This is a genomic window from Limnoglobus sp. (assembly GCF_059499385.1).
Window position 1 is genome coordinate 27,127 of sequence record NZ_JCABYM010000081.1, and the last position, 56,757, is coordinate 83,883.

The 56,757-nt window shown below is 67.3% G+C and carries 50 protein-coding genes (1 of these 50 only partly in view); 21 read left to right on the plus strand and 29 right to left on the minus strand.

Going from position 1 to position 56,757, the window contains the following annotated elements; genetic code table 11:
- Positions 1–73 precede the first annotated feature (73 nt).
- Positions 74–997: a hypothetical protein gene (locus AC5JJ2_RS14545; protein WP_495858727.1), complete on the minus strand. Its 924-nt coding sequence runs from the start codon at positions 995–997 to the stop codon at positions 74–76.
- A complete protein-coding gene (locus tag AC5JJ2_RS14550) occupies positions 994–1,524 on the minus strand; it encodes an RNA polymerase sigma factor (protein WP_495858728.1) in 531 nt (176 codons plus the stop codon). The genes AC5JJ2_RS14545 and AC5JJ2_RS14550 overlap by 4 nt, the downstream gene beginning before the upstream one ends.
- Before the next feature lie 116 nt (positions 1,525–1,640).
- Here AC5JJ2_RS14550 and selB point away from each other — a divergent pair, with 116 nt between their 5' ends.
- Positions 1,641–3,572 (plus strand): selenocysteine-specific translation elongation factor, encoded by a 1,932-nt coding sequence (selB, locus tag AC5JJ2_RS14555; RefSeq protein WP_495858729.1) that lies wholly within the window; start codon positions 1,641–1,643, stop codon positions 3,570–3,572.
- 44 nt (positions 3,573–3,616) lie between these two features.
- Here selB and rbp read toward each other — a convergent pair whose 3' ends face one another.
- The 7 genes from rbp to AC5JJ2_RS14590 all read right to left on the minus strand — a co-directional run bounded on the left by rbp (position 3,617) and on the right by AC5JJ2_RS14590 (position 9,848).
- Positions 3,617–4,033, minus strand: a complete 417-nt coding sequence (gene rbp, locus AC5JJ2_RS14560) for an RNA-binding regulator (RefSeq protein WP_495858730.1) — start codon at positions 4,031–4,033, stop codon at positions 3,617–3,619.
- A 347-nt stretch (positions 4,034–4,380) separates the two neighbouring features.
- Positions 4,381–5,256, minus strand: a complete 876-nt coding sequence (locus AC5JJ2_RS14565; RefSeq protein ID WP_495858924.1) for an ATP-grasp domain-containing protein — start codon at positions 5,254–5,256, stop codon at positions 4,381–4,383.
- Positions 5,256–5,924: a ribulose-phosphate 3-epimerase gene (gene rpe, locus AC5JJ2_RS14570; RefSeq protein WP_495858731.1), complete on the minus strand. Its 669-nt coding sequence runs from the start codon at positions 5,922–5,924 to the stop codon at positions 5,256–5,258. Before rpe ends, AC5JJ2_RS14565 begins: the two co-directional genes overlap by 1 nt.
- A 91-nt stretch (positions 5,925–6,015) precedes the next feature.
- Positions 6,016–7,092 carry an HlyD family secretion protein gene (locus tag AC5JJ2_RS14575; protein WP_495858732.1) on the minus strand — a complete coding sequence of 359 codons (1,077 nt, stop codon included), beginning with the start codon at positions 7,090–7,092 and terminating at the stop codon, positions 6,016–6,018.
- Positions 7,093–7,237: 145 nt separating this feature from the next.
- On the minus strand, positions 7,238–8,008 hold the full coding sequence (locus AC5JJ2_RS14580) for an ABC transporter ATP-binding protein (protein WP_495858733.1): 771 nt from the start codon (positions 8,006–8,008) through the stop codon (positions 7,238–7,240).
- 50 nt (positions 8,009–8,058) lie between these two features.
- Positions 8,059–9,207, minus strand: coding sequence for an ABC transporter permease (locus tag AC5JJ2_RS14585; protein WP_495858734.1), 1,149 nt, complete (start codon positions 9,205–9,207; stop codon positions 8,059–8,061).
- Positions 9,204–9,848, minus strand: a complete 645-nt coding sequence (locus AC5JJ2_RS14590) for a TetR/AcrR family transcriptional regulator (protein ID WP_495858735.1) — start codon at positions 9,846–9,848, stop codon at positions 9,204–9,206. Before AC5JJ2_RS14590 ends, AC5JJ2_RS14585 begins: the two co-directional genes overlap by 4 nt.
- A gap of 267 nt (positions 9,849–10,115) precedes the next feature.
- On the opposite strand from AC5JJ2_RS14590, the gene AC5JJ2_RS14595 reads away from it, so the two are divergent.
- Both AC5JJ2_RS14595 and AC5JJ2_RS14600 read left to right on the plus strand, forming a co-directional pair.
- Positions 10,116–10,460 carry an Mpo1-like protein gene (locus tag AC5JJ2_RS14595; RefSeq protein WP_495858736.1) on the plus strand — a complete coding sequence of 115 codons (345 nt, stop codon included), beginning with the start codon at positions 10,116–10,118 and terminating at the stop codon, positions 10,458–10,460.
- A 224-nt stretch (positions 10,461–10,684) separates the two neighbouring features.
- Entirely contained in the window at positions 10,685–12,997 is a 2,313-nt protein-coding gene (locus AC5JJ2_RS14600; RefSeq protein ID WP_495858737.1) for a TolC family protein, read from the plus strand.
- Positions 12,998–13,158: 161 nt separating this feature from the next.
- On the opposite strand, the gene AC5JJ2_RS14605 is transcribed toward AC5JJ2_RS14600, so the two are convergent.
- From AC5JJ2_RS14605 to AC5JJ2_RS14615, 3 genes are all read right to left on the minus strand, one after another.
- Positions 13,159–13,458, minus strand: a complete 300-nt coding sequence (locus AC5JJ2_RS14605; RefSeq protein WP_495858738.1) for a hypothetical protein — start codon at positions 13,456–13,458, stop codon at positions 13,159–13,161.
- A complete protein-coding gene (gene ilvN / locus AC5JJ2_RS14610) occupies positions 13,455–13,952 on the minus strand; it encodes an acetolactate synthase small subunit (protein WP_495858739.1) in 498 nt (165 codons plus the stop codon). The genes AC5JJ2_RS14605 and ilvN overlap by 4 nt, the downstream gene beginning before the upstream one ends.
- A 246-nt stretch (positions 13,953–14,198) precedes the next feature.
- Positions 14,199–15,422, minus strand: a complete 1,224-nt coding sequence (locus AC5JJ2_RS14615) for an FG-GAP repeat domain-containing protein (protein WP_495858740.1) — start codon at positions 15,420–15,422, stop codon at positions 14,199–14,201.
- 223 nt (positions 15,423–15,645) lie between these two features.
- Between AC5JJ2_RS14615 and AC5JJ2_RS14620 the strand changes: the two genes are divergently transcribed.
- Positions 15,646–17,031 (plus strand): hypothetical protein, encoded by a 1,386-nt coding sequence (locus AC5JJ2_RS14620; protein ID WP_495858741.1) that lies wholly within the window; start codon positions 15,646–15,648, stop codon positions 17,029–17,031.
- Here the strand turns inward: AC5JJ2_RS14620 and AC5JJ2_RS14625 are convergent, their stop codons facing one another.
- Complete coding sequence (locus tag AC5JJ2_RS14625; RefSeq protein WP_495858742.1) at positions 17,032–17,895, minus strand: HEAT repeat domain-containing protein; 864 nt, start codon at positions 17,893–17,895, stop codon at positions 17,032–17,034.
- Positions 17,896–18,103: 208 nt separating this feature from the next.
- Between AC5JJ2_RS14625 and AC5JJ2_RS14630 the strand changes: the two genes are divergently transcribed.
- Positions 18,104–19,609: a protein kinase domain-containing protein gene (locus tag AC5JJ2_RS14630; protein WP_495858743.1), complete on the plus strand. Its 1,506-nt coding sequence runs from the start codon at positions 18,104–18,106 to the stop codon at positions 19,607–19,609.
- Here AC5JJ2_RS14630 and AC5JJ2_RS14635 read toward each other — a convergent pair whose 3' ends face one another.
- Both AC5JJ2_RS14635 and AC5JJ2_RS14640 read right to left on the minus strand, forming a co-directional pair.
- A complete protein-coding gene (locus AC5JJ2_RS14635; RefSeq protein ID WP_495858744.1) occupies positions 19,610–20,368 on the minus strand; it encodes a uracil-DNA glycosylase in 759 nt (252 codons plus the stop codon). It lies immediately after the preceding gene.
- Between the two features lie 52 nt (positions 20,369–20,420).
- Positions 20,421–22,130, minus strand: coding sequence for an NADPH-dependent assimilatory sulfite reductase hemoprotein subunit (locus AC5JJ2_RS14640; protein ID WP_495858745.1), 1,710 nt, complete (start codon positions 22,128–22,130; stop codon positions 20,421–20,423).
- Between the two features lie 343 nt (positions 22,131–22,473).
- Between AC5JJ2_RS14640 and AC5JJ2_RS14645 the strand changes: the two genes are divergently transcribed.
- The 3 genes from AC5JJ2_RS14645 (at position 22,474) to AC5JJ2_RS14655 (ending at position 25,841) form a co-directional block, all read left to right on the plus strand.
- The gene (locus AC5JJ2_RS14645) at positions 22,474–22,965 is read left to right on the plus strand and encodes a hypothetical protein (protein ID WP_495858746.1); all 492 of its coding nucleotides are present in this window, start codon (positions 22,474–22,476) and stop codon (positions 22,963–22,965) included.
- Positions 22,955–24,739 carry a DEAD/DEAH box helicase gene (locus AC5JJ2_RS14650; RefSeq protein WP_495858747.1) on the plus strand — a complete coding sequence of 595 codons (1,785 nt, stop codon included), beginning with the start codon at positions 22,955–22,957 and terminating at the stop codon, positions 24,737–24,739. Before AC5JJ2_RS14645 ends, AC5JJ2_RS14650 begins: the two co-directional genes overlap by 11 nt.
- A 121-nt stretch (positions 24,740–24,860) precedes the next feature.
- Positions 24,861–25,841, plus strand: coding sequence for a hypothetical protein (locus tag AC5JJ2_RS14655; protein WP_495858748.1), 981 nt, complete (start codon positions 24,861–24,863; stop codon positions 25,839–25,841).
- Positions 25,842–25,963: 122 nt separating this feature from the next.
- Here the strand turns inward: AC5JJ2_RS14655 and AC5JJ2_RS14660 are convergent, their stop codons facing one another.
- The 6 genes from AC5JJ2_RS14660 to AC5JJ2_RS14685 form a co-directional block, all read right to left on the minus strand.
- Entirely contained in the window at positions 25,964–26,740 is a 777-nt protein-coding gene (locus AC5JJ2_RS14660; protein ID WP_495858749.1) for a hypothetical protein, read from the minus strand.
- Between the two features lie 125 nt (positions 26,741–26,865).
- Positions 26,866–27,639, minus strand: a complete 774-nt coding sequence (hisN, locus tag AC5JJ2_RS14665; RefSeq protein ID WP_495858750.1) for a histidinol-phosphatase — start codon at positions 27,637–27,639, stop codon at positions 26,866–26,868.
- 5 nt (positions 27,640–27,644) lie between these two features.
- Positions 27,645–28,592 (minus strand): ROK family protein, encoded by a 948-nt coding sequence (locus AC5JJ2_RS14670; protein WP_495858751.1) that lies wholly within the window; start codon positions 28,590–28,592, stop codon positions 27,645–27,647.
- 43 nt (positions 28,593–28,635) lie between these two features.
- The gene (locus AC5JJ2_RS14675) at positions 28,636–29,265 is read right to left on the minus strand and encodes a phosphoribosylanthranilate isomerase (RefSeq protein ID WP_495858752.1); all 630 of its coding nucleotides are present in this window, start codon (positions 29,263–29,265) and stop codon (positions 28,636–28,638) included.
- 9 nt (positions 29,266–29,274) lie between these two features.
- The gene (locus AC5JJ2_RS14680) at positions 29,275–30,258 is read right to left on the minus strand and encodes an ROK family protein (RefSeq protein WP_495858753.1); all 984 of its coding nucleotides are present in this window, start codon (positions 30,256–30,258) and stop codon (positions 29,275–29,277) included.
- 12 nt (positions 30,259–30,270) lie between these two features.
- On the minus strand, positions 30,271–32,889 hold the full coding sequence (locus AC5JJ2_RS14685) for a bifunctional YncE family protein/alkaline phosphatase family protein (protein ID WP_495858754.1): 2,619 nt from the start codon (positions 32,887–32,889) through the stop codon (positions 30,271–30,273).
- Between the two features lie 87 nt (positions 32,890–32,976).
- Between AC5JJ2_RS14685 and AC5JJ2_RS14690 the strand changes: the two genes are divergently transcribed.
- Genes AC5JJ2_RS14690 through AC5JJ2_RS14700 form a run of 3 tightly spaced genes read left to right on the plus strand, consistent with a single transcriptional unit; the run spans position 32,977 to position 35,979 of the window.
- Entirely contained in the window at positions 32,977–33,510 is a 534-nt protein-coding gene (locus AC5JJ2_RS14690; protein ID WP_495858755.1) for an HD domain-containing protein, read from the plus strand.
- A gap of 42 nt (positions 33,511–33,552) precedes the next feature.
- On the plus strand, positions 33,553–34,794 hold the full coding sequence (locus AC5JJ2_RS14695; RefSeq protein ID WP_495858756.1) for a hypothetical protein: 1,242 nt from the start codon (positions 33,553–33,555) through the stop codon (positions 34,792–34,794).
- 60 nt (positions 34,795–34,854) lie between these two features.
- Positions 34,855–35,979, plus strand: coding sequence for a hypothetical protein (locus AC5JJ2_RS14700; RefSeq protein ID WP_495858757.1), 1,125 nt, complete (start codon positions 34,855–34,857; stop codon positions 35,977–35,979).
- A 39-nt stretch (positions 35,980–36,018) separates the two neighbouring features.
- Here the strand turns inward: AC5JJ2_RS14700 and AC5JJ2_RS14705 are convergent, their stop codons facing one another.
- Positions 36,019–37,854 carry a prolyl oligopeptidase family serine peptidase gene (locus AC5JJ2_RS14705; RefSeq protein ID WP_495858758.1) on the minus strand — a complete coding sequence of 612 codons (1,836 nt, stop codon included), beginning with the start codon at positions 37,852–37,854 and terminating at the stop codon, positions 36,019–36,021.
- Positions 37,855–38,018: 164 nt separating this feature from the next.
- Between AC5JJ2_RS14705 and AC5JJ2_RS14710 the strand changes: the two genes are divergently transcribed.
- Complete coding sequence (locus tag AC5JJ2_RS14710) at positions 38,019–38,609, plus strand: peptidylprolyl isomerase (protein ID WP_495858759.1); 591 nt, start codon at positions 38,019–38,021, stop codon at positions 38,607–38,609.
- A gap of 95 nt (positions 38,610–38,704) precedes the next feature.
- Here the strand turns inward: AC5JJ2_RS14710 and AC5JJ2_RS14715 are convergent, their stop codons facing one another.
- Both AC5JJ2_RS14715 and AC5JJ2_RS14720 read right to left on the minus strand, forming a co-directional pair.
- Complete coding sequence (locus AC5JJ2_RS14715) at positions 38,705–39,031, minus strand: ATP-dependent Clp protease adaptor ClpS (RefSeq protein ID WP_495858760.1); 327 nt, start codon at positions 39,029–39,031, stop codon at positions 38,705–38,707.
- 21 nt (positions 39,032–39,052) lie between these two features.
- Positions 39,053–40,807: a SpoIIE family protein phosphatase gene (locus AC5JJ2_RS14720; protein WP_495858761.1), complete on the minus strand. Its 1,755-nt coding sequence runs from the start codon at positions 40,805–40,807 to the stop codon at positions 39,053–39,055.
- A 278-nt stretch (positions 40,808–41,085) separates the two neighbouring features.
- Between AC5JJ2_RS14720 and AC5JJ2_RS14725 the strand changes: the two genes are divergently transcribed.
- The 6 genes from AC5JJ2_RS14725 (at position 41,086) to AC5JJ2_RS14750 (ending at position 45,674) form a co-directional block, all read left to right on the plus strand.
- Positions 41,086–41,358 (plus strand): hypothetical protein, encoded by a 273-nt coding sequence (locus AC5JJ2_RS14725; RefSeq protein WP_495858762.1) that lies wholly within the window; start codon positions 41,086–41,088, stop codon positions 41,356–41,358.
- A gap of 85 nt (positions 41,359–41,443) precedes the next feature.
- Entirely contained in the window at positions 41,444–42,016 is a 573-nt protein-coding gene (locus AC5JJ2_RS14730; protein ID WP_495858763.1) for an RNA polymerase sigma factor, read from the plus strand.
- Between the two features lie 8 nt (positions 42,017–42,024).
- Positions 42,025–42,675, plus strand: coding sequence for an anti-sigma factor family protein (locus AC5JJ2_RS14735; protein WP_495858764.1), 651 nt, complete (start codon positions 42,025–42,027; stop codon positions 42,673–42,675).
- 18 nt (positions 42,676–42,693) lie between these two features.
- Entirely contained in the window at positions 42,694–44,385 is a 1,692-nt protein-coding gene (locus tag AC5JJ2_RS14740) for a hypothetical protein (RefSeq protein WP_495858765.1), read from the plus strand.
- A gap of 143 nt (positions 44,386–44,528) precedes the next feature.
- Positions 44,529–44,966, plus strand: coding sequence for a hypothetical protein (locus AC5JJ2_RS14745; protein ID WP_495858766.1), 438 nt, complete (start codon positions 44,529–44,531; stop codon positions 44,964–44,966).
- A gap of 102 nt (positions 44,967–45,068) precedes the next feature.
- Positions 45,069–45,674: a hypothetical protein gene (locus tag AC5JJ2_RS14750; protein WP_495858767.1), complete on the plus strand. Its 606-nt coding sequence runs from the start codon at positions 45,069–45,071 to the stop codon at positions 45,672–45,674.
- A gap of 55 nt (positions 45,675–45,729) precedes the next feature.
- Here AC5JJ2_RS14750 and AC5JJ2_RS14755 read toward each other — a convergent pair whose 3' ends face one another.
- From AC5JJ2_RS14755 to AC5JJ2_RS14775, 5 genes are all read right to left on the minus strand, one after another.
- Complete coding sequence (locus tag AC5JJ2_RS14755) at positions 45,730–46,740, minus strand: 3'-5' exoribonuclease YhaM family protein (RefSeq protein WP_495858768.1); 1,011 nt, start codon at positions 46,738–46,740, stop codon at positions 45,730–45,732.
- A gap of 1 nt (position 46,741) precedes the next feature.
- A complete protein-coding gene (locus tag AC5JJ2_RS14760; protein WP_495858769.1) occupies positions 46,742–48,421 on the minus strand; it encodes a hypothetical protein in 1,680 nt (559 codons plus the stop codon).
- A 138-nt stretch (positions 48,422–48,559) separates the two neighbouring features.
- Positions 48,560–50,023 carry a hypothetical protein gene (locus AC5JJ2_RS14765; protein WP_495858770.1) on the minus strand — a complete coding sequence of 488 codons (1,464 nt, stop codon included), beginning with the start codon at positions 50,021–50,023 and terminating at the stop codon, positions 48,560–48,562.
- 115 nt (positions 50,024–50,138) lie between these two features.
- On the minus strand, positions 50,139–51,431 hold the full coding sequence (gene clpX, locus AC5JJ2_RS14770) for an ATP-dependent Clp protease ATP-binding subunit ClpX (protein ID WP_495858771.1): 1,293 nt from the start codon (positions 51,429–51,431) through the stop codon (positions 50,139–50,141).
- A 193-nt stretch (positions 51,432–51,624) separates the two neighbouring features.
- Entirely contained in the window at positions 51,625–52,074 is a 450-nt protein-coding gene (locus AC5JJ2_RS14775; RefSeq protein ID WP_495858772.1) for an SHOCT domain-containing protein, read from the minus strand.
- 683 nt (positions 52,075–52,757) lie between these two features.
- On the opposite strand from AC5JJ2_RS14775, the gene dnaG reads away from it, so the two are divergent.
- The 3 genes from dnaG to AC5JJ2_RS14790 form a co-directional block, all read left to right on the plus strand.
- Positions 52,758–54,596: a DNA primase gene (dnaG, locus tag AC5JJ2_RS14780; protein ID WP_495858773.1), complete on the plus strand. Its 1,839-nt coding sequence runs from the start codon at positions 52,758–52,760 to the stop codon at positions 54,594–54,596.
- A 116-nt stretch (positions 54,597–54,712) separates the two neighbouring features.
- The gene (gene rpoD, locus AC5JJ2_RS14785; RefSeq protein WP_495858774.1) at positions 54,713–56,383 is read left to right on the plus strand and encodes an RNA polymerase sigma factor RpoD; all 1,671 of its coding nucleotides are present in this window, start codon (positions 54,713–54,715) and stop codon (positions 56,381–56,383) included.
- A 348-nt stretch (positions 56,384–56,731) separates the two neighbouring features.
- Positions 56,732–56,757, plus strand: partial view of a zinc ribbon domain-containing protein gene (locus AC5JJ2_RS14790; protein ID WP_495858775.1) — the 5' portion only. Its footprint extends 682 nt past the window's final position; 26 of the gene's 708 nt are visible here — the first part of the coding sequence; the start codon lies at positions 56,732–56,734; its stop codon lies off the right edge, out of view.

A 56,757-nucleotide genomic window follows, 5' to 3' on the forward strand; every position in this document is an offset into this window, starting at 1 on the left:
GGCGTGAGCCGCCGGGTGAGGGACGCTCACCCGGCGGCTCACGCCGCTCGGCTCGCCGATTGAATACGAACGACTACTTCACCCGGTTCTGGAAGCGCTTTAAGAACTCGTCGCGGAACTTCGACCGGCGGTCCATCCGGTCCTTGCGGTCCCACACGTCCGCGTCGGCGTCGAGGTGGCCGCGCACGTCGTAGGCGTCGGCCGGTTGGTCGCCGACGCCCAGCAGCGTGAACGCCAGTCCGGCCGCGGGTTCGCCGTTGACCTGCCGCTTGAACGCGGCCCGGCGGATCAGCTTCGTCTCCGGGTCGAGGTCGATGGCGATCTCGCGGAACCGCGGGTTGCGGTTCAAGAAGCTCGGCCGGATCGTCGCCTCAATTCGGATCAACTCGCCGGGCCGGCCCTTGTCCTTGCGGTACATCGTGAACTGCTCGAGCACGTCGCCGAGCGTCTGCACAGCCCGCAGGCTGACGAGTTCGCACAGCCGCGCGAGCGGCTCGCCGATCTCGGTCGGCTCGTAGACCAGCCCGCGCTTCCTGGACAGGGCGAACCAGATGCGGCCGCCCGCGTCCTGCCCCATGATGAACGGCTGCCCCTCGGCCTGGGCTTCCACCCAGAACTGCTCGCCGCGGGTCCAGACCTTGAACCGCTTCGCCACGGCCGGGATTTGCAGCTTCCGCAGGATCGGGGCGTCCCACTCGGTGACGAGTTCGTAATGTCGGTCGGCGGGGACGGCGTGCGCGGCCTTCGCCTCTTCCACCAACTGCTCGGCGGCCGCGAGCTGCGGGGCGGCGGTCGGGTTGAAGAACAGAACGCCGCCGACCCCGGCGGCGACGGCCGCCCCGGTCCCGACGCCGGCCGCCCACCTCAGCCACGCCCGGCGGGTGACCGGGTGCTTCCCCTTCACCCGCTCCAGCATGGCGCGGGCGTCCACCCGTGCGGCCTCGCGGTCGAGGTGCGAGCGGATCGCGTCGTCGAGGGGGTCGTTGGGTCGGGTCATGTCACCGCCTCCCCGCCGAGGAACGGCGCGAGGAACTCCGCGAGGGCCTGCCGGGCGCGGTGGACGAGTACCCCGGCGTTCGTCGGCGTCACCGAGAGAATCTCCGCGATTTCCTGCTGCGAGTGGCCGAGGGCCTTCAATTGAATCGCGGCCCGCTGCTGCGGCGGCAGCTTCCGCAGCCCGACCGCGAGGCTGTCGGCCAGCTCTCGGTGTTCCGCGTGCAGTTCCGGCAGCACCGCCCGCGGGTCGGCGGGGTCGTCCGCGACTTCCCCGTCGTCACCGGTTCGGGTGAATCGGAAGAACGTCCGGCCGCGAACCTTGAGGTTGATGCAGGCGTTCGAGATCGAAGTCAACAGCAGCTTCAACCCGTCCCGCGGCAGGTCGTACACGTCCGCCTTCGCGAGCAGGCGGCAGTAGCAGTCCTGCACCACGTCCTCGGCCTTGTCCGGGTCGCGGAGGAGCGAACGGGCGTAGGCCACGGCCCGCGGGGCCGTGTCCAGAACCCACCGATCCAGCGCGTCACTCACGGCCGCCGCACTCGCGATAAGGAGGAAACACCGGACCCGCAAAGATATTACATACTCGACGGCGCGAAGCGGGGTTTCGCGGCGGCCGCCCGTAAAATGCCCCCAAAGGAGCCATCATGCCCCGCGACCTGATCCTCGGCACGGCCGGGCACATCGACCACGGAAAGACCTCGCTCGTCAAGGCCCTCACCGGCGTCGATTGCGACCGCCTGCCGGAGGAGAAGCAGCGGGGCATCACCATCGACATCGGGTTCGCCAACCTCGACCTCGGCGACTTCCGCCTCGGCATCGTGGACGTGCCGGGGCACGAGCGGTTCGTCAAGAACATGCTCGCCGGGGCCACCGGCATCGACCTCGCCCTGCTCATCGTCGCGGCCGACGACTCCGTCATGCCGCAGACCCGCGAGCACCTCGAAATCCTCCGGCTCCTCGGCCTCCAGCAGGGCGTCATCGCGCTCACGAAGGCCGACCTCGTGGACGAGACGACGCGGGAGGTCGTCGCCCTCGAAATCCGCGAGCTAGTCAAAGGCTCCTTTCTGCAAGACGCGCCGATCATCCCCACGTCCGCCTTCTCCGGGCTGGGGATCGAAGACCTGAAGGCCGCGATTCGGGACGCCGGGCAGAAACTTTCCTCCCGCGACGCGGCCGAGTGGTTCCGGCTGGCCATCGACCGGTCGTTCGTCGTCCAGGGGCACGGCACGGTCGCCACCGGGTCGGTCACGTCCGGCGCGGTCCGCGTCGGCGACGAGTTGGACTGGCACAAGGGGGACGGCACGACGGAAGCCGTGCGGGTGCGGTCGTTGAACAACCACGGGCAGCCGGTCGAGGAGGTCCGCCGCGGGCAGCGGGCGGCGATCAACCTCGCCGGCGTGCCGCACGAGGCCGTCCGCCGCGGCCAAGAACTCGCGCGGCCCGGCTACCTGCGGCCGAGTAAGGTGGTCACCGTCCGGCTGCACACGCTCGCGGACCAGCGGCGGCCGATCAAGCACCGGCTGCCGGTCCGGCTGCACGTCGGCACGGCCGAGGTGATGGCGACCGTGTCCGTCCTCGACGCCGACGCCGTCGAGCCGGGGAAGTGGGCGATCGCGCAGCTGTTCCTGGACGAACCGGTCACGGCCGTGTGGGGCCAGCCGTTCGTGGTCCGGGATTCGTCCGCGGAACACACTCTGGGCGGCGGGCAAGTGCTGCAACCGGTCGCTGTGAAGCTCCGGCGGCGGCACCTCGAATCGCTCGAACGGATCGAGCAACTGTGGGCCGCCGACCCGTTCCCGCGGGCCGTCTCCGCGGCGTGGTTCGCCGGGTTCCACGGCCTTCAACCGAACGACCTCGTCCGCGCCGCCGGCGTCCCCCCGGACCAGTCGGACGCGCTCCTTCAACAAGCCATCGCGGACAAGAAGCTGGTCGAGTTGACGCTGCCGCCGAATCGGAAGGTCTACCTGCACGCCGACCGGTTGGCGGAACTCGGCGAGCGGATTCAGGACACGCTGGCGGTGCTGCACGAGTCGTTCCCGTTGATGACGAACCACGACCGGCAGAAGACGCTCGCCCGGCTGGAGTACGTCGGTGACGAGGCGCTGCTCCAGGTCGTCGTGGACCGGCTCCTCAAGGCGAAGCAGCTCGTCGGCGACGGGAAGCGGATCGCGCGAGCGGACTTCAAGCCGAAGCTGAGCGCGAACCAGCGGAAGCTGAAGGACAAGATCGTGGACGAGCACAAGAAGGCCGGGTTCGCGCCGCCGGAGCCGGCGAGCTTCGCGAACCAGGCGGCCGGGAACGCGGCGGCTTTGAAGGACATCTTCGAGGTCGCCGCGGCCGAGGGGTTCCTCGTCAAAGTCACGGACGAGATTTTCCTGCACGCCGACTTCGAGGCGGAGATGCGGCGGAAGGTCGAGGAGCGGCTGAAGTCGTCGCCGGGGGCGACGGTGGCGGAAATCCGCGACCTGCTCGGCACGACGCGGAAGTACGCCGTGCCCCTGTGCGAGTACCTGGACCAGGCCGGCGTGACGAAGCGCGAGGGCGACGTGCGGGTGCCGGCCGCGCCGCCGAAATGAAACGACCCGGTCCGTTCGGGCCGGGTCGCATTGGTCGCTTCGTGTTAGTAGCCGCCACCGCCGTAACCACCGCCGCCACCACCGTAGCCGCCACCGCGGCGACCGCCGCCGCCACCGCCGCCGTAGCCACCGCCGCCGCCGCCGCGACGACCACCGCCGCCATAACCGCCACCGCCGCCCCCGCCACCGCCGTAGCCGCCGCCGCCGCGCGGCCGGTCCTCGCGGGGCTTGGCCTCGTTGACCGTCATTCGACGGCCCTGGAACTCGGCCCCGTTGAGCGCCTGGATCGCCGCCTCGTGGCCGTCGCTCATCTCGACGAACGCGAAGCCCCGCGACCGGCCGGTCTCCCGGTCCATGATGATTTGAGCCTTCGCCACCGTCCCGTACTGGCCGAACGCCTGGACGAGGTCCTCGTTCGTCGTGGAGAACGGCAGGTTGCCGACGTACAGATTCACCGCCATGACATTACCCTTCCGAGGAGGTCGGACCGCGGTCCGCCTCAAGAATCGCCGACGCGACCGCCAGAAAGGACGGTCGGGACAAGGATCGAACGCGGTGCGAAGGCGCACCCACGGTGCTCGTGGAGATTGAAACCAGACTCGGATTCGTTCGTCGCACGGAAATCGCCGAGGGGTCTACCAGCTAGACGAGTACGGAACACTCAGAAGGGAAATCATCGGAGCGGATCCGCCAACGAGAAGCCAGAACGGAAACTTAGCAACCGGTTCGTCCTGATCCTGCCGACCGGGGCCACCCCGTTCGGTAAATGGAGTATAACCGCGAAGGGGGAAAAAGATAGCGGAAAATGTCAGCCGCCGGCGGATTTCACTTGCCCCTCGGCCGTGAACGTTAACCGGCCGGTTTTCCAGGTCATTTTGCCCGGCGGTTCCCTGTGAAACACCCGCAGCATGGCGGCGGCGAGGTTGAAATTCGCGAGCGCCCGCAGCCCGATGTACGAGGTCGTAAGCCGCGGGTTGATCTCGATCGCGTAGTCCCCGGCGTCGCCGAGTACGAAATCGACGCCGACGTAACCGGCCAGGCCCGGCACGCACCCGACGGCCTTCCGGCCGAGCGTAACGGCCCGCTCCGCGAGGTCGGCCGGGATCGGCAACTCCCCGCCGAGGTAGTGGAACCGGCCGTCGTCGCTGAGTCGTTGGAACGCCGGGACGAGAGGGATGGTCTGCTTCGGCCCGATGAGGAAGGCGACGCTCGCGGGTCGGCCTTCGACGAAATCTTGCGCGATGAAGTTTCCCGGACGTTCGACGCCGTTTCCCTCACGAACCAAGAACGTGGCCCACGACCCGGCCCCGTCCCGCGGCTTCACGACGACCGGCCGCCGGGCCGCGGGCCATTCCTTCGCCGACGCGGTGAACGGCGTCGGAACGCCGTGCCGCTGCCAGTGCCGGAAGAGCGCGAGCTTGTCCCCGGTCAGCGCGAGGGCTTCGGCGGACGACGCGACGACCTCGTGCTTTCGACGGAACGCCGCGACCTGCTCTTCAAGAATACGATCCGTTTCCGGCGCGATCACGATGGCGACTTCGGCGTCCTCGTCCGTCACCGTCACGCCGGGGATGAGGCGCAAGTCCGCGACGAGCGCGTCCCGCATCGCGCGGCCCTCGCGGTACATCGAGCCGCCGTCGTCCGGGCCGGTCGCCGTGAGGTGCTCGTAGACGCGGACCCACATCACGCCGCGGCCTTCGTCGCCAGGTCCAGGAGGTGCTTCGTCGCGGCCGTCGGGCCGTCCTTCGCGCCGAACACGGCCGTGCCGGCCACGAACACCGTCGCCCCGGCCGCGGACGCTTCCGAGATCGTCTTCGCGTCGATGCCGCCGTCCACTTCCAGCTCGCAACTCGGGTTCAGCTCGTTGATCCACTTCCGCACTTGCCTGATGCGGCCGGTGCTCTCCGGGATGTACGCCTGCCCGCCGAAGCCGGGGAACACGGTCATGCACAGCGCGAGGTCGATGTCCGGGATGTACCGCTCCAGCTTCGTGAGCGCGAAGTCCGGGTTGAACGCGAGGCCGACCTTCTTGTTGAACGAGCGGACGTGCTGTATCAGTTCCGTCGGGTCGGGCTCGACTTCGAGGTGGAAGATGAACGAGTCGGCCCCGGCCTTGATGAACCCGTCGAGGAACTTCGCCGGCTCCTCCACCATGAGGTGGACTTCGAGCGGCATCGCCGTGACCGGCCGGAGGCCCTTGCAGACGATCGCGCCCATGCTGAGGTTCGGGACGAAGTGGCCGTCCATGACATCGACGTGGACGCGGTCGGCCCCGCCGGCCTCGGTCAGTTTGACGAGTTCGCCGAGCCGGGAAAAGTCGGCGGCCAGAATCGAAGGCGCGATCGCGGGCATCCGGAAACTCCTCGGGTGCGAGAGGAGTGTCAGGATATGGAGGGGGTTCCCCAAAGCCCACGCACGATCGTGCGTGGGCTTTCGCCCAAAACTACTCCCCAGTGTTCAGGAACACTTCCATCTGCTGCCCGACGAACAGGTTCTGCTCCGTCGTTTCCAGTCGGTAAATGACCTGAAGCACCCGCGTGTCCACCCGCTCCGTGTTCGAGCCGGTCAGCGACCGCTTCGGAATCACATACGGTTCGACCCGCACGAACGTGATCGGGAACTTCACGCCGGGGTTGCCCCGCGGCTGCGCGAAGCCGGGCAGGTTTTTGCGGAACCGGCCGATGTCGTTCTCGTCGATGTCCACCCGGACGTGCAACTGGCCGACGTGGCCGAGCACGATGAGCGGTTGCCCCTGCACCGTCGCCACGAACTCGCCGGGGCGGACGTTCACCTGGAGGACCTTGAACTCCGTCCCGTCCGAGGCCAAACTCGCGGCGTCCCACTTCAGCCGTGGGGCCTTAACTGTCAACCGGCCGAGTTCCGTCGCCGTCTGTTCGACCTGGGCCTGGGCCTGCGTCACCGCGGAAATCGCGACGAGCTTGTCGAACTTCCACGACCCGGCTTCCGACAGCGCGAGGTCGGCCTTCGCCCGTTCGAGTTGCGCCTTCGCCACGGCCACGCCGGCCTCCCGCCGGGTGAGTTCGTCCTCCGACGCCGCCGACCCCAGCCGGCGGAGGCGGTCGAGTTGCTTCGTCTGGTCCTCGACGCCGGCTTGCATCTCGTTGACCCGCGCCCGCAGCGGCGGCAACTCCTCCGGCCGCGGGGCGTTATTCAGCTTCTCCAGCGCCGCCCGCGCATTTTCGAGGAACGCCTTCTTCACGACCAACTCGGCGTTCAACTGCCGGTCGTCGAGGCGGAACAGCGGCATCCCCGGCCGGACCATGTCGCCGACCCGGACGTGGACCTGCTCGACGATGCCGGGCAGGTGCGTGCCGATGGAGATGTTCTCCGTCTCCGGCTCGATGATGCCGGACCCGGCGAGTTGCTTCGCGAACGGCGACTTCGCCGGCTCGACCGGCGGCACGGCCGGCGGCGACTTCTGCTGCGCCGCCGTCATCTGCCTGACGGCGAACGCGAACGCGACGACGCCGATCAACGGAAGTAAGTACCGCGTGAGCATGACTGTCTCCCTGATTCGTGCGGTCGTTAGCCGCCCCTGGGACCGCGGGCGTCCCGCCCGCCACGGCCCCAGCCGCCTCAGACCGGTCTCCGTAGCCCCGAAGGTGGGCGGGCGGGACGCCCGCGGTCCCAGGCTCGATCCACTGTCACTCGTGCGGCCGCTGGCCCTTGCCGAGGACCTCGACCACGCGGCCGTCGGCCATCGACACGATCCGGTCGCCGAAGTCGTACACCCGGCTGTCGTGCGTCACCACGACGACGGCCCGGTCCTTCTGCACGGCGACCTGTTTAATCAGCCCCATGACCGTCCGCCCGGACGCGGCGTCGAGGGCCGCCGTCGGCTCGTCGCAGACGAGCAGCCGCGGCTCGTGGACGAGCGCCCGCGCGATCGCCACCCGCTGCTGCTGCCCGCCGGAGAGCTGCGACGGGTAGCCCTTCAACCGCGAACCCAGGCCGAGCGAGGTGAGCAACTCCGCCGCCTTCGCGATCGCCTTCGTCCGGCTCCACCCCGCGATCAAGAGTGGAACGCAAGCGTTCTCCACGGCCGTGAGCGCCGGCAGCAGGTTGTACTGCTGGAACACGAACCCGATGTTCTGCCCACGGAACCGCACCTTGCGGTTGCCGCCCATCGTCGTGAGGTTCTGGCCGAGGACGGTGACCTCGCCCTCGGACGCGTCGAGCAGGCCGGCGGCGATGGAGATGAGCGTCGTCTTGCCGCACCCGGACGGGCCGACGAGCAGCACCATCTCGCCGTAGGGCAGGGAGAGCGTGATGTCGTCGAGCGCCGTCACCCGCGTATCGCCGGTCCCGAAGAACTTCGAGACTTTGTCGAACGCGATCGCCGCGTTCGCGGGTCTGGGGTCTGGGGTCTGGGGTCTGGCAGAAGACTCCTTCTGCTCGATCAGTTCGGCGTTCATGTGGAAATCCCCCGGCATCTTTCTTCCAGACCACAGACCCCAGACCCCGCTTACCGGAACACCACGCCCGCTTCCAGGAACAGCACCCGCTTCATGCTCAGCAAGCTCGCCGCCAGGGCGATGACGAGTACCGCCCCGCCCGCGATCGCCATGATCTGCCAGCCGAAGTAGAACGCCGGCGGCGTGGACGTGACGGCCCGCTCGAACACGTACCCGAACAACGCCGCCCCGCCGATGCCGAGGCCGAACCCGATGACCGCCACGATCAGGGCTTGCAGCAGGATCATCCCGACGAGGCGGAAGTTGCTCACGCCCATCGCCTTGAGCGCGCCCCACTGCTTGATGTTTTCGAGCGTGAACAGGTAGAACGTCTGCCCGGCGATGGCGCACCCGACCACGAACCCGAGCAGCACGGTGATGCCGAAGTTGATCGGAATGCCGGTCCGCTCCATGTAGTACTGGATCGTCACCCAGAAGAACTGGTCGTTCGTCAGCGCCCGCAAGCCCGTTCCCTCGGTGATCGCCGCGCACACCTGCTCCGGCGGCAGGCCGTCGTTCCCCTTCGCCAGGATGAACGTGAGCGTCTTCCGCTCCTGCGGCAGGAACTGCACCGCCTGCGAGTACGTGCCGTACAGGATCGGGAACGTCTGGAACGTCGGGTTGCACTTGCACATGCCGACGATGACGGCCCGCTTGTCGTTCATCTCCAGCGTCCGGCCGACCTCGAACGGCTCCTTGCCGAACAGGTACCGCCAGCCGAACTCGTCGATGAACACGGCGTTCGGCTGCCGCAGGTCGCCGAGGTCGCCGTGAATGATCCGGTCCGGCCGCGGCGCGCCGACGAGGGTGGCGTCGTCCAAGCCGATCAGGATCATCTGCTGGAAGTTGCCGTCGGACAGGCGGGCGCGGGCGATCCCCTTGTATAGCCGCACGGCCCACTGGACGCCCTCGACGCCGCGGACGCGGAGGAGCTTGTTCTCGCTCATCGGCTTCACGTCGTCCACGAACTGCACGTTCTTGTCCATCACCCAGATGTCGCCGCCCTCGATGTCGCGGATCTGGCTCGTCGTGTTCCGCATGAGGCCGCAGAAGATGGCGAGCTGCTGCCCCATGAGCAGCGCGGCGAACGCGACGCCGAAGATGATGCCGAGGTACTTCGCCCGGTCCCCGGTGAGCATCCGTAGTGCGACCCAGTTCATGTGCCCCCCCCGCGGACCGGCGGCGCGTGCCCGAGCGCCGCCAGCGTGAAGTGCGTCACGTGTTCCGCGATCTCGTCCGTCGAGAGCGCGTCGATGTGGTCCTTGCTGAAGATCAACTCCGACACCGGGCGGTTCTGCCGGTAGTACAGGACTTGCCCGATGATGCTGAACCCGACCATCAGCACCCGCGCCTCCGACGCGCCGGGCAAGAGCGCTGCGACGATGGCCCGAAGGCGGAACGCCATCGGCTGGATGTAGTCGCGGACGACCTCGCGGCCGGCGGCCGTCGGGTACGACAGCTCCCGCATCATCAGCCGCAGCGAACTCGGCCGGGCCGGGCTGGTCATCCGCACCGTCATCTCGCGGATGAACAGCTTCAACTGCTCGACCGGTGGCGTGTCGGCCGGCGGTTCCGGCATTGGGGCGTGCTTGGAACTGCACTCGTGGGCGTACTTCACCGCCTCGATGTACAGCCGCTCCTTGTCGCCGAAGTAGTAGTTGACGGCCGCGATGTTGACGTTCGCCCGCGTGACGATCTCACGCACGGTCGCGGCCACAAACCCTTTCTCGGCAAAGATTTCCTCGGCCGCTTCGAGCAGCCGCTGTTTCGCTTCCGGGAGAGGTGGCAATTCGTGAACCATGTTAATCGATTGTTTTAATCGGACGTTTGCAACAAATATATCAATCAATAGTTTGAAACGCAAGATTTCCTTCGTGAAGATTTGATTCCGGACTCTAGCGAATGATTCCGGACGCAGAAAATCGTCATAAATTGTTTTGAAGTATGAATTTAATTCATTCTTAGAAATGATTCCGGACTTTTGAAATGATTCCGGCCGGAGGTGGGGTGGTTTCCGTGGAATCATTTTGCGACTTGTCCCCGAGTGCCAGTGGGCTACTTCAACGGCATGAGCGACACGCCACGCCATTCGTTCCCGATCGCCCGCCGGCTGCTGCGGTTCGCCGGCCGCGCCCGGCGGAACTGGCTGACCCGCCACCAGAACAACTTCAACTTCGCGATCCACATGCTAGGCATCCCGCTCGCGCTGCTGGTTGCCCCGGTTCTGTTTTTCCTCCTCCCCTGGCCGTGGGGCGTCGGCGCATTCGTCCTCGGCTACCTGCTCCAGTGGGTCGGCCACAAGGTCGAAGGGAACGACGTGGGCGAGTTCATCCCGGTGAAGAAGCTGCTCGGCCTGCCGGTCGTGGCCGTCGCGTCGCAGTTCCAACTACCGAATCACCCGGAACCGCGCTGAGTCGCCACCTTCGGACTTTCGCCAGCCTCGCGACTTGAGCCAATCCCGCCGGATTCGCGCGGAAGTTGCCGAACCCCCCGGCCCGCGCGACAAATCCCGTAGATTTTTCCCCGCTTCCCGCCGATACGTTTGGAGGATGCCCCGCAGAGTCGGGGTAGCGTCCGCGATGGGGGGAACGCGACGTGACGAGAACGCATCAGGGACGGCGTTGGAAGGCTCGCGTCTTGGCGGGGGTACTCGGGGCGGCGGCGGCGTTGAGCGGGTGCAAGCACCAACTCTTCCTCGAACCGGCCGACCACCGAACCGCATTGACCGCCGGGTTGGAACACCTCGAGCGGCAGCCGCACGGCGCGATCCCGCCGGCCGTCGTGCCGGCGGCGCAGATGCCGTCCACGGCCCTCGACCCGACCCGGCCGCCGCGGAACGTGACGCTGAAAGAGTGCATCGCGATCGCCGTCGAGAAGGGGAACCTCGGCTCGGCCGGCGGCAGCCAGAACGCCGGGTTCCCGAACGACAGCATCGTCCAGTTCAACGGCCGGAACACCGGCGGGACGGACACGATCCGCGCCCTCGTCCTCGACCCGGCCATCGTCGGGGCGGACATCGAGAGGTCCTTGTCGAAGTTCGACGCCCGGCTCATCTCCAGCCTGACGTGGTCGAAGAACGACCAGCCGGTCGTGAACTTCCAGCAGCAGATCACGAACGGCGACGCGGCGTCGATCAGCACGACGCTCGCCAAGCCGCTGCCGACCGGGGGCGTGGCCGGGATCACGTTCAGCACCGACTACCGGAAGTTCGCGGTCACGAGCAGCCAGTTCGCGCAGAACGTCAACCCGGCGTACACGCCGCGGGTGCAGTTCCTGTTCGAGCAGCCGCTGCTCCAGGGGTTCGGCATCGAGATCAACCAGCTCGCCCAGAGCCACCCCGGCAGCCTGCTCATCCAGGGCCTGCGGCCGAGCGGCGGGCAGACGACGGAAGGCATCCTCATCACCCGCATCCGGTACGACCAGCAGAAGGCCGAGTTCGACCGGCAGATCAACCAGATGCTGGTCAACGTCGAGTCGGCGTACTGGAACCTCTACGCGGCGTACTACAACCTGTACGCCCAGGAGGAGACGCTGAAGCAGGCGTTCGACCTCTACACCGTCATCAAGAAGCGGTACGAGGTCGGCACCGTCCGCCAGCAGGAACTGACGCAGACCGAGTCCCAATACTGGACGTTCCGCCGGAACGTGCTGGAGGCGCGGTTCCAGGTACAGGACGCGGAGCGGAACCTCCGCGGGCTGCTCGGCGAGACTTCCTTCTCCGACGGACTGCGGCTCGTTCCCGTGGACGAGCCGACGCTCGCCCCCTACGCGCCGGACTTCTACGAGCAGGCGAACGAGGCGCTCGCGGCCCGGCCGGAACTCATCATCGCCCGGCACGACCTCAAGTTCAGCCAGCTCGACCTGCTGTTGCAGAAGAACCTGCGGCGGCCGGACCTGCGGTTCTTCGCCAGCCAGGACATCGCCGGCATCGGCACGCGGCTCGACGGGTCCGAAATCATCACGGAAAACGTCGGCGGGCAGACGAACATCGTCCAGTCGAACGCCTTGAAGAACTGGGCGAACAACGACTCGAATAGTTGGCAGCTCGGCCTGCGGTTGGACATCCCGCTCGGGTTCCGCGACGCGAACGCGGCCGTCCGGCAGGCCCAGTTGCGGATGGTCCGCAGCTACTACCAGCTCGCGGACGGCGAGCGGAAGACGCTGGAGTTGGTCCTCCGCCAGTACCGGAACCTGGCGTTCCGCCACCAGGACATCATCTACCGCCGGGCGACGCGGGTGGCGCTCGAGCAGACGCTGGCGCTGAACAAGAAGCTGATCGACGGCGGGGCGTGGGACGTGAACACGCTGTTTAACATCCTGCAGGTACAGCAGAACTTCGCGACGACGCTGGCGGCCGAGTTCCAGGCGATCGCGGCGTACAACACGGCCCTGGCGGCGCTCGAGTTCGAGAAGGGGACGATCCAGCGGTACAACAATGTTTCGGTCGGCGAGGGGGCGCTGCCGCCGCACGTGCAGAAGAAGGCGGCCGACCACTTCAGCGCCCGGAACGCGGCCCTGAAGCTCCGCGAGCGGGCAGAGGAACTGCCGCTGCCGCCGCTGACGAGTCCGTACGACCCGGTACTGGAGAAGTTGCCGCCGCCGCCCGGCGGGAACATGGGGATGCCTGGGATGCCGATGGGCCTGCCGGGGACGGGGATGCCGCTGCCGGCCCCGGCGAAGCCGATGCCGCCGGCGACGACGCCGCCGAGCACCACGGACCTGAAATTCGTGCCGGTTACGCCGCCCACGGCCACGAGCCAGGGCACGCCGGTCTACGCGGAGCCGGTGACGAGCGGCGGCGTCCGCCCGTGGCCGGGCACGCAAGAAGGGCAGCCGCAACCACCGGCGGCGGTGTTCACGCCGATCGGCACGGCCCACGTCCCGGTGCGGAAGGCGGTCACGCCGCCGGTCGCCGGGCCGAGCGAGCCGATCTCGGTACAGCCGAAGTAGGAACGAAACGGCCGCCGGGAAACCGGCGGCTGTTGCTCTTGCTGGGACCGCGGGCGTCCCGCCCGCCACGGCCCCAGCCGCGTAAGACTGGTTTCCGGTACGGGAAAGGTGGGCGGGCGGGACGCCCGCGGTCCCAGGGTAGCCGGCCTCGAAACGAGGGGTTACACCACCTTCTCGACCTTCGTGTTCTCGTCGATGCTGACGGACGCGAGTTCCCCGTTCGGCTTCGTGAAGTGGACCGTCGGGACGACGATGTCGTCCTCCGGCACGCGGTCCACGGTCACGCCGGTGGCGAGGTAGCTCAGCCCGCGGAACTCGCCGGCTGCCTCTGCGGGCCACGTGCGGGAACCGACGCGGACGGTCTGCGTGACCTTGATCTTGTCCCCGGCCTTCAGCCCCTTCAGCAGATCGACCAGCGCCGGGTCGAGCCGGCGGGTCGGCAGGACGATCTTGTCGGTCATTCCTCGTCCCTCGCTTTCGGCACGCCGCGGACCAGCGCGATCCGCCCGGTCCGGGCCAGCTCGATGATCCCGTAGGGCCGCATCAGGTCGATGAACGCCTCGACCTTCCCCTCCGTGCCGCTGACCTCGAGCATGACGTTCTCGTGCTGGATGTCCACCACCCGGCCGCGGAACGACTCGACGAGTTGGAACACCTCGGCCCGCTTCGACCCCGCGCACGTCACCTTGATGAGCATCAGGTCGCGTTCGACGAAGTTCTCCGCGGAGATGTCATCGACCCGGACGACGGTGACGATCTTGTCGAGTTGCTTCCGCACCTGATCGACGACGTTGTCGGCCGCGTTGATGACGAACGTCATCCGGGACATGTCGTGGTGTTCCGTCTCGCCGACCGCGAGGCTGTCGATGTTGAAGCCGCGGGAGGCGAGCATGCCGGAGATGTGCGCGAGCACCCCCGGCTGGTTCTGCACGAGTGCGGAGAGCACGTGACGCATTGAAAGAGGTTCCTGTTCGGGTGTCCGGCGTATCTTACGGACCCGCCGCCACCGGAACAGGAGTGCCGACCCGCCCCGCCGGTTCGCTGGCGGGGATTGGTTTGCCTCGTCCGGCGGCCCGCCACCGTTGAAAACGATCCTTTGGAACCCTGAGCGGAAGCGACGGGGTGAGGGCGCTCCACCCCGTCGCTTCCGCTCAGGGTTCCACAAGAATAGCGGCGGTCCCCGTCGTTTCGACAACGGGCACTACTTCCGCTGCTGGACGATGACGTGGACGCCCTTCTTGTTGGACGAGATGATGTCCAGCAGGCCGTCGCCGTCGATGTCCTCGACGGCGAACTGCGTCCCGATGCCGGAGTCGGTGTCGATGACGTGCGGCACGAAGTTCGTGAACCCGTCCTTTTCCTTGACGGCCTTCAGCCAGAACACCTTCGCGTCCCAGCTCGACCCCGGCTCGGCCCGGCCGTGCGACCACCACCGCTTGCCGGTGACCAGGTCCTTCTGCCTGTCGCCGTCGATGTCCACGAAGTGGGCGGCGTGCGTCTCCGAGGTCAGCCGGCCGAACAACTCGATCTTGTCGAAGACCGGGTGGGCGTCCTTCTTGTCGTTCGCCGGGACGCGCTGCTTGTGCCACCAGATGCCGAAGCGGTGGGCGGACGTGCTGAGCACGTCCATCTTCCGGTCGCCGTCCACGTCGAACGCGAACATGTCGGCACACGCCTCGCCGAGGTTCGCCGGGTGGAACGCCCACGGCGTTTTCCCATCCACGGACGCCGGTTGCTCCCACCAGCCGCCGGTGCAGATGACGTCGTTCTTGCCGTCGCCGTTCAGGTCGCCGACGCCCAGGCCGTGGCTGAACCGCATCGTGCCGGGGACCGGCTTGTTCGGCTCGCTCGGCGGGCTGACCGGGTGCATGTCCCAGAGCGCGTTCGGGTCCTTCTCGTTCGGGGTGAAGTAGGCCATCTGCCCCATGTTGCCGTCGGTCTTCGCGTCCTTCGGCTGGAAGCCCATCAGCAGAACCCGCTTGCCCGTGCCGAGGAGGTCGGCGTAGATCGGCGTCTCGTTACACGCGCTGTGCCAGATCGTGTGCTTCGTCCAGTGGCCGTCCTTGCCCTTCGGGTTCTCCATCCAGTAGCACGGCGCGCCGGGGAAGTCGATGACGATGAGGTCGGCGTACCCGTCGGCGTTGAAGTCGTCGCTCCAGCACGCGAACGACCGGCTGTAGTTACCGAGGCCGTCCTTGAAGTCCATCGGCTTCTGCATCTCGTGCGGCGTCCAGGTCGGGGCCTCGTACCAGTACTCGCCGTTGAGCACGTCCTTCTTGCCGTCCTTATTCACGTCCGCGACGGCCACGCCCTCGGCCCGGAACTTCGTGTCCAGGGTGGCCTTCTTCCAACTGATGGCCGGGTCGGCGGCCGGAAGCTGCGTGCCGCCGGCGGCGAGGAGCGCGGAGAGGAGCAATCGACGCATTGGGATGTCCCGAAGAGGAGCGGGGGTGGGTCGTGGGTGTGATTATGGGCGCGGGGCGAAGGGGAAGCAAGCACCGAATAGTAGTAGGCACACTCCGTGTGCCGTCTCCTCGGCGGGTCGGCGAGTTCGTCCGAGTCGCGGCGACCCGCAGCAGACGGCACACGGCGTGTGCCTACTACTCTGTCCGGTTTGACCCTCCCGCCCCCGCGACATATGTTCCGGTATGAAGCCGCCGGCGTCGTACTTCCTCGTCTTCCTGCTCGCGGCCCTCGCGGCCGCGAACACGCTGATCCCGACCGTCGAACACGATACGTGGTGGCACCTCCGCGTCGGGAAGAACATCGCGGACACCGGGACGGTCCCGCGGACGGACCCGATCTCCCGGTACGGCCTCGATGAACAGGTCCCGTGGCGGGCGTACAGCTGGCTCTACGAGTGGACGTTGTTCGAGATGCACGCCGTCGGCGGCGTCCCCGGCATCATGTGGGTCCGCACGGCGCTCGCGGCCCTCTCGACGGCGGCCGTGTTCGCGTTCGTGTTCCGCCGGTGCGGGCTGACGCCGACCGGGTTCCTGGTCGCGGCGGGCGCGGTCGTGCTCCTCATGCCGATGGCCCCGGAGCGGCCGTGGCACGTCACGATCGCGTTCACGACGCTCACCCTCTGGGCGACGATCGCGGTGCGGGAGGGGATGGCCGTCCGCCGGGCGTGGTGGCTGCTACCGGTGTTCGCGGTGTGGGCGAACCTGCACATCCAGTACGTCCTCGGCTGGGGCGTCCTCGCCCTCGCGTGCCTCTTCCCCGGCCGTTCGAACCGCCGACACCTGATCGGCCTCACGGCCGGGTGCGTGGCGGCGACGGTGCTGAACCCGTACCACGTCCACTTGTTCGAGGTCATCTGGGAGTACGGCACGCAGGCCGCGCCGCGGGCGCTGGTGCAGGAGCTGTCCGCACCGGCGTTGTTCAGCCACTGGTCGGCGACCGTCATCGTCCTCGTCGGGTGGGCCGTCGCGAAGCTGGTCGTCCGCCGGCCGGTGGACGGGTTCGAGGTCGGGCTGCTGCTCGCGGGGGCCGTCCTGGCCAGCCGGATGCACCGCGACCTGTGGTTCGCGGCGGTCGCCGCGGCCGCCGTCATCCGCGGCGACGAGGGCCGGACCTCGCGCCGCCGGGTGTGGGCCGTCGTGGGAATTGTGGTCGCGGCGTTCTTCGGGCTGCGAATCTTGAACTCGGCCGGGCTGCTGCGGTCCACGGACTACGCCGCGGCTCACGCGGAGAAGTTCCCGGTACAGGCGGTCGCTTTCCTCCGCAAGACGCGGCCGCCGGGGCCGATCTTCAACGGCCTCGACTGGGGCGGCTACCTGTCGTGGGAGCTACCAGATTACCCGGTGTCGGCGGACGGCCGGACGAACCTGTACGGCAGCGGGCGGATGTTGCGGGCGAACCGGACGTGGATGACGCCGGACGGGTGGAAGGACGATCCCGACTTCGCGGCGTGCCGGGTCGTGCTCGCACAAAAGAACCGCCCGCTCGCGAACGTCCTTCGCGAACGGGCGGACTGGAGGCTGGTCTACGAGGACGCCGTCAGCTGCGTCTTCGTGCGAATCGAGACGTAGTCAGTTCCCGATCACCATCGCCGCGGCCTGTTGGATGACGTTCGGCTGCGGCACGACCGTGGCCTCGCCGCTGCGGATGAGCATGTCCCACCGCTGCGGGTCGTCCGGCATCGACTGGCCGGTCAGGCTGACCAGCCCCTCGTGGGCGCGGCCGGCGAGCGCCGGGTCGCGGGTCTTCTCTAGCGTTAGCACCTTCGCCAGCGCCAGCACCGACTCCGGGGCACGCAACTGCTTCAACCCGCGGACGGCGGCCAGCCGCGTGTCGCGGTCGGACCCGCCGGTCTTCTCCGCCCCGGTCGCCACTTCTGTGAGCACGGGGATCGCTTCCGCGCTGCCGGTGTTCGCCATCGCGTTCACGGCCCGGCCGCGGATGACGCTCGCCACTTCCGGGGCGAACCCGGTCGGCCCGGTCAGCGACGACTTGTCCAGCGTGCCGAGGTCCCGCCCGCCGGCCGCGAGTTGGAACTGGCCGCCCGCCGCCGGCTGCGCCGGCGTCCCGGCGGCCTGGTAGTACGCGGCCGTCAGGCTCTTCACCGCCCGCGGGTCCTGGAACCGGCCGAGCGCGTCGATGGCCGCCACCCGCACCACCGGGCTGGGGTCGCCGATGGCCGCCTCCGTCAGCAGCCGCATCGCCTCTTCCTGGTCCTGTTGCGACCGGCCGTTCGCGGCCGGCTCCTTCAGCTTCCGCATCATCGCCGCCCGCTCATCCCCTTCCTGACTCGATTGCATCACGGCCAGCGGGTCGCGGCCGTCGAACAGCGTCTGGTACGGGTTCTCGCGGAACCGCCGGCTGCTGAGTTTGTCCCACGTCCCGGCGCACCCGGTCAGGGCGAGTGCGAACGAAAGCACGACGAGCCGGCGCATGGGTTGAGTCTCCGTCCCCTGGAACCGGCGGAATACCGCCGGGCCTAAACCGCGTCAACCGGAACCCTTCCGGTCGTTCCCGTTCTGCCGGTCCCGCCGTCCGTGCCGGGGGCGAATAGCCGGTTCCGTTGATTGCGTGATCGCCCGGACCTGCTAAATTGGTGAGGGTTGTGGTTCCATTTTTGCGTTCGCGAGCCGGGAGCCGGAGATGTCCGTGCCCACAGATGCCGCCGACTTCGCCCAACTGGCCGTCCGGGTCGGGCTGGTCGAGGACAACGTGGCGAAGGAGTGCGTCTACGAACTCGAGGACAAGACGCGGCCGCCCGGCGACCTCGCGAAGTTGATGGAGCGGAAGGGCCTCATCACGCCGCTCCAAAGCTCGAAGCTGCTCAAGGGGGAGATGGACGGGTACGTCCTCGGCGGGTTCCGCCTCCTCTACAAGATCGCGTCCGGCAGCTTCGGCCGCGTCTACCGCGGGGACGACCCGCGGACCGGGCAGATCGTCGCCATCAAGGTGTTGCGGGGCCGGTGGAGCGAGGACAAGAAGCGGATCGAACTGTTCGAGCGGGAGGGCCGCATCGGCCAGACGATGCAGCACCCGAACATCGTACAAATCCTCGCCGTCAGCAAGGACCAGGTCACCGGCAAGTACTTCATCGTCATGGAGTTCGTCGAGGGGGGCAACCTCCGCGACATCATCTCGATCCGCAAGAAGCTCGAACCGACCGAGGGCTTGCACGTCATCGAGGAGTGCGCCGCCGGCCTCGCCTACGCCCAAACCCGCGGGCTGACGCACCGCGACATCAAGCCCACGAACATCCTCATCTCGACCGACAAGATCGCGAAGCTCGTGGACTTCGGCCTCGCGGAGTTGAGCGTCGGCAGCGCCAACATCATGACGAGCCGGGAGCCCGGCCACCAGGACGACACGGAAGTGGACCGGACGGTCGATTACGCCGGGCTGGAGAAGTTGACCGGGTGCAAGAAGGGCGACCCGCGGAGCGACATCTACTTCCTCGGCATCGTGCTGTTCGAGATCTTGACCGGCCACGCCCTGCTGCCCCGCACGCGGGACAAGCAGGTCATGCAGATGCGGCAGCGGTACGAACTGGAGGACACGATCCGCAAGCTCGGCCAGGAGTACGACCTGCCGCCGGCGGTCATCAGCCTCATCCTCCGCATGTCGGCGTTCGACCCGGCCGCCCGGTTCCAGACGCCGGCGGTCATGCACGAGGCGATCAAGACGGTGCAGGCGGAGCTGAAGGCCGAGGCCGCCGGCGGCGTCCGCAAGTCGCACGCGGCGAGCGGCCCGCTGACGGTGTTCGTGGCCGAGAGCAACCAGAAGCTCCAAGACGCCTTCCGGGACAAGTTCAAGAAGCTCGGGTTCCGCGTGCTCATCTCGATCGACCCGGCCCAGGCGGTGAACCGGTTCAAGCAGCAGCCGTACCACGCGGCCGTGATCGACGCCGGGACGGTCGGCCGCGAGGGCGTGGAGGCTTACGAGCGGGTGATCCGCGAGGCCGAGATGCTACACCTCGACTTCGCGTGCGTGCTGATCCTGAACAAGGAACAGGAGGGCATGGCGTCGAGCGTCCGGAAGTCGCAGAACGGCGTCGTCCTGGTGCGGCCGGTCACGATGAAGCAACTCGCGGACGCGATCCGCGAGAAGCTGCACCTCGACGAGTCGGAGGACGGCGACGGGGACGAGGAGTAATCACTTTTTCGGCACTTCGCGGCCGACTTGCTTCAGCATCAACTTGATGTCGTCCCAGCACTCGAGCTTCGCCTTCCGCTCCGCGGCCGGGTCGCGGGACAGCCGCAGGATGTACGACGGGTGGTACGTGCAGACGACCGGCACGCCGTTGTACTTGTAGACGTTGCCCCGCAGCTTCGTGATGCCTGTGGCGTTGCCGAGGAGGTTGTTCGCGGCCACGCCGCCGAGGCAGAGGATCACCTTCGGGTTCAGCAGTTCGATCTGGCGGTCGAGGTACGGCCGGCAGTTGCGGCACTCGTCGGCGTTCGGCTTGCGGTTCATCGGCGGCCGGCACTTCAGCACGTTGCAGATGAAAATCTCCTCCCGCTTCATCCCGGCGTTCGTGATGATGCGGTTGAGCAACTGCCCGGCCGGGCCGACGAACGGCTCGCCCTGCTTGTCCTCGTCCGCGCCGGGGGCCTCGCCGACGAACACGATTTCCGGGTCCGGCGGCCCGACGCCGAAGACGGTCTGCGTGCGGGTGGAGAAGAGTTCGACGCACTTCTTGCAGCCGCGGACCTCGTCCGCGAGGACGGCGAGTTCCTGCCGGGCATCGCCCGCGGGGGTGGCCGGGGGCACGTCGTCAAAGAGCGAGTGCGTGACGGGGGCGGGTTCGGCCGTGAACGCGACTGGAGAAACGGACGGAAGGAACTCGACCCCCGTGGCGGCGAGTGAGTCGAGCCGCTGCTTCAACTGCTTGTGAAGGGGTGACTGTTCCATGTGGGAGGGGGCGAAAGCCCACGCACGATCGTGCGTGGGCTTTGGGGGTCGTTTACTTCAGCACCGGGCCGACCAACTCTTGCAGCTTCATCAGCCCGACCCGGTGGCAGTAGTCGCCGAACAGTTCGCCGTTCTGCCGCTCGGCCTTGAACGCAGCGAACACGTTCTTCAGCTTCCCGGCCAGCTGCTCGATCGGCACGCTGTCCTGCACTTCCACGTTGATCCGCCGGCCGTAGCTGTCGCCGCCGATGTACAGCGTGTACTTCGACCCGGACCGGCCGACCAGCCCGATCTCGCTCTGGAACGGCCGGGCGCACCCGTTCGGGCAACCGGTCATCCGCAGGCTGATCGGCTCGTCCTGCAGCCCCAACTCCGCGAGGATCGGCTCGACCTGATCCACGAGGCCCGGCAGCGACCGCTCGCTCTCGCTGATCGCGAGGCCGCACGTCGGGATCGCAGGGCACGCCATGCTCCACTTCTGGAGCATCGACAGGTTCTCCGGCTTGGGGATGCCGTACTCGTTGAGCATCGAGTCGATGGCCGACTTGTCCGCCGCCGCGATGTCGCCGAGCAGGATGTCCTGCTGGGCGCTGATACGGACGATGCACTTGAACTTGCCTACGATGGCCCGAAGGCCGCTGCGGAGGCGATAGCTGCCCTCGTCCTTGATCCGGCCGTTCTCGACCGAGATGCCGAGGAAGTGCTTGCCGTCCCCCTGCCGGTGCCAGCCGAGGTGCAGGTCGAGGCCGGTGATCGGCGCGTCCTTCAGCGGCTTGAGTTCCCGCTTGAAGTAGTCGCGGGCGAACACGTCGCGGAACTTCTCGACGCCCCAGTCCTTCATGACGTACTTGAGGCGAGCACGCTTCCGGTCGGACCGGTTGCCGTGGTCCTTGTACAGCCGCACGACGGCTTCCGACGCGGCGATCACCTCGTCCGGTTCGAGGAAGCAGACCGGCTGCGCGAGCAGCGGGTACGTGTCCGGCTTGCTGTTCGTGTTCCCCTGCCCGCCGCCGACGTACAGGTTGTACCCGACCGGCTTGTTGTTCTCGGTGATCGCGAGGAACCCGAGGCACTGCGCCAGGATGTCCGTGCAGTTGTCGTGCGGCAGCGCGAACGCCGTCTTGAACTTCCGCGGCAGGTAGATGTTGCCGTAGATCGGCTCCGCGACCTCCGGCTCGGGGAAGCTGTTCTGCTTCTCGCCGTTGAGCCAGATTTCGTGGTATGCCCCGCCGCCGGCCCGCGGCGCGAGGTGGGCGGCGACCTGGTCGGCCAGTTCCTGCATCTGCGTCCGCACGGCGTCGCCGGTCGGGGCCGGGCAGGAGATGACGTTGCGGTTCACGTCGCCGCACGCCCCGAGGGTGCTGACGAACGCCTCGTTCATCGCGGCGATGGAGTTCTTCAGGTTCCCCTTGAGGATGCCGTGGAACTGGATGCTCTGCCGGGTCGTGAGCCGCAGCGTGCCGTTGGCGTACTTCCCGCAGATATCGTCCATCGCGAGGTACTGCTCGGCCGTCAGCTTCCCGCCGGGGAGCTTCAGCCGGATCATGAACATGTACGCCTTGCCCGCCGGCTTGTCGCGCTTCTTCCGGGCGTCGCGGTCTTCCTGCTGGTAGCTACCGTGGAACTTCAGCAACTGCTTCGACTCCTCCGCGAAGTGGTCCGCATCGCTGGCGAGTTCTTCCGCCAACGTCCCCCGCAGGAACCGACTGCTGGTCTTGATCCCCTCGACCGGCGAGGGCTTCGGCAGAGCGTCATTCGACATCATCGTCCCGTTTCCGTCGTCGCGACGGCTTGAGTGAGAGGCAAGCAAAGAGTCACCCGTAAAATTATCATCGGCGATAATTAACGACAACTCTTGCGAACAAAATCGACCATGTTGATCGACTTTATCTTATACGTCACCTCGACCTCTGGAAAGCTGGGTAACTCTTTCGGCTTGCCCCCGCGTTTGTGAAGAAACCTCATTACGGTAAGGTGCGGGTTGCTGAAGGTTTGGGCATCCCCCCGCCGATGGTAGGCGAGTAGTTCAGCACCACGACGGCCGACTGTGGGGATCGCCAGCCGTGATTGACCGCCCGACACCGACCAATTTGACGCTTGGATTCTTGACCGTTCTGTCCGAACCGAACGGCCACCTCGGTGGCTACCTCGTGACGAACGCCTGGGGCCGCCCGCTGGAGTTCCGGCTGACCACGAGCGTGCAGCCGAACCGCGTGCAGGAAATCCTCTACGGGGCGACGCTCCACGAGTACATCCTCGCCGACCTCATCGGCAAAACCCTCATCGAAAAAACGGCCACGCAACCGGCACTTATCGTCGCGGACACGGCCGCGATGTTGCCGCTCCGGGCGCGGATCGACGTGCCCGTGATCGCGGTCCCGGCCGACAAGAAGACGCATTCCGACGCCCTTTCGCTGAAACACCCCCGCTCGAAGCTGCCCGTCTTGTACCCGGTGAAGTTCTCCGACGACGGCCCGCGGATTCAGGAGTTGCTCGACGCGGTCGATCAGGCCGTGGAGTTGAGCGAGCCGTTCACCCGCGTCCGCGAGGCGATCGTCGAAGCCCGCAAGATGGGGGTCACGAGCCGTGCCGCCTGACGGACCGCTGCTGACGCTCCAGTCGCTCGCCCGGCCCTCGTTCGACGGCGGGGAGGCGTTCCAGACGTTCCCGGTCAGCCTCGACCTGACGCCGGACGTGCTGCCGGTCCCGAAGTTCAGCGAGCAGATCACGGCCAACGTGAAGGAAGCCCGATTGCTGTCTCACACGCCGTGGGTGCGGCCACTCGGCAAGCTGGACATGACGGTTCAGACGGATGGCTGGAAGTTCCCGACCCCGGCCGTCGAGTACACGACGACGGCGAAGGAGCCGCGCGAGTTGCCCGCAGGCCGGCAGGTGGTGCAACTCAAGAAGGACGACGACAAGCCTCGCGTCCGGCCGCGGCCGACGGCCGATCACGTTCTCTTCAAGGACCGGCTGCTCTACCTGCTGCAACCGCCGCTCGACGGGCTGTTCGACGGCCGGCAACTCGAAGTGCCGTTCGAGCCGTTCCCTTATCAGCTCGAAGGCATTGCCTTCCTGATGCCGCGGCACGCCGCGCTCCTCGCGGACGAAATGGGCCTCGGCAAGACGGCCCAGACGATCCTCGCGATCCGCCTGATGTTCCACCAGGGGATGCTGAACAAGGCGCTCGTCGTCGCGCCGAAGCCGCTCATCCACAACTGGTGTCGCGAATTGAAGCTCTGGGCACCGGACGTTCCCCACGAGGTCATCGGCGGCAGCGGCGAGGACCGGCGGCGGAGCTGGATCGTCTCGAACTGTCCGCTCAAGATCATCAACTACGAGACGCTGACCCGCGACTACGAAATCCTGGCCGAACCCGGTGTCGCGTTCGACCTCGTTGTGTTGGACGAGGCGCAACGCATCAAGAACCGCGGGTCGAAGACGGCACAGATCGTGTGCAGTATCAAGCGGTCTCGCAGCTGGGCCATGTCCGGCACGCCGGTCGAGAACCACCCGGACGACCTGGTGAACCTGTTCTCGTTCATCGACCCCGGCCGCCTTCCGCCGGACTGCCCGGCGAACCAGATTCCCACGCTGACGAGCGGCCTCATCCTGCGGCGGACGAAGGACGACGTGCAGTCCGACATGCCGCCGAAGATGATTAAAGACCTGGAAGTGGACCTGACACCCGCGCAGCGGGAAGCCTACGACCGCGCCGAGAACGAGGGCGTCATCCGGCTGAACGAACTCGGCGACACGATCACGGTGCAGCACGTCTTCCAGCTCGTGATGCGGCTGAAGCAGATTTGCAACTTCGACCCGCTGACCGGCGAGAGCGCGAAGCTCGAGCAGCTCGTCCACGACATGGAGGAGGTCGCCGAGAACGGCCGGAAGGCCATCGTCTTCTCGCAGTGGGTAGAGCCGCTGGAGGTGATCGCGGAGGCCCTCAAACCGTTCGGCCCGCTCCAGTACCACGGCCGCATCCCGCAGCAGGACCGCACGCCGATCCTCGACCGGTTCAAGGCCGACCCGGACGCGCACGTCATCCTGATGAGCTACGGGACCGGTAGCGTCGGGCTGAACTTGCAGTTCACGAACTACGTGTTCCTGTTCGACCGGTGGTGGAACCCGGCCGTCGAGGACCAGGCGATCAACCGCGCCCACCGCGTCGGCCAGCGGCACCCGGTGACGGTGACGCGGTTCCTGACGGAGAACACGATCGAAAAGCGAATCGCCGGCGTCCTGGAGGCGAAGCGGAAAATCTTCAACGACCTTCTCGGCCAGGCGGACAAGCCGAGTTCCCTCGGCCTGACGGAGGACGAAATCTTCGGCCTGTTCGACATCCGGAGCCGCCCGAAGCGAAGTACGTAGGGCGGGTCAAGGCTTTGCGCCGACCCGCCGGGCTGCCGGCGCGACGGCGGGTCGGCGCAAAGCCTTGACCCGCCCTACGAAATCCCCGCCCGAAGCGCGGCGGCTGAGTACAGTTCCCCTCATGATCGTCCCCCAGTTCTGGGCGGAAGCCCGCCTGCAAACCCGCGACGACGGCCGGCAGGTCACGGTCCGCCGGTTCGGCTGGTCCGACGCGAGCGAGGCCGACGCCTACCGCCACGCCGAAGAGCGCGCCCGCGAGGCGATGGCCCGCATCCGGGCCGGCGAGCGGCTGCCCCGGCGGGAGCGGAAGTTCGCCTATAACGGCGCGGACGGGTTCCCTATTCGTGAGGAGGTGCTGGCCCGCGTCGGCGAGACGGTCGTAACCCGCAACGGCTACGGGGCGCACTGCCTCAACACACCAAACGTGCTATTCGCGGACATCGACTTCCCGCAGCCGCGGGGGACGTGGTTCACCTGCCTCGTCTGCCTCGCCATTCTGGTGGGTGCGTGCTCGCTGGCGTACAGCCAATTCTCCTGGCCCGGCGTCTTCGTCGCCGTCGTGCCGACGTTGATCCTCACCGGGTGGCTGGCGGACAGGATGAACCGGAAGTCCTGGGAAAAGACCGAACCGTTGATCGAGAAGGTCGCGCGCGACCGGATCGTACGGTTCGTGGAATCCCGCCCCGGCTGGCGGGTCCGTGTCTACCGCACGCCGGCCGGGTTCCGGCTGCTCGCCGTCCACCGGCTGTTCGACCCGCTAGAGGCCGAGGTCGAGGAGTGCTTCCGCGAACTCGGCACGGACCCGGCGTACGCGCGGATGTGCCGGAACCAGCGGTGCTTCCGCGCCCGGGTGACGGCGAAGCCGTGGCGGATCGGGATCGACGAGCACATCCGCCCGCGGCCGGGCGTCTGGCCGATCGACCCGGAGCGGATGCCGGACCGCCGGGAATGGGTCGAGCGGTACGAGGTGACGGCCCGAGGCTACGCCGCGTGCCGGTTCGTGGAGGAGTTGGGTACGGGAAGTTTTCACGCCACGGCCGTCGCGGTGCAGAGGTTCCACGACGAACTGTCACGTGCGACCAGCGAGTTACCCATCGGGTGATTTGTAGGGCGGGTCAAGGCTTTGCGCCGACCCGCCGGGGGACCGCAACCGGCGCGAAGAACCGCCGAACCGGCTGGAACCCAACGGCGGGTCGGCGCAAAGCCTTGACCCGCCCTACAAGACTACTTCGCCACGGGCAGCTCGATCTCGACCGGCTTCATCTCGACCTTGTCGCCGGCGATCTCGACCGGGAAGCCCTTCGCCCCGTCGCGGCCCTTGTGGTAGCCCAGCTCGTGGCGGTAGAAGATGCGGAATTTCCCCTGCGGGGCGTTCTTGATCTCGAAGTTCCCGTCCGCGTCCGTCAGGGCGAAGTACGGGTGGTCGAAGATCACGACCCGGCCGCCCATCCACGGGTGGACGTTGCACGCGAACGTCGCCGGGTTCCGCTGCGCCTCGAGCGCCTTCTCCGGCTTGTAGCTGCCGCCGGCCGCGAGCGTCTGGTTGAACTCCAGGTTGTCGGCCGCGAACTTGATGTTGTGCGGGACCGGCGAGCTGTTCTTCACGAGCAGCGTGTCGCCGGCGCGGGCGACGACGACCCGTGGCACGAACGCGCAGACCGGCTGGTCGATGACGTGTTCCTTCGCCGCCGGCTTCGCCAGGTCGGGGTGGACGGCGGCCGCGTCGAACGTGTCCCCTTCCGCCGGCTTCAGGTAGACCCAGACGTTCTTGACGCCCTTGTTCTTCGGGTTGACGACCAACTCCTCGGAGGCCAGCGCCCCCTTCGACAGGCAGTGCTCCTTGTCGGCGGTGACGTTGATCTCCGCGGGCTTCGGGGCTTCCTTCCCGGCGGGGAAGACGATCTGGCCCTTGATCGTGGCCCACTTCTTGTCTTGGGCGGTCGCCGCGCCGCCGACCGCGAACGCCAGCGCGAGCGCGGAGAGTAACCGAATCCGGGTCATGTACACTCCAGGGTGAGGACAGAATGTGAATCGGGTGGGAGCCGCCGGTCCTCGACGGCTTAATCGTATTTTCCGCACCCCCGCCGCCGAAGACAACACCGGCGGCACGGGTTTTCTCGGAAGAATTAGCGCGGCTTCAAGATGTCCAACAACGCCGGGTGGAGGGCCGGGTTGCTCGCCACCACGTCCGTCGAGTGGATCGTCCGCTTCCCGGCCCAGTCGGTGAACTTGCCGCCCGCCTCCTCGACGATGGGGAGCAGCGCCGCCACGTCCCAGGCGTGGACGCCGTGATCGACCATGAGGTCCACGGACCCCTGCGCGACGAGCATGAACCCGTAGAAGTCGCCGAGGCCGCGGGACCGCTCCGTGTTGTTGCTCAGCTCGATGAACTTGTCTAGGTGGCCGGACTTGCGGAACCAGCTGACGCCGGAGTAGCTCATGTACGCCTGGTCGAGCTGCGCGAGCGTCGAGACGTGAATCTTGCGGTCGTCGCGGTACGCGCCGTCCCCGCGGAGGCCGCGCCACAGGTTGCCGAGGGCCGGGGCGTAGGCCACGCCCGCGATGGCGTCGTCCTGGTATTCGAGGCCGAGGAGCGTACCCCAGATCGGGATGTGCCGGACGAACGCCCGCGTGCCGTCGATCGGGTCGATGACCCACCGGTACCCGCTCGCGCTCGGCTCGTCGCCGTATTCTTCGCCGAGGAACCCGTCGTTCGGGAAGTGCTTCTTGATCTGCGTGCGGATCAGCTCCTCCGCTTGCTTGTCCGCCACCGTCACCGGGCTTTGGTCCTGCTTCCACTCGACCTCGAACCCGGAGTCGAAGTACTTCTTCGCCAAGTTCCCTGCTTGTCGGGCCACGTCCACCGCCACCTCGTACCGCGCGCGCCAGTCCTGATTCATTTCGCTCACGTCCCGCTGAGGTTCGCTTTCGCATACGCGGCACAGCCGACGATACCGGAATCGTCGCCGAGGGCCGCCGCCAGACATTTCATGTTTCGCGTGGCGTCCGGCAACGTGTGCCGCTGGGCGATCTCCCAAATTCGCTCGATGAAGCTGTCGCCGAGCGCCTGCGTGACGCCGCCGCCGATGACGACGACCTCCGGGCTGAGCAGGTTGACGACGCTCGCGATCCCGGCCCCGAGGGCGCGGGCCGCGTCGTCGATCAGCACCACGGCGACCGGGTCGTCCTTCTGGTAGAACTCGGCGAGCTGCGAACTCTTGACCTTGCCCAGGTCCACGCCCTTCCACTCTTTTCGGACCCGCTTCGGGGCGTCGTCGAGCATTTCCTTCGCCCGGATCATCTGGTACTTCCGGCCGGCGAGGGATTCGAGCGACGTGCCCCGCCGCCAATGGACGACGATGTGCCCGATCTCGCCGCCGTGGCCGTTGAACCCGGTATGCAGCTTGCCGTCGAGGATGAGGCCGCCGCCGACGCCGGTGCCGACGAAGATGCCGAAGACGTGCCGCGCCCCCTTCGCCGCCCCGTGCGCGAACTCGCCGTACGTCCCCATCCGCACGTCGTTCTCCAGCACGACCGGCCAGGTCCACTCGGCGGGGAGCTGCGACCGCACCTCGACGTTCCGCCAGTCGAGGTTCGGGGCGAACCGGACGACCGGCCCGTCGATCTGGCCGGGGATGCCGAACCCCATGCCCTTCACCGTGGCCGGATCGACGTTGGACTCCTTGAGGACGGACTCGACGGACTGCGCAATCTTCGCGAACACCCCGGCGGGGCCGGCCTGGGCGTCCGTCGGCGTCTTCGCCCGCGTGACGAGCTTGAGGTCGTCGTCGAAGAGGCCGGTCAGGATTTTCGTGCCGCCGAGATCGACGCCGATCCAGTGGGCCGTACTCATGGGAACCTCGCCGCGCGGACGGTTGGTGCAACCGTCATGATAATCACGAGGCGGCGCGAGCGTTCTTCACAAACGCCCGGACTTTCGCGGCGTCCTTCCGGCCGGGCGCAGATTCGACACCACTGGCAACATCGACACCCCACGGCCGGACGACGCGGATCGCCTCGGCGACGTTCTCCGGCGTCAGCCCGCCGGCCAGGATGACCGGCACGCCGGGGTCGAACCCGGCGAGCAAGTGCCACGGGGCCTTGTGCCCGGTCCCGCCCATCTCGCCGGGGACGTAGGAGTCGATCAGCACGGCGGCCGGCCGGTGCGGCGACCGCTCGACGAAAAGCTTCACCGCGGCGAGCGACTCGGCGTCCTTCACGCGGAACGCCGGGAGGTGCAGGAACGGGAACGTGTCCTCGGCGGGCGGCTGGTCGGAGTAGGTTTGCAGCCCGCGGAGGCCGAGTTGGAACGCGAGGGCCGTCGCCTGTCGAACGGGCGTGTCCACGAACACGCCGACCGGCACGACGAACGGCGGTAGCGCGCGGAGGAGCGTCATCGCGGTTTGCGGCTCGACGTACCGCGGCGACTTCGGGTAGAAGTTCAGCCCGACGGCATCCGCCCCGGCGTCGGCGACGAGCCTCATGTCGTCCGGCGTGGTTATGCCGCAGATTTTGACGCGAACCATGCTGTTATTTTACTCGCGGGTGGCCCGCTGAGCCAACGCCACGGCCCCGTGGACGACGACCTCCTCGCCGAGGGCGGCCGGGACGATGTCCGTCAGTCTGGCGAACGGCGGGAAGACGCGCTCCGCGACGGCGGCCCGGATCGGGTCGAAGAACAGCTCGTCGCCGAGCAGCGACACGCCGCCGCCGATGACGACCCGCCGCGGACAGAGTAGCGCGATCGTCTGGCAGATCGCCTCCGAGATGGCGTCCGTCGCTTCCCGCAGCACGCGGCGGGCGAATGCATCCTTCCGCTTCGCGGCGCGGCCGACGAGTTCGCCGGTGACCTTCGCGGCGTCGCCCTCCACGTACTCCAACACGAGCGACCCGGCGGCCTCGCCCTCCTCGGCCAGCTCGCGGGCGCGGAGGCCGATGGCCGGGCCGGACGCGACGTTCTCCAGCGCGACCATCATCGGCGTGCCGGCGCGCGACCAGTCGAGAACCTTGAGGTGGCCGATCTCCGCCGCCCCGCGGCCGACCGCGCGATAGATTTCGCCGTTCAGGATCAGCCCGCCGCCAATGCCGGTGCCGACGGTGACGTAGAAGACCGGCGACAGCCCCCGTCCCGCGCCGAACAGCGCCTCGCCGAGGCCGGCCACGTCCGCGTCGTTGCCGACGACGGCCGGCACGCCGAGCAACTTCGCCACCCATTCCGTCAGCGGGAAGTCGTCCCAGCCGTCGATCTGATGCGACTTGATCGTGCGTTGGGTCGCGTCGTCGAACGGCCCGCCGAACCCGATGCCGACGGCCCGCACCGCAGACTTCGCAATGCTACTTCTCTCCAACAATTCGGGAATCGCGTCCTCGATCTGCTTGCGAATTCCGGCCGCGCCGTTCGCAGGGGTCACGGTTTGCCGCACCACGAATTGTTCGTCGCCGAGCGACAGCAACTTGCCGTCGCCCGCGCCGAGGCCGAGTTGCAGTTTCGTCCCGCCGATTTCGATGCCGAGGTACATCAGAGCCTCCGCTCAGTCGTCGTCATCGTCCTTGTCCTTCTTCGCCTTCACCGGGACGAAGAACGCCGCCCGCACCGGGGCGGGCATTTTGCTCTTCGGCCCCTTCACCGACTTCCAGATGATCTCGTTGAACAGGATGTCGTCCGCCTGGTCCTCCTTCGCCAGGTCGAGTTTCTCGGACAGGGCCGCGCCGAACGCGTCGGCCTTGTTCGTCGCGTCCAGGTCCACCTTCGCCGGGACGTGCTCGTAGGCGGCGAAGTCCGGCGTCGCGGTGAACGAGTTGTACATCGGCCGGGCGGCGGCGTCGAACTGGCTCATCGGCTTCAGCCCGAGGATCAGTTCCATCGTCCGCAACATGCTGCTCGTCGAGTACATCGTCGAATCGACGTGCTTTCGCTTCGTGTAGGGAGAGATCACGAGCGCCACGACCCGGTGGGCGTCCACATGGTCCGGGCCGTTCTGGGCGTCGTCCTCGATCACGAAGATGGCCGTCTCCTTCCAGAACTTCGACTTGCTGACGGCCTCCACGACCATGCCGAGGGCGAGGTCGTTGTCCGCGACCATCGCCGTCGGCGTCGGCTTGCCGACACGCGTGCCGGTCGTGTGGTCGTTCGGCAGCCGCAGGATCGTCATCTGCGGGAACTCGCCCTTCTGCTCGAAGCCCTTCAGCTCCTCGATGAACCGCTCGGCCCGCTTCACGTCGCGGTAGTCCAGGTCGTAGCCGCGGAACCGGGGGTCGAAGTGCCCCTCGAGCGCCTTCACCGTCGCCCGGCTGTCGGCGAACGTGCCGTCGGGCTGCTTCTTGCCGTTCTCGATCCATTCGCCGTAGCTACGGTAGCTCACGCCGGCCTCCTTGCAGCGGTCCCAGATGTAGCCGCCGGCCGGCCGGGCGATGGCGTCCATCGCCCCCTCGGCCGGGTAGCCGAACGTCCCCTTCGGGCTGCCGCGGTAACTCAGCGGCCACATCTTCTCGACGAAGTCGGAGGCATACGCTCCCATCGACCACTCGTGCCCGTCGGCGGACACCTCGCCCTCGACGTAGATGTTGTCGAGCAGCACGAACTCGGTCGCGAGCTTGTGGTGGTTCGGCGTCACCTTCTCCGGGAACAGGCAAAGCGACGGCGCGCCGTTGCCCTGCGGCAGGTCGCCGAACACCTGGTCGTAGGTGCGGTTCTCCTTGATGACGTAGATGCAGTGCTTGATCGGCGACTTCTCGCCGACCTTCCGCGGGATCGGGTTATCGGCCGCGACGCCGGCGGCTTGCGCCTCGTTCTCCTTCTGGAGCGGGCTGCACTCGTAGGCCGTCTTCGAGAACTTCGCCATCTCCGCCGGCGACGGCAGCGGCAGCACGCTGACCGTACCGGAGTAGAGCGAGCCGATGTACTCGATCGTCGAGCGCGGGTTCTCCGGGTTCGCCCCGCTCGGGTTCGCCTTCGACACGCGGCCCTTGCCGTTGGCGACGTACAGCATCTTCTCCTTCGCGTTGTACCGCACGCTCGTCGGATACCAACCCGTCGGGATGAAGCCGAGCGGCTTCGCGGCCTTCCGATCGGCGACGTTGAACACGGCCAAGTTGTTCGCGTCCGCGTTGGCAACGAACAGCATCTCGCCGTCCGGCGTCAGGCAGAGGCTGTTCGGCGTGTTCCCGCTCGGGGCCTGCGGGTAAAGGGCGCAGTGGATCGTCTGCACGGTGTCGCCGGTGGTCGTGTCGAACACGCTCACCTTCGTCGAGTTCGCGCACGACACGTACAGCGTCTTCCCGTCCGGCGACAGCGCCATCTCCGTCGGGTGCGCTGCCGTCGGCCACCCGGCCACGACCTTGTTCGTTTCCAGGTCCACGACCGCCACCTTCGCGTTCGCCCAGAGGGTGACGAACAGCCGCTTGCCGGCCGGCTCGACGAGGCAGGTGTACGGGAACGAGTTGTCCTTCACCGGCGACTTGCCGAGTTCGTCGGCGACGGTCTGGTCGATCTCCCGGCGGTTGTCCGGCGGGCTGGGCGGGTCGCCGAGCGGCTTTTCTGGCTTCGTCACGGCCGCCGTCAACTTGATGACGGCCTTGTTCTCCGGGTTGTCGAGCGGAATCCGGACGACCGCGTCGGCCCACACGGCGGCGACGAATAAGTCCTTCCCCGCCGCGTCGAGCGTCAGCCCGCCGGCGACCATGCGGCCCGTTTCCTTCTCGATGCCGATGGTCTTCGCGTTGTGGAGCAGCCCCTTGTCGAAGTCCCAGACGTGGACGCGGTCGAACTCGCCGCCGCTGGCGTAGAGCTGCTTGCCGTCCGGCGAGAACGCCAGCCCGGTGAACGACTGCGGCAGCGTCGTCCGGGACACGATCTTCCGCGCGGTGTTCGCGAGGCCGAGGATTACGACCTCGTGGTCGCGGTAGCCGTTGTGCAGAACCGCGGCGAACTGCCCGGTCGGGTGGAACTGGATGTTGACGGGGAAGTCGCCGACATCAATGTGTCGGCCGACCGGGTTCAGCTTCCACTGGTTCGGCAGTTGCACGAACCCGTCCCGTTGGAGGCCGGGCAGCACCCGCGCCGGCGGCGGGGCCTTTGCCTTCGGCTCCTGGCCGACGGCCGACGGGGCAAGGAACGGGACGGCGAGCAACAGCGACGAGAGGCGGCGCATGGCGGGTTCTCCGGATGTTCCTCGGCATTATGTTGAAGTGGTGCGTAGAGTGAAATGAAGATGTCGTGATTGTCCGCGAGAACCGCCATGTCCGACGCCTTGCTCGAAGCCATCAGTTTCGCCGCACGCGTTCACCGCCACCAACAGCGGAAGGACAAGGAGACGCCGTATGTGGGCCACGTCTTCCGCGTGGCGATGATCGCCCGGCACGTCCTCGGCGTGGACGACCCGAAGGTCCTCACCGCGGCCGTGCTGCACGACACCATCGAGGACACGACGACCGACTTCGACGAACTGGCCGAGCAGTTCGGCGACGAAGTCGCGACGTGGGTGGCCGCGCTGACCAAGAACACGACGCTGCCGGACGCGGAGCGGGAGGCCGACTACACGCGGCGGCTCGCGGCCGGCGGGTGGCAGGTGTGCGTCTGCAAGCTCGCCGACATTTACGACAACGTGACCGACTGCCGGAAGCTGACCATCGCCCAGCAGCAGAAGGCACTGGCGCGGTCGAAGATGTACCTCGACGCCCTGCGGCCCACACTCACGCCGGAGTCGCGGACGGCGTTCGCCGTCGTTGAAAAGCGGGTCGCCGACCTCGAAAAACACTTGGCGTCGGCTTGAGTTCCTGAGAATAATCACAACATACGCCTCCGAGGACTCCCGATGATCGCGAAGAAGTTGGCCGTCGCCGCCGTCGTGTTGATGTTGGGCGCGGGCGTCGCGTCGGCTTGCCCGTTCTGCTCCGTGCAGGGCCAGACGCTCGCCGGCGAGGTGAACCAAGCCGACCTCATCGTGCTCGGCGTGCTCAAGAACGCGAAGCCGGACCGGAACGACTTCTCGAAGGGCACGACGGAGCTGCACATCGACTCGGTCGTAAAGGACCACCCGTACCTGAACGGCAAGAAGGTGCTCGTCCTCCCGCGGCTGATCCGCATCGACCCGGCCGCGGCCGAGGTGAAGACGCTCGTGTTCTGCGGCCTCTACAGCACGACCTCGGACACCGCCGCCGCGGCCGTCGCGTCCACGGCCGTCCTCGTGAACTTCGACCGCTACCAGCTCGACCCGTACCGCGGCGACGAGTTGGAGAAGGACAGCAAACTCCCGGCGTACCTCAAGGGCGCGGCCACCGTCCGCGAGAAAGACCCCGTTTCCCGGCTGACGTACTTCTTTGACTACCTCGACTCGCCGGAGTCGAAGATTTCGACCGACGCGTTCCTGGAGTACGCGAACGCCGACTACAAGGACGTGCGAACGACATCGGAGAAGGTCAACCTCGACAAGGTTCTCGGTTGGCTCGAGGACAAGCAGACGCCGGCGTCCCGGTTCGGCCTCTACGGGATGATGGTCGGGCACAGCAAGAAGCCGGAACACGCGGCGGCGCTGAAGGCGATCCTCGACAACCCGAAGCAGCAGTATTCCAGCGGCCTCGACGGCGTGCTGGCCGGGTACATCCTGCTCGACCAGAAGGCCGGGTGGCAGTACCTGCTCGACACCCTGAAGGACGAGAAGAAGGACTTCCAGGTTCGGTACGCCGGGCTGCGCGTCCTGCGGTTCTTCTGGGAGAGCCGGCCGGACGTGATCCCGCACGAGCAAGTCGTCGAGGGGATGAAGTTGCTCGTCACGCAGTCGGACATCGCCGACCTGCCGATCGAGGACCTGCGGAAGTGGGAGCGGATCGACGTGGCCGAGTGGATTCTAAAGTACGGCCAGCAGGACTCGCACGCACAAATCCCGATCGTCCGCCGGGCCGTGCTGCGGTACGCCCTGACGGTGGAAGCGAAGTGCGAGCCGGCGAAGGTCTACGTTAAGGAGGCCGAGAAGAAGGACGCGGAGCGGGTCAAGCTGGTGCGAGAGATGCTCGCCGACGAGAAGCCGAAGGCCGTGCCGCCGGCCGTGAAGCAGTAGTCGGCTGGACACGGCGGCCGGGAATCGGGTCTACTCTCCGACGCCACCCGAGGGTTAACCGTGAGAGTAGCCGCCGCCTTCGTCCTGCTCGTTCTTTCGGCCCCGCTGTTCGCGTGCAGCTTCTGCGGCGACGGGTTCAGCCGCCGGCAGCCGTTGCGGGAGCGGTTCGCGGAATCGAAGGTTGTCATCGCGGGCGTGCTGAAGAACCCGGTCGCCCGCGACGACGGGACCGGCACGACCGAGTTCCACATCACGCACGTTCTGAAGGCCGACGCGGCGCTCGGCAAGGCAACGGCCATCACGATTCCGCGATACCTGCCGGTCGTCGCCGACACGCCGCCGGACTACCTGTTCTTCTGCTCCGTCGTGGACGGCAAGGTCGAGCCGACGCACGGCATCCCCTGCACGAAGGCCGTCACCGAGTACCTCGCCGCCGTCGCGAAACTCGACCCCAATTCCGTTGAGCAGCGGCTCGGCTACTTCTTCCGACAACTCGACGCGCCGGACCCGACGGTTTCGGCCGACGCGTTCATCGAGTTCGCGCGCGCCCCGGACGCGGACATCGTGAAAGCGCGGGCGTACCTCGACCGCAAGAAGATTCGCGGGTGGATCGCCGACCCGAAGACGCCGGAGGAGCGGGTCGGGGTGTTCGGCCTCCTGCTCGGCCTCTGCGGCGACAAGGCCGACGCCGACTGGCTGCTCGCGGAGTTGCGGGCCGCGAAGCCGAGTGAGCGCGTGTCAGCAAACCTCGGCGGTTTGCTCTGCGGATTGATCCTGCTGAACCCCGAACACGGTTGGAAGCTGACGGCCGAGGTTCTCGCGTCGCCGACCCGCGGGTTCAGCGACAAGTTGAACGCGATCTCCGCCCTGCGATTCTTCCAGGCGACGCGGCCGAAGGAGTGTAAAGAACAGATTCTGACATGCCTGAAGGTGGTGGTCGCGAACAACGACCTTGCGGACCTGGCGATCGACGACCTGCGCCGCTGGGGCTGGTGGGACCTGACCGGGACGGTGCTGGAGCAGTACGCGAGGCACGCGGCCCCGTCGGTCCGCCGCGGCGTCGTCCGGTACGCACTGCAGTGCCCGGAGGAGACCGCGAAGCGGTTCGTCAACGACGTGCGGGCGACCGACCCGGCACTGGTCAAAAAAGTGGAAGACGGCCTGAAACTCTACGAGAAAAAATAGGGCGAAAGCCCGCGGATGAACATCCGCGGGCAGACCACCTCACTTCGCGAACTGCCAGTTCTCGTCAAAGATCCCCGCCGCCACCACCTCCGCCGCGGCCGGGTCCGCCTTCGTCGGCGACGGCTTCAGCACCGCCCAATCGCCCAGCCGCGGGTAGAGCTGCGCGTTCGTGCCCTTCAACTCCGCCGCGTGGAACGTGTGCCCACTGTTCAGCACCACGTACCTCCCCGGCACGGCCGGGTGCGGGTAGATCATCGCCGGCACGTGCGTCTTCGCGTCGTACTCGACGCCGTTGACGACCAGCTTCTCGGCCGTCCACGCGATCGGCAGCTTCGGCAGCACGGCCTTGATCGCCGGGTTCGTGTCCGGCGTGCCGAACAGGATGGCCGAGTGCCCGGCCTTCTCGCCGACCGGCAGCGTGCCGCGGAAGAACTTGTCCCACTCGTACCCGAACCGGTCGAACGCGGCCTTCGCCCACCCGTCGCCGGTCGGCCCGACGACGCGGAATGGCGTGTGGAACACGTCGTCGATCGGGCCTTGCAGCCCCGGCGACTTCCGCAGCCCGCCGGCGTCCTTCGCGACGGCCCAGCCGTGGCCCCCCTTCGTGAAGCTCGTTCCGGCCAGCTGCTTCCCGTCGATCACGACGCCGGAAACGCCGACCTCCTTCGGCAGGTTCAACGTCAACCGGCTGACGTTCTTCGTCGAGACGACGACTTGCTTGTCCTTCAATTCCGCGTCCACGACGGCCTTCTCGTAATGCCGTTCGAGGCCGTCGATGGTGACCCAATCGCACGTCGGGTAGCGGAGGGTGTAGGTCACGAACCGCACCCGCGGGGCGACCTTCGGCCGGCCGTCCTTCAGGTACTTCTCGAACTCGGTTTCGACCTTCGCCAGCCACTCCGGCGGCTGCTTGTGCTCCAACCCCGGTGCGACGAGGTGCGTGAACCGCAGCGACTCTTTGAACTCCTTGAGAGCGTTCTCGATGTTGTCGGCCGCCGCCTTCTGCGGGTCCTTCTCGCCGGAGTACGCCACGACCGGCACGTTGAATACGTTCTCCGCGTAGTTCACCGCGTCGTAGATTTTTAGGCATCGCTCCTGGTGGTCCGGTAGCGTCGGCAGGTTCTTGATGTACCCGTGCGTTGTCGTGAACCCGGCCCCCGGACTGATCGCGACGAACTTCGACGGGTGGTGCAGGCCGATGTGCCACGTCCCGGCCCCGCCCATCGAAAACCCGCGCAGGACGACCCGCGACTCGTCGATACGGCCCTTCTCCTCGCCCAGAAAGTGGCCGACGGCCTCGAACACGTCCTGCTCGCCGGCCCAGCGGTAGGCGTTGTTCCCGCGGCCGTAGATTTCCAGGACGACGCGGTCGGTCTTCGACCCGCCCTTCGCGGTCTCCTTCCCGTTCAGGAACTTCACCTCGGAGAGCGTCTGGTCGCGGCCGTGCAGCACGACATCGAGCCGCCATTTCTTGTCGCCGGTCCCGAAGCCGTCCGGCAGCAGGACGCTGTACGGCTGGACCGAGCCGTCGATCTTCGAGCGGTACGCCCGTACGACCGGCTTGCCGCGCACGTCCCGCCACGGGGCCTTCCCGCCGGCCGCGGCCTTCGCCCGCGCCAGCCCGGCGTCCAGGACCGTCAGCGTTTGCTTGGCGGAATCCTTCGCGAAGAACTCGCCGTGCCGCGTCGCCCACTCGGCGGCCTTCAGGTAAACCTCCACGTCCGGCGACGCGGCGGGAATCGCGGCGACGGCCTTCCGCAACTGCTCGGTCTTCGCCGCGATCTGCTTCTGCGATTCCGCGTCGAGGGCCACGGCCTTCGGCGTCTCGAAGTTCGGCTGCGCGAATAGCGGCGTCGCCGACAGAATCGCTGCCAAGAGCGCGATAGGAGTTCTCACGGCCGGTCCCCACGGGTGCGGAAGAGGGTCTGTGGGAACACGGTAGCGATTGCTCCCGCGGGTCGCAAGCGCCGGCCCCGGCCGTACAATGCCCCGCACGGGACGGACCGGCCGTCCCGGCGCACCCCGTAGGAGACACACTCATGTCGATCAAACTGCTGCTGCTCTGCTTCGTCGGCCTGGCCGTCCTCGCCGCCAACGGGGCGCGGGCCGCCAACCCGGTGGCCGTCGTCGAAACGTCGATGGGCACGATCAAGATCGAGCTGGACGAGGCGAAGGCCCCGATCACGGTCAAGAACTTCGTCACCTACGCCGAGGCGAAGCACTACGACGGGACGATCTTCCACCGCGTCATGGGGGCGGAGAACACGCCGAACAAGAAGGACTTCATGATCCAGGGCGGCGGGTTCGAGCCGGGGATGAAGCAGAAGAAGACGATGGACGCGATCAAGAACGAGGCGTCCAACGGCCTCAGCAACAAGAAGGGGACGATCGCCATGGCCCGGACGAACGACCCGGACAGCGCGACCAGCCAGTTCTTCATCAACGTCGGGGACAACACGTTCCTGGACAAGTCGTCGCAGAGCGACGGGTACGCGGTGTTCGGCAAGGTGACCGAGGGCATGGACGTGGTCGAGAAGATCAAGGCCGTGCCGACCGGCAACAAGGGCGGCCACGGCAACGTCCCGACCGAGGACGTGGTCATCAAGTCCGTGAAGATCGAGAAGAAGTAGCCACCGGACGTGGAACCCGGAGCGGTAGCGACGGGGTGTGGAGGCAGCCTCTTCACCCCGTCGCTACCGCTCCGGGTTCTACTGTTTTTGGGCGGTCACTCCGCCGGTTCGAGCTCGGCGGTCATCGACCCCTGGCACCGCTTGATCGTCGGGTCCGGGCCGTAGGCGTGGATCTGCTCCTGCTTCAACTCGGCGACCTCCTTCGCGCCGGTGAAGACGACCGCCCGCCCCTGCTTGTCCACCTCGTCGGCCAGCTTGTACCCCTTCTCGACCGGGTGGCCGAACAACTCCTTCAGCATCAGGATCACGTAGGCGTAGGAGTGGTCGTCGTCGTTGAGCAACACGACGTGGTACGGGGGCTGGCGGCGGGTCCGCTGTTCGCTCTCCGTTTCCAGTTCCGGCAGTGTCGCCGTGTCGCTCATCGTGCGGACCTCCCGTGTCGGCTACTTGACTTCGAGCTCGGCCGTCGAGCGGACGCCGGGGCCCCGCGCGTGGAGGCCGGTCCCGCCGACGTTCGGCCCGAGCCGGCCGAGGCAGACGAGGGCGATGTCGTCGTTCTGCGGCCGCCCGCCGGCGTGCTTGCGGACCGCCTTCACGAGCCGCTCGCCGAGCGCCCGCGGCCGGTCGATCGGCCCGAGCGGCGACTCGCGGGTGAGCGTCGCCGTGATCCCCTCGTACCCGAACATCGCGTCCGCCGGGGACATCGCGTCCGTCACCCCGTCGGTGAACACGACCAGGTTGTCCCCCGGATCGAGCGCCACCTCGACCGCCTCGTAGGGGAACCCTTCCACGATGCCCAGGGCGAGGCCGCTCTGCTCGTTCGTGATGACCTCTTCCAGGCTCCGGTCGTCCACCCGGTACCGCATCGGGTTCAGGTGGCCGGCGTTCACCATCGTGACCTTGTGCGTGGCCGGGTCGAGGACCATCGCGGCCATCGTCACGAACCGGTCGCCGATGCCGCCGCGGATGAGCTGGTCGCTGAGCATCTGGATCGCCGTCGGCACGTCCGGCTGCGTCAACATGCAGAACCGGGCCTCGGCGCTCAGCTTCGCCATCAGGAGCGCGGCGGGGACGCCCTTCCCGGCCACGTCGCCGAGGAGGACGGCGATCCGGCCGTTCGGCAGCGGGATGAACGTGTAGTAGTCCCCGCCGACCGTCTGGGCGGCGCTGTAGTCGCTGAAGAACTCGTACCCGTCGATGGCCGGCATCGTCCGCGGCAGGAAGTCGAGCTGCACCTTCCGGGCGATCTCGATCTCGTTCTGCAACTTCTCGCGGGCCATCGTGACCTCGTGCAGCCGGGCCTTCTCGATGGCCACGCCGGCGAGGTTCGCCACGATCATCAACAGCCGCAGGTCGTCCTGCTTGAACTTCTTGCCGCGGTCCTGGGTGTCCAGTTGCATCGCGCCGATGGCCACGCCCTCGGCGTTCGTGAGCGGCACGCACATCACGGACCGGATGCGGAACTCGGCGATGGACTGGGCCGCCCCCAGGGCCATGTCGCTGGACGCGTCCTCGCTCAGGTACGCGGTCTGCGTCTCCATGCACTTCCGCACGATCGTCCGGCTGAACCGGTGGTCGTCCGCCGACCCCTGCCGGCGGGCCTTCACCACCTTCGGGATGAGCTTCTTGTCCTCGGCCAGGATGATGAAGCACCGGTCGGCCTGGCGGAAGACGCCGAAGCTCGTGTCCGCGATGGACGACAGCAGCGGCTCGAGGTCGAGCTGCTTCGACAGCCCGATGCTGATCTCCAGTAGCGCCCGCAGCTTGTCGCTCGGCTGGCCGCCCAGGAGGTCCGCCTCGGAACTCTTGGAAACCATGTGCTCGATGCTGCTGTTGTCGCTCTTCAGGTCCTCGTCCACCGTGTCGTTCGCGTCGGCCTGGCGGCCGAACTCGGCCGGCAGGATCGGCTTGCCCGGCGGCGGCGGCGGGGCCTTCTCCACCTGGAACAGGTACTGGAAGTCGCAAATCTTGATCCGGTCGTCGTGCTTCAGCACGTGCCGCTCGGTGATCTCGCGGTTGTTCACGATCGTCTTGTTGCGGCTCTTCAGGTCCTCGATGTAGAACTGCCCGTTCTCGTTGACGATCCGCGCGTGCTTGCGGCTGACGGCGTGGTTCGGCACGACGATCCCGCACACGTCCTCCCGGCCCATGACGACCTCGTCGGCGGTCAGCTGGTACGTCTGGCCGGGGCCCGTCATCCCTGGGGCCTTAATCAATTTCAAGGTTGGCATGGCGATACCGCGGATGAATCGGGTGTCGGCGCGGGAGAACGGTACGCCGAACCCGAGACGGATGAAACTTTTGATGATCCTACCCGGATTGTCCGGGGGATGCAAGGAAACCGGACGACCGGCGGGCGACGGGCGGCCCCGAGTGAGGAGCGACACCGCCGGCCGGTTTTTGCCCGCTTTCCGCCGCCGGACGGAAACTAGGATAGAATGGGCGTACCGCGTTTTCTCGTGGGGAACGAACCATCATGGCGAAAAATTCGCCCCGAAAGCGAAAGCCGAAGCCCCGCGTCGGCGGCATAATTGGCGTCGGCCTGGACAACCGGGACGGCGAGAAGCGGATCACCCGGACGGAGGAGATGGTCCTCGTCGGCGGGTCCGCGGAGACGCACGAGCGGATGCAGGAGACGGCCATCAAGTTTAGCGAAGGACTGGAGAAGTTGGGGAAGAAGCTGCCGGAGGTGTCCGTGAAGCAGGCCCTCGACCTGCTCCGGGAGGCCCACGAGCGGACCGGCCGGTGACCCGCCAATTCCGCCCGGCCTTGTACGAATAACACGTCACGAAACCTTTCGATCCCGGTCGGGGTATGACTCACCGAGGCTGGCCGTGACCGCCGACACCGACGTTGAACTGGTCCGGCGGTGTCTGGGCGGTGATGCCACGGCGATGCGATGCCTCGTCGAGCGCTTCCAAACCGACGTTTACGGCCTGTGCGTGCGGTTGCTACACCACGCCCAGGACGCGGAGGACGTGGCCCAGGAGGTGTTCATCCGCGTGTTCCGCAGCCTGAACCGGTGGGACAGTTCCCGCCACCTGCGGCCGTGGATCCTGGGCATCGCGATCAACCGCTGCCGGACGGCGATGGCGAAGCGGGTGAAGCGGCCGGAGACGGTCGATTACCTGCACGAGACGGCCGGGAAGGACGCGGAGGACGACAGCCAGGAGCTGACGGCCGCGATCCGGGCGGCCGTGGACGAGATGCGGGCGGACTACCGCGAGGTGTTCGTCCTGTTCCACGAGCGGGGCCGGTCCTACGAGGAAATCTCGGAAGCGATCGACCGCCCGGTCGGGACGATCAAGACGTGGCTGCACCGGGCGCGGACGGAAATCCTCGGCCGCCTCCGCCGCCACGGCCTCGTCCCGGCGGACGACGAACCTGCCAAGCGTGTAGAAGCGTAGAAAATACCATGACCGACGACCGGCCACTCACGATGCCCCCCGCCTGCGCCGCGTTCGACGCGACGGTGCAGCGCGTCCTCGACGGCGACCTGCCGCCGGCGGCGCTGGCCGAGGCCCACGCGCTCGACTGCCACGAGTGTCGCGAACTGGCGGGGGCCACGCGGGTACTCCTGGAAGGTCTGGCTACCATCCCTTCGCCGGTCCCGCCGGCGGATTTCGCGGACCGCATCGTTCCCGCGGCGGTCGCCGAGAGGAAGCGCTCGGCCGACCGCCGGTGGACGGCCCGCGTCGCCGCGTTCACGCTCGCCGCGTCCGTGCTGACGGCGTTCGTGCTGGCGAACCCGTGGCGGCCGACCGCCCCGCGCTCGCAGGAAATGGTCGCCGTGACAAAGACGCCGCCGTCGGTCGCGAAGTCGTTCGCGGAGGCGGGGTCGGCGTTCGTCTCGCTGACGAAGCGGGCCGCCGACGAGTCGTTCGCCCCGGCGAAGAGTCTGTTCGCGAACATCGACCTCCCGAAGCCTACTCCCGCCGTCGCCCCGCCGGACGCCCCGGACGCGGCGTCGGCCGTGCGGCCGATTACGAACACCGCGAAGCGGGCGCTGAACCTTTTCATCCGCGACGTGGGCGGGCTGGCGACGATCCCCCAAATGAAGTCCTAGCGGGAGCCGGTGGACCCCATGCGAACCCTTCTGCTGCTCGCCCTCCTCGCGGCCCCGGCCGCCGCACAACAACCCTCCGCCCGCGACGAACTCCTCCGCCTCGTCCCCAACGACACCGCCATCTGCTTCGTCGTGCAGGGCTTGCGCGAGCGGTCGAAGACGGTGTCCGCGTCGCCGCTGGCCGAGTGGGTGAGCGCGAAGTACAAGCCGCTCGTCGGGGCCGCGCCGGAGGTGCAGAAGCTCAAGGACGTGGAGGCCCTGTTCACCACGTTCCTCGGCGTGTCGCTGACCGACCTCCGCGACGACATCTTCGGCGACGCCATCGTGCTCGCGTACCAGCCCGGCCCGGTCGGAAGGCCGGAGGCCGAGCAGGGCTGCGTGATGGTCAAGGCCCGCGACCCGGCGAAGCTGGCGAAGCTCGTCGCGCAGCTCAACAACGTGCAGAAGTCCACGAAGGAACTGACCGGCGTGGACGAGCGGGTCCACCGCGGGCAGGCGTTCTACAAGCGGGCGAAGGCGGACGGGAAGGACGAGTTCTACCTGCTGAAGGACGGGCTGTTCGTGTTCGCGGCGCAGGAGGCGTCGATCCACGCGGTCATCGACCAGGCCCAGGCCGCGAACGCCGAACCGAGCGCGGTCGAGAAGTCGATCCGGCAGCTCGGCGTGCAGGACTCGTTCCTGCTGTGCTGGTTCAACCCACGGAAGCTCGACGCCGAGGTGAAGGCCCACGTCGCGACGGCCGGGTCGGCCCAGGACAAGGCGGCCCGCCAACAGTTCGCGCAAGTTTGGTTCGCCCTCGACAACCTCGCGATCTATTTGGATGCCGGGAAGGACCTGGAACTGGGCGTCGCGGCCGCGTACCGGGCGGACGCGATGCCGACCGAGTTGCGGACCATGCTGAAGCCGAACCCGACGCCGTCTTCGCTCTGGCAGTCGATCCCGGAGGACGCGCTGGTGGCCGTCGCCGGGCGGGTGACGGGGAGTCAACTGCTGGACGTGCTGCTCGCGTTCTCGCCGCCGGACGAGCGGGCGGCGGCCCGGCAGGAGGTCGAGAAGGCGATCGGGGCCGTCGTCGGCAAGGACAAGCTGCCGCCGATGCTCAAGGGCGTCGGCCCGGACTGGGGCCTGTGGGTCGCGCCGCCGAAGCAAGCCGGGTGGGTTCCGAACGTCACGGTCGCCGCCCGCGTGAACGATTCCGATGCGTCCGTTCCCGCGTCCGTCCTCAAGACGCTCGGGTTCTACGCTCAGCTGGCCCAGGTCCACTACAACCGCGACCACGACGACCAGATCGAGTCGAAGGACCAGCCGCTCGGCAACGTGGAGATGACCGTCTTCACCAACCCGAAGCTGTTCCCGCCCGGCGTCCAGCCCGCCTACGGTCTGACCGACGGCCACCTCGTCCTCGGCGGGTCGCCGGACCTCGTGCGTTCCTTCCGCAAGCCGGCCGGCGAGCCGAAGCCGACGGTCGAGGCCCCGGTCCTCCGCGTCAACGGCCTCCGGCTGCACGAGTACCTCGGCGCGCACGCGAAGGACATCGCCGGGTGGGTGGCCGACCGGCAGGACCGGCCGTTCGACGACGTGAAGAAGGAGATCGAGACGGTCGGCGAGTTCCTCGCCGTGCTGGACCGGGCGGAGGTGTTCGTCCGCGGCGACGGCGGCGTGGCCCGGTTCGCCGTCCGGTTGAAGTTCGTCAAGCCGCTCGCAAAATAGGCAGGCGTCCTGGGACCGCGGGCGTCCCGACCGCCACGGCCCCGGGCGCGTAAGACGGGTCCCCCAACGCAGGAAGGTGGGCGGGCGGGACGCCCGCGGTCCCAGGACCAAGCCACGCCGTTTAGAACCCCAAGCGACCCACCTTGAAGGCTTCCACGGCCGACGTTCGACTCGCGTGGCTGCTCCGGCTCGTCGGCGCGGCGCTGATCCTGGCCCTCCCCGCGAGCGTCCTACCGTTTTCCACGATGAACGCCGTCCACCGCGACGCGCTCGGCCTCGGCGAGCTGCCGGACGCCGTGATCGTGCAGTACCTCGCCCGCACCGCGTCGCTCTTGTACGCCGTCCACGGGGCGGTGCTGGTGTTCGCCTCGTTCGACGTGCCCCGCTACCGGCCGCTGATCGTCTTCCTCGGTTACTCAAACGGCCTGTTCGGAGGGGCCGCGTGCGCCGTCGATTTGATCTTCGGGATGCCGCTGTGGTGGGCCGCGTGGGAGGGGCCGCTCATCGTCGCGGCGGCTTTTCTGACGGTCCGGCTGGCGAAACGGGGGGCCGATTCTTCGGATTTTGCGCAAGTTTCGTAAAGTTCGGCGTCCGCGGCTGTATTCCCTCATGAGAACCCCGGCCCGCCAACGCCCGACCGACCGGTGGGTTATAATCACGGGGAAGAGCGGGAGGAAACAACCATGCGGCGCATCACCCTTACGGCACTCTTCGCCCTCGCCGGTCTCGCGGCCCTGACCCCGACGGCGTCGGCGCAGATTTTCAACCCGTGGGGCCTCGGCAGCCAGCCGAACCCGTGGGTCTACCAAACGGTCCGCCCCGGCCAGTATTACAGCGGTCAGTTCCTCGGCCGACTGCCGAACGGCACGCCGGTCGTGAACCCGTGGGTCCGGCCGACGGTTTACCCGGTCATCCCGGCCCAACTCTACAACTACTCGGTCAACTACAACTACCAGTCGCTGTGGAACCCGAGCCTGTACCCGGCGTACAGCCTGAATTACAACTCGAATTTTAACTACGGGTTCAACAACGACCTCCGGATTCAACCCGTGGAACAAGAAGTCGGGCGGCTCGTCCCGGTGAACCGCGACCTGGCCGTGAACCCGGTCAGCGGGACGGTCTGGAAGCCGAGTCGTGGGATCGCGCTGACCCGCGAGGGGGCGTTCTACCGGATTCCGGGGACCGGCTCCCTTAGCCCGTGGGGGACGTACCTGCCGGGCAGCGGCGTGTACGTGAACCCGTTCACCGGCACGCGGTACGACCCGTACACCGGCACCATCGTTCGTTAAGGCAGAGCAGGATTGAGAACAGGACGGGCGGCGACTTTCGCCGCCCGTCGTTCGTTTACACGAGCCGCCTCTTCAAGAGTTGCTTCCCCAACACCGGATCGCGTTCGGTGAACGGCCCCTCGACGGCGTCCTTGCCCAGCAGCCGGGCGAACATCTCGAACTTCGCGTCCAGGTCGTCGGCGTGGTGGAGGATCAGCACCTCCGGGATCATCGGCAACTTCGGCGACCCCCACTCCGGCCGCGTCAGGTGCGTCAGGATGACGTGTTCGAGCAGTTGGAGCAACTCCGGGTTGAACTCCGGGATCGCGCGGGCCGCGTCCCGTACCAAGTCACGCGAAAGTTGGACGTGCCCGATCAAGTGCCCCGCGACCGACAATTCCGAAGTCTGTCCGTCTCCCGTCACCGTCAGTTCCGCGACGCGGCCGATGTCGTGCAGCACGGCCCCGGCGACGACGAGGTCGCGGTTGAACGGCTTCAGGTTCGGGAACCGCTCCGCGTACCGGTCGGCCAGCCAGCAACAACTCCGCGTCACGTTCAGAACGTGTTCCAGCCACCCGCCGGGGAACGGGTAGAACGTCTTCAGTGTCGCGGGTAATTTCTTGAGTGTGTCGGCGTGCGTGTCCAACAGGTCGATGACGAGTTGCTTCAGCGGCGGGTCTTCGACTTCCTCATCGACCAGCGCCAGCAACTCGGCGAGCATCACGTGCGAATCGAACCGCGACCGCTCGAAGAACTCGGCCTCGTCCACGTCGTCCGCGTCCGTCGCCGCGCGGATCATGACGACTTCGATCTGCGGGCCGTACTTCTCGTGCTCGGCGTAGACGCCGCGGACCTTGTACACCGTGCCCGGCTGCCACGCCTTCTCGCAGTCGTGGAACAGCGGCGAATCGGACCACACGGCGCACGAGACGGTCTTCCGCCGGTCGCGGAACTTGCAGTTGAAGAATGCCTTGCCGTCGCGGGTGGACGTGCGGGTCTTCTCGGCCAAGAGCGCGAAGAAGTCGGCCGGCCCCTGACCGGCGACGAGTTCGTGCAGCTTCAGGATCGGCGGCTTGTCGCGGGCCATGTCATCGGACCAAGTTGTACAGGAACGGCGGCCTCGCCCAGTCCCACAGCCGCGACGGGTCGGCGTCGGCCGTCACCGGGTCGGAGTTCCACAGCCACGCGTCATAGTACAGGCACGGGGCGTGAATCGCGAACGAGAACAGCCCGACGGCCGCGAGGACGACCCACCCAGCGCGGCGAGAGAGGAGCCACGCGACCGGCCGCACGAGGAAGAGTGCGAGGATCGGGACGACTTCCGCAACCAGCCGCGAGCCGTAGCAGAGGCCGCCCCACCAGATCGGCCACGACGCGATGAGCAGCAGGTGAAGCCCGACCATGCCGACGGCGAACGCCGTCCAGCCGCGGGGTTGTGCGTCCCCTTCACGAGCCGCCGGAATCATTCGCAGGATCAGGAGCAACAGCCACGGCTGGTAGACGAGCAGCCCGCGGCCGGGGCTGACCAGCACGCCCCAGAGGTTCTCGCCGGGGAACCACCGCTCGGCTAAGACGGCCATCGACGGGCCGAACGGCGTGCGGTAGATCGACCAGTACAGCACGCCCCACGGCAGATACCACAGCGCCGCCAGCAGCGGGAGCAACAGCCCGCGCCGCCAATCGCGGGCCAGCACCCAGAGGCCGAACGGCACGAGGAACGTCACCGCGGACGGCCGACACGCGAGCATCCATCCGCACGCCAGCGATTGCGCGAGCAACCCCTTCCAACCCGGCCGGCCGTTCGCGCGGAACTCGACGAGCAGGGCGAGCAGCATCCAGAAGACGACGCCGCCTTGCTGCCACAGCAGCAGGCCGAGCGTTGAGGCAAAGACCGACCCCGCCGCCATCAGCCACGTCACGGCGAACGCGGCCGACGGCGGGCCGAAGTGCAACGCGATGAGGAAGAACATCCCGAGCGAGCACCCGGCCGTGATTGCCGCCGTCAGTTTCTCGATGCTCAGGTGTAACTCGTCGTCCATCAGGTCGTGGCCCGTCGCCCCGGCGAGGGCGACGACCGGGCACGCGAACGCTTCCATCCCGGCCGGGTACGCGGAGTAGCGGCCGGCGCGACAGGGAACCTCGCGGATGAAGTAGGCGTGTCCTGGGCCGTAGGCGTCCCACCGCCGGAAGCACGACGGCGGCTCGAAGCGCGACAGTTCGCGGTCGCCGTGCTGGTAGAGCTGCACCACCGTCGGCACGACCGGCAGCGTGTCGCCGGTCCAAACCTCATGCGTCGTCTTCGCGTAGAAGAAGCTCGCCGGGAGCGCCACGCCGAACAGCGCGACGAGAATGCCGACCCTGTCCGTCGGCCGCGCCCGGAGGCGGATGCTGATTTCAGAGAGGCGAGCGATGAGCGAAGTCGGCAGCGAGAGTAGCACCGTTAGCCCGAGGCCGGTGACGAGCGAGAACCGACCGACGCGGTGCGCCACCAGACCGGACGTATAGTTTCGGAACAAGTACGCGACGACGAACGTGAGCAGCAGCACCGCCGCGCGGCGGGTCGCCGTCTTTCGGTCTAGAAGTTGCGCGGCGGACGTGAGAATCGTGAGGCCGAGCAGCACGGCCGGTCCCGTCGTGCGGACGCGGCCCCAGATGGTCGCGTAGACCATCCCGACGGCAGCGAGAAACAGCGCCCACTCGACGGCGGACTTCACCGACAACCGGCGATGGTTCGCGATTTTCGGCGCGGAAACGGAAAGGCCAACCATCGTCACCCTCGGATCGGGGTGACGAGGATACCACCGCGGGAGAAATGGCGTCAACGCGAGCGGGAACAGTAGAACCCGGAGCGGTAGCGACGGGGTGTTGCGGAACACCCCGTCGCTACCGCTCCGGGTTCCACGAGATTACGCGATCAGCATCGACGATTCGGACTGCTGGAGGATTTGCTTCGCCACCGCGTTCGGGTGGTAGCCGGCCGGCAGTCGGACCAGCCGCTTCGCGTGGGCGGCGCACAGCCGCTGGACTTCGGGGAAGTCGAGCGTCGCCCACCGCACGGCGAACAGCACGAGCGACACGTCCGGCCGCGCGATGTTCGCCTCCGCGTCCGGGCCGCACACCCACCGGAGTTCCGCCAGTTCCAGCGCCCGCTCGAGTTGCAGCTTCTCCGCCGGGCGGACGTGGCCGCCGATCAGCACGACCTTCGCGCCGCGCAACCGGGCGGCCGTCGCGGGCACGTCGGGGGAGTAAATCCGCGTCCCCTCCGGCACGATCAACTGGCCGGCCAGGAACTTGTCCACTTCGCTCAGTACGGCCGCCGCCTTCACGGGGACCATCACGTCCTCGGGGATGCCGTCCAGCACCGGTAGCAGCCCGTCCCGCAGCTCCGGGCTGTTCGCCGGGATGCCGGTGCTCACCGCCTCGTCGAGCAGTTCCATCACCCGCGGCCACTCGTCGTACCGCTCCGGGCCGTCCGCCGCCGCCTTCTTCAGCTTGAACTTCAGGTTCGCGAGCACCTTCTTCGCGCCGCTCGTTTGCTTCTTGAGCGCGCCGAGCGGTTCGGCCGCCGCCGCGATCCGCTTCCGCAGGTCCGGCCACGTCCGCGGATCGACCCGGTCCTCCCGCCGCAGGTAGCGGTGGATGTACGTGTTCCGGGCCGTCGCCAGCTCGCGGACCGTCACGTAGAGCTGAATCTGGTCCGCGTCCGGCCGCGGGTTGCCGGTGTCGATCACGGCGGAGAAGAGCAGCGACTGCGCCTCGGCCGCGAGGTTGAGCGCGAGCAGCATCTGGTCCGGCTCGACCTTCGCCGCGGGGTCGGTGGCGAGTTGCAGCAACTCGGCCGCGTCGGCGGCCGTGACGTACCCGCCGACGAGGTCCTCCCAAACGACCGACGACCGCGACAGCGCGGACATGTCTAGCATCCAGAGCGTACACTTCGGCAACTTCTCCGCGTGCGACCGCACCTCCGCGACGGCCGACAGGTACTGCCCTTCGTCCATCAGATTGGCGTACTTCTTGCTCACCAGCCGGGCCGCCTCCCCCTTCGTCCGGCAGCGGGCGGCGATGATCGCCGGCTCCTGCGGCATCCAGCCGAGCGAGTCGCCGGACTCGTGCTCCTCCGCCCGCCGGACGGCGTGCGCGATCACGGTACTCGGCGACGGGTGGTGGATGTTGACGGGGATCGGCGGGGCCGCGGGCCGCGGCGGGGGCGGGTCCGGGGCCGGAACGTCCGGCCGGGGCACGGCTTCGGACCAACCGGCCAGGGCGCGGCCGAGCGTCGCGACCTCGTGCCGCAGTTTCGGATCAGTTTGCACCAGCTGCTGGACGCGATCCAACAACGGGGCGAGTGCCGACAGCAAGTCACCGGACATGAGGTAGTCACTGTTGAGTGGGCTTGACGCAATCCTATAGAGTGTAAAGATCATGTAAAACAAAAAAAATCCGGCGGGTCATCCCGCCGGATTCGACCTGTTCCTCAAAATCGGACTACGCGCTCTTCTTACCCGGTTTCCGCTCGAACAGCCGCCGCGTTCCGCGGACCACGTCGGCGCTGACGACGTGCGTGCCCTTGTGTTCCAGGTCGGGCAGTTCGTACATCACGTCCACCATCAGGTCCTCGACGATCGCCCGCAACCCGCGTGCCCCGGTGTCGCGGGCCTTCGCCAGCCGCGCGATCTCCCGCAGCGCGCCGTTCTCGAACTCGATGTTCGCCCCTTCCATCTCGAATAGCTTCTGGTACTGCCGCACGAGCGCGTTCTTCGGCTCGGTCAGAATCTTGATGAGCGCGTCCTCGTCGAGCGGGTCGAGCGGGGCGAGGACCGGCAGCCGGCCGACGAACTCCGGGATCATGCCGAACTCGATCAGGTCGTCCGCGATCACCTGGTTCAGCAGCTCGGCCTCCGTACTCTCCCGCCGGTCGGCGCTCGCGCCGAACCCGATCGTCTTGCGGCCGATCCGCTTGCTGATGATGTCCGTCAGCCCGACGAACGTGCCGCCGCAGATGAACAGGATGTTCGACGTGTCGATCTGGATGTACTGCTGCTCCGGGTGCTTCCGTCCGCCCTGCGGCGGGACGTTCGACACCGTCCCTTCGAGCATCTTCAGGAGCGCTTGTTGCACGCCCTCGCCGGACACGTCGCGGGTGATGCTGACGTTCTGGCTCGTCTTCGCGATCTTGTCGATCTCGTCGATGTACACGATGCCCCGCTGCGCCGCCTCCACGTCGAAGTCGGCCGCGTGGAGCAACTTCAGGAGCAGGTTCTCCACGTCCTCGCCGACGTACCCGGCCTCGGTCAGCGTCGTCGCGTCGCCGATGGCGAACGGCACGTCGAGCACCTTCGCGAGTGTGCGGGCCATGAGCGTCTTGCCGCTGCCGGTCGGCCCGACGAACAGGATGTTGCTCTTCTCGATCTCCACGTCGCTCCGCCCGCCGTCGGCGTGGGCCAACCGCTTGTAGTGGTTGTGGACGGCGACCGAGAGGACCTTCTTCGCCCGGCCCTGGCCGATGACGTACTGGTCGAGCTTCTCCTTGAGCGCCCGCGGGCTGGGGGTGCCGACCGCGGCGACCTTGCCGCCGCCCCGCCGCTTCTTCTCCTGCTCGATGATCGACTGGCAGAGTTCGATGCACTCGCCGCAGATGTACACGTCGCCGGGGCCTTCGACGAGCGGCCCCACGTCGCGGTGGCTGCGGCGGCAGAAGGAGCAATACGCGTTACGGTTTCGCCCGGTGGCGGTGGTCGGGCGGCGGGTGCCACCGTCCCCGGAGTTGCGGTCTGCCATCGACGCCTCGGAAGGGAGGGAATGATTGCCGGTTGTGTCGCCCGGCCGGTCGTGCCGGGCGTGGCTGAACTATATCTCGCCGCTAATTGTTACGGGACATCGGTTGTGCCAGATTGTCCCGCACTTCCGCCCGCGACCCGGCGGGTCTGCCGATTGTACACCCCTTGCGGCGTCGGGAGACCGAGTAAATTTTTCAACCCGGCGATTCGGACTGCGGCGGCGTCCCGTTCTGGCCGACATCCGGGTCCGGCTTCGGCTTCACGGCCGGCAACGGCTTGATGCCGAGGCTCCCTTTCATCTTCGCCGCCATCTTGTTGCGGACCCGCTCGTACTCCTCGTCCGAGAGTTCGCCGTTCTCGTACATCTCGCGGAACGACGTGAGGGTCATCGCCGGGTTCTCGCAGTCCTCGACGCGCCGCCGCGCCCACACCTTGAAGAAGGCAAAGATCACGCCGATCACGATGAGCGCGACCGCGAAGATGATCCCGGTGACGAACAGGTCCTGGCGGGCCTTCGCCTTGTCGAGCGGCGGCTTCGGCGGCGGGGCCGGTTGTTGTTGGACGACCTCGGCCATGGGGTCGGCCGGGGCGGGCGGGTCGCCCATCGGCATCGGGGCCGGGGCGGGTTGAGCGTTGGGGTCCATGCGATTCTCGGCAGAAGGGCGAGCCGGATAACTCCAACTTAGGCGGTCGGCGGGTTGGAGTGAAGAATGGCCCGCAGATGACGCGGACTTCGACGCGGATAAAAACCGGATAAGAAGAAATCCAATCCTGGTTTTGATCCTCTTCATCTGCGCCGAAGTCTGCGTCATCTGCGGGCCATCGTACTTCAACAAAATCCCCTGCCGCTTCCCTTCCGCCGCTACCGACCGTCCGGCTTTGTGAAACCTGATGATCCGAACATTCGCGCCGCTCGCACGGAGCTTCCTCGCCGCTTTCGCACCGATTCGCCCGCCGCCCCCCGACGCGAACGCCGGTCGTGGGGTAGACTTCGGCGACGTAATCCGATTCGGCCGGGCGTGCCCAACTTGACGGCGGGCCGGGGCCGTTTATAATTCCGGGCAGCATCAACGGATTGATGCCGTTGCGATTACGTCCGACGTTCCCTCCCCGTAACCCGAGCGGCCCGCACGACCTCCCAACGTGGCTCACCGACGGCCCGTTTGCCGACTTCCACCCGGCACCCGTCACACGAAATGAGCCAGCAGGTCTTGCCGACCCCTCCGAACGGCGGACGACCGCGACCCCTACTTGCCCACGGGCTTCGTTCCTCCCGACCCACACCGCCGCGAAGACGAAGCCGTCGGGTAGACGATCAGGTGCATCCGTGCCGCGCGACTTGGTGGAACTCAAGAATCAGGTCAAGGCCGCCAGTGACATCCTCGATGTCATTTCGGGCTATTTGCCGATCACGCAGGTCGGCAAGACGCACAAGTGCGTCTGCCCGTTCCACAACGACACCCGGCCGTCGCTGCAGATCGACCGCAAGTGGCAGAACTTCCACTGCTGGGCGTGCGGCGCGAAGGGGGACGTGTTCACGTTCGTGGAGAAGTACGACAAGGTCGGGTTCCTCGAAGCGATGAAAATTCTGGCGCACCGGGCCGGCATACCGCTCGACGACCCAAGCGCGTCGCCGCAGGACACGCACAAGCTGCACCTCTTCGGCGTCATGAAGTGGGCGCAGGAGAAGTACCAGCAGCACCTCCTCGAATCGGCCGAATCGCAGGCGGCGCGGAAGTACCTCGGCGAGCGGCACCTCGCCGGGCCGAGCGTGCGGCAGTTCGGCCTCGGGTTCGCCCCGCTCGACGGCGAGTGGCTGGTGAAGCAGGCCGCGACGGACAGGGTTTCGACCGAACTGCTCGTCGAAGTCGGCCTGATCGCGGCGCGGGACGAGGGCCGCGGGTTCTACGACCGGTTCCGCGACCGCGTGATGTTCCCGATCCGGGATGTGCAGGGCCGGACGGTCGGGTTCGGCGGCCGGATCATGCCGGACTCGCCGTATGCGGTCCGCGGGCCGAAGTATTACAACACGCCGGAAACGCTCCTCTTCAAGAAGCAGGAACAACTCTACGGCATCGACCTCGCCCGGCACGCGGGGAGCGCCGCCGGGTTCCTCGCCGTCGTCGAGGGCTACACGGACGTGATGATGGCCCACCAGTGCGGCGTCGCGAACGTCGTCGCCACGATGGGGACCGCGCTCAACGCCCGGCACGTGGCGCAGTTGATCCGCCATGTGAAGAAGATCGTCCTCGTCTTCGACGCCGACGACGGCGGCAACACGGGGGTGGACCGCGCCCTCGAAATCTTCGTCAGCCAGGACGTGGAACTCGCCGTCGCCGCGCTGCCGCCGGGCCTCGACCCGGCCGACCTGCTCGCGCAGCCGGACGGCGTGCAGGTCTTCCGCGACGCCCTCGCGTCCGCCGTGGACGCCCTCGACTTCAAGTTGAACCAGCTCTTCGCCAAGTCGGAGAACGAGAGCATCGACGGCACGCGGCGGATGCTCGACGTGATCCTCGGCATCATCGCCCTCGCCCCGCCGGTCCCCAGCCAGGCGGCGCAACTCAAGCAGGAACTGATCCTCACGCGGTTGGCCCAGCGATTGGGTCTGGAACTGCGATCCGTCCGCGGGCGGCTAAAGGAGCTGCAAATCGACCGCCGGCGGCGGGAACAGCGGGAAGCGGCCCGGCCGCAAGAATTGCCCCTGAAGCCGGACGCGGCGCGTGTTATAAATCCACCAGCGAAATCTGGCGCGCCGCCGGTCCTCGAACGGCAGTTGCTCCAGATTCTGCTCGCCGAGCCGGACCTGGTCCGCGAGGCGAAGGCGGGCGTGCCGTCTGATAGCATCACGCACACCGGGCTGAAGCGGATGCTCGTCGAGTTGTACGCCCTGCTCGACCGCTCGTTGTCGCCGGAGCTGGACAACCTGCGGGTGCAGCTGATCGACCGCCCGGACCTCGCGGCCGTGGCGATGGACTTGCAAGAGGTCGGGCGTAGTATTTCCGACCGGCCGTTGTACTTTAAGAAAGTCGTCGAGGGCTTCGCGAAGCAGACGGTCGAAGCCGAGAAGCGGTCGTTGAAAGAGCAGTTGGGCGGGGTCGGCACGGATGACGCCGCCGCCCTCGACCTCCTCCGCCGGCTCCAGGGCCGGTCGAAGGGGATCGACTGACGCAGAAGGCCGGCGACGGATCGCCGGCGTGCGGCCACCTTCGGCCGCATTCGCCTCGTTACCGTTCCGACCGCCGCGTCCCCCACGCGGCGGCCCACAGGCACGGGAGATTTCGGATGACGGACGTTAAGACCGACGACCAGGTCCTCAAGGCCCTCATTGAAAAGGGCAAGCAGAGCGGGTCGCTCACCTTCGACGAGGTGAACCAGGCCCTCCCCGAGGGCACGTCCGAGTCCGGGCGGCTCGAAGACATCCTCGAGCAGCTCGAACAGAACGGCATCAACGTCATCGACCCGGAAGAGGCGGACGAGCCCGCCAACGGCGTCGCCGAGGAGGCCATCCTCGCGGAAGACGAGGCCCTCTTCTCCGACAACGAGGGGGACGGCCGGCACATCGACGACCCGGTGCGGATGTACCTGACGCAGATGGGCGAAATCCCGCTGCTCGACCGCCGGCTGGAAATCTCGCTCGCGCAGAAGATCGAGGTCACCCGCCGCCGGTTCCGCCGCAAGGTGCTGGAGTGCGACTACGCCCTCCGCAACGTGTTCGAGACGCTCAAGCGGGTCCAGACCGGCGACCTGCCGTTCGACCGCACGATCAAGGTTTCGCAGACCGAGAACCTGGAGAAGGACAAAATCCTCCAGCGGATGCCGCACAACCTGCGGACGCTCGAGCCGCTGATGGAAGTCAACGTGGACGACTTCAACCGGCTGACCGACGAGCGGACGGAGGAGGCGGCCAAGGAAGAAATCCGCGAGCGGCTGAAGTCCCGCCGCCGGAAGACGGTCACGCTCGTCGAGGAGCTGTCGATCCGCACGCAGAAGGTCCAGCCGCTGATGAAGAAGCTGGAACAGATCAGCGAGCGGATGGACGAGTTGGAGCAGAACATCATCGAACTCCGCGGCAACCGCGCCGCGAAGGAAGAACGCGCGAATCTCGAAAAAGAACTTCAAGACCTGATGCTCATCACGCTGGAGGAGCCGTCCACGCTCCGCCGCCGGGTGCAGATCATGAAGCAGCGGTTCGCCGAGTACGAGCTCGCCAAGCGGGAACTGTCCGGCGGCAACCTGCGCCTGGTGGTCAGCATCGCGAAGAAGTACCGCAACCGCGGCCTGAGCTTCCTCGACCTGATCCAGGAGGGGAACACGGGTCTCATGCGGGCGGTGGACAAGTACGAGTACCGCCGCGGGTTCAAGTTCAGCACCTACGCGACGTGGTGGATTCGGCAGGCGATCACCCGCGCCATCGCCGACCAGGCGCGGACGATCCGCATCCCGGTCCACATGATCGAGACGATGTCCAAGCTGCGGAACGTCTCGAAGCAGCTGCTCCAGGAGATGGGCCGCGAGCCGACGATCGAGGAGACGGCGAAGGCGGCCGGGATCAGCTACGAGGAGACGAAGCGGGTGCTGAAGATCAGCCGCCACCCGATCAGCCTGGACCGGCCGGTCGGCGAGAGCGAGGACAGCTACTTCGGCGACTTCATCGAGGACCACACGATCGACTCGCCGGTGAACGCGGCCACGAACGAGATGCTGAAGGACAAGATCGAGGCCGTGCTGAAGACGCTGACGTACCGCGAACGCGAAATCATCAAGTTACGGTACGGCCTGGGCGACGGGTACACGTACACGCTGGAGGAGGTCGGCCGCATCTTCAAGGTGACGCGGGAGCGGGTCCGGCAGATCGAGGCGAAGGCCGTCCGCAAGCTCCAACACCCGGTCCGCAGCCGCCAGCTCGAGGGCTTCCTCGACGCGTGGGCCGTGCTCAACAACGTGAAGAAGTAGGCCGATCTTCTCGCGATATTTCCCAATGTTTGTTCCGGGGCCGACGCAACAAGTCGGCCCCGGTCTTTACCCCGAAGGGGTTACACATGTCAGCCCAGGGCAAGGAGCGAAGCGACGCCGCCCTGGGTGGGCCGCACCCGACAACGACAAGCCCTGAAAGGGCGAAACAGGTGGGACTGTTTCGCCCTTTCAGGGCTTGCCCGTTGGTGTCGCCCAACCCAGGGCGTTGCCCTGGGCTGACATGTTGCAGCCCTTCGGGCTAAAGACCACCACCACGACCCACCCCTTGCGGGTGGGTCGTTCGTTTTCGCACCGCGTAGAATCACAGAAATCGTCCGGGAGCCGTCCATGTCCACCGCCGTGCCGCCGATCCT

Coding starts and splice junctions, on each gene's coding strand:
- AC5JJ2_RS14595 (WP_495858736.1), top strand. CDS start 10,116: ATGAGCGACACGCCACGCCATTCGTTCCCGATCGCCCGCCGGCTGCTG.
- AC5JJ2_RS14675 (WP_495858752.1), bottom strand. CDS start 29,265: ATGGTTCGCGTCAAAATCTGCGGCATAACCACGCCGGACGACATGAGG.
- AC5JJ2_RS14660 (WP_495858749.1), bottom strand. CDS start 26,740: ATGACCCGGATTCGGTTACTCTCCGCGCTCGCGCTGGCGTTCGCGGTC.
- AC5JJ2_RS14655 (WP_495858748.1), top strand. CDS start 24,861: ATGATCGTCCCCCAGTTCTGGGCGGAAGCCCGCCTGCAAACCCGCGAC.
- AC5JJ2_RS14750 (WP_495858767.1), top strand. CDS start 45,069: ATGCGGCGCATCACCCTTACGGCACTCTTCGCCCTCGCCGGTCTCGCG.
- rbp (WP_495858730.1), bottom strand. CDS start 4,033: ATGGCGGTGAATCTGTACGTCGGCAACCTGCCGTTCTCCACGACGAAC.
- AC5JJ2_RS14760 (WP_495858769.1), bottom strand. CDS start 48,421: ATGGTTGGCCTTTCCGTTTCCGCGCCGAAAATCGCGAACCATCGCCGG.
- AC5JJ2_RS14605 (WP_495858738.1), bottom strand. CDS start 13,458: ATGACCGACAAGATCGTCCTGCCGACCCGCCGGCTCGACCCGGCGCTG.
- AC5JJ2_RS14625 (WP_495858742.1), bottom strand. CDS start 17,895: ATGCGCCGGCTCGTCGTGCTTTCGTTCGCACTCGCCCTGACCGGGTGC.
- AC5JJ2_RS14580 (WP_495858733.1), bottom strand. CDS start 8,008: ATGAACGCCGAACTGATCGAGCAGAAGGAGTCTTCTGCCAGACCCCAG.
- AC5JJ2_RS14635 (WP_495858744.1), bottom strand. CDS start 20,368: ATGGAACAGTCACCCCTTCACAAGCAGTTGAAGCAGCGGCTCGACTCA.
- AC5JJ2_RS14720 (WP_495858761.1), bottom strand. CDS start 40,807: ATGACGGGCCCCGGCCAGACGTACCAGCTGACCGCCGACGAGGTCGTC.
- AC5JJ2_RS14615 (WP_495858740.1), bottom strand. CDS start 15,422: ATGCGTCGATTGCTCCTCTCCGCGCTCCTCGCCGCCGGCGGCACGCAG.
- ilvN (WP_495858739.1), bottom strand. CDS start 13,952: ATGCGTCACGTGCTCTCCGCACTCGTGCAGAACCAGCCGGGGGTGCTC.
- AC5JJ2_RS14565 (WP_495858924.1), bottom strand. CDS start 5,256: ATGTGGGTCCGCGTCTACGAGCACCTCACGGCGACCGGCCCGGACGAC.
- selB (WP_495858729.1), top strand. CDS start 1,641: ATGCCCCGCGACCTGATCCTCGGCACGGCCGGGCACATCGACCACGGA.
- AC5JJ2_RS14545 (WP_495858727.1), bottom strand. CDS start 997: ATGACCCGACCCAACGACCCCCTCGACGACGCGATCCGCTCGCACCTC.
- AC5JJ2_RS14590 (WP_495858735.1), bottom strand. CDS start 9,848: ATGGTTCACGAATTGCCACCTCTCCCGGAAGCGAAACAGCGGCTGCTC.
- AC5JJ2_RS14640 (WP_495858745.1), bottom strand. CDS start 22,130: ATGTCGAATGACGCTCTGCCGAAGCCCTCGCCGGTCGAGGGGATCAAG.
- AC5JJ2_RS14755 (WP_495858768.1), bottom strand. CDS start 46,740: ATGGCCCGCGACAAGCCGCCGATCCTGAAGCTGCACGAACTCGTCGCC.
- AC5JJ2_RS14575 (WP_495858732.1), bottom strand. CDS start 7,092: ATGCTCACGCGGTACTTACTTCCGTTGATCGGCGTCGTCGCGTTCGCG.
- rpe (WP_495858731.1), bottom strand. CDS start 5,924: ATGCCCGCGATCGCGCCTTCGATTCTGGCCGCCGACTTTTCCCGGCTC.
- AC5JJ2_RS14620 (WP_495858741.1), top strand. CDS start 15,646: ATGAAGCCGCCGGCGTCGTACTTCCTCGTCTTCCTGCTCGCGGCCCTC.
- AC5JJ2_RS14740 (WP_495858765.1), top strand. CDS start 42,694: ATGCGAACCCTTCTGCTGCTCGCCCTCCTCGCGGCCCCGGCCGCCGCA.
- AC5JJ2_RS14680 (WP_495858753.1), bottom strand. CDS start 30,258: ATGTACCTCGGCATCGAAATCGGCGGGACGAAACTGCAACTCGGCCTC.
- AC5JJ2_RS14685 (WP_495858754.1), bottom strand. CDS start 32,889: ATGCGCCGCCTCTCGTCGCTGTTGCTCGCCGTCCCGTTCCTTGCCCCG.
- AC5JJ2_RS14670 (WP_495858751.1), bottom strand. CDS start 28,592: ATGAGTACGGCCCACTGGATCGGCGTCGATCTCGGCGGCACGAAAATC.
- AC5JJ2_RS14690 (WP_495858755.1), top strand. CDS start 32,977: ATGTCCGACGCCTTGCTCGAAGCCATCAGTTTCGCCGCACGCGTTCAC.
- AC5JJ2_RS14775 (WP_495858772.1), bottom strand. CDS start 52,074: ATGGACCCCAACGCTCAACCCGCCCCGGCCCCGATGCCGATGGGCGAC.
- rpoD (WP_495858774.1), top strand. CDS start 54,713: ATGACGGACGTTAAGACCGACGACCAGGTCCTCAAGGCCCTCATTGAA.
- AC5JJ2_RS14765 (WP_495858770.1), bottom strand. CDS start 50,023: ATGTCCGGTGACTTGCTGTCGGCACTCGCCCCGTTGTTGGATCGCGTC.
- AC5JJ2_RS14695 (WP_495858756.1), top strand. CDS start 33,553: ATGATCGCGAAGAAGTTGGCCGTCGCCGCCGTCGTGTTGATGTTGGGC.
- clpX (WP_495858771.1), bottom strand. CDS start 51,431: ATGGCAGACCGCAACTCCGGGGACGGTGGCACCCGCCGCCCGACCACC.
- AC5JJ2_RS14715 (WP_495858760.1), bottom strand. CDS start 39,031: ATGAGCGACACGGCGACACTGCCGGAACTGGAAACGGAGAGCGAACAG.
- hisN (WP_495858750.1), bottom strand. CDS start 27,639: ATGAATCAGGACTGGCGCGCGCGGTACGAGGTGGCGGTGGACGTGGCC.
- AC5JJ2_RS14735 (WP_495858764.1), top strand. CDS start 42,025: ATGACCGACGACCGGCCACTCACGATGCCCCCCGCCTGCGCCGCGTTC.
- AC5JJ2_RS14710 (WP_495858759.1), top strand. CDS start 38,019: ATGTCGATCAAACTGCTGCTGCTCTGCTTCGTCGGCCTGGCCGTCCTC.
- AC5JJ2_RS14630 (WP_495858743.1), top strand. CDS start 18,104: ATGTCCGTGCCCACAGATGCCGCCGACTTCGCCCAACTGGCCGTCCGG.
- AC5JJ2_RS14585 (WP_495858734.1), bottom strand. CDS start 9,207: ATGAACTGGGTCGCACTACGGATGCTCACCGGGGACCGGGCGAAGTAC.
- AC5JJ2_RS14725 (WP_495858762.1), top strand. CDS start 41,086: ATGGCGAAAAATTCGCCCCGAAAGCGAAAGCCGAAGCCCCGCGTCGGC.